Source organism: Pseudomonas sp. Irchel s3a12 (assembly GCF_900187485.1).
Taxonomy (GTDB): domain Bacteria; phylum Pseudomonadota; class Gammaproteobacteria; order Pseudomonadales; family Pseudomonadaceae; genus Aquipseudomonas; species Aquipseudomonas neuropathica.
This window is the reverse complement of sequence record NZ_FYDN01000005.1, coordinates 113,960-170,580: the sequence shown is the minus strand read 5'-3', so window position 1 is coordinate 170,580 and position 56,621 is coordinate 113,960. Positions and strand designations below refer to the sequence as shown.

General features: G+C 57.5%; 57 protein-coding genes and 1 tRNA gene (1 of these 58 cut by a window edge). 37 read left to right on the top strand and 21 right to left on the bottom strand.

Features of this window, described 5'->3' with window-relative positions; translation table 11 throughout:
- The 6 genes in view from sbnB to CKW14_RS10630 are tightly spaced (at most 29 nt apart) and all read left to right on the top strand, a layout consistent with a single transcriptional unit that may run on beyond the window.
- Positions 1-486, top strand: partial view of a 2,3-diaminopropionate biosynthesis protein SbnB gene (sbnB, locus tag CKW14_RS30410; protein WP_371857739.1) — the 3' end only. The gene continues 546 nt to the left of window position 1, outside the view; the window shows 486 of its 1,032 coding nt (coding positions 547-1,032); its start codon lies beyond the left edge, outside the window; the stop codon is at positions 484-486.
- A complete protein-coding gene (locus CKW14_RS10650) occupies positions 480-2,261 on the top strand; it encodes an FAD/NAD(P)-binding protein (RefSeq protein WP_095125297.1) in 1,782 nt (593 codons plus the stop codon). The genes sbnB and CKW14_RS10650 overlap by 7 nt, the downstream gene beginning before the upstream one ends.
- Positions 2,258-2,872 (top strand): glutathione S-transferase family protein, encoded by a 615-nt coding sequence (locus CKW14_RS10645; RefSeq protein WP_034153023.1) that lies wholly within the window; start codon positions 2,258-2,260, stop codon positions 2,870-2,872. The genes CKW14_RS10650 and CKW14_RS10645 overlap by 4 nt, the downstream gene beginning before the upstream one ends.
- Positions 2,873-2,889: 17 nt before the next feature.
- Positions 2,890-4,314 (top strand): L-lactate permease, encoded by a 1,425-nt coding sequence (locus CKW14_RS10640; protein WP_095125296.1) that lies wholly within the window; start codon positions 2,890-2,892, stop codon positions 4,312-4,314.
- A 27-nt stretch (positions 4,315-4,341) separates the two neighbouring features.
- Positions 4,342-5,820 carry a PLP-dependent aminotransferase family protein gene (locus tag CKW14_RS10635; protein ID WP_095125295.1) on the top strand — a complete coding sequence of 493 codons (1,479 nt, stop codon included), beginning with the start codon at positions 4,342-4,344 and terminating at the stop codon, positions 5,818-5,820.
- 29 nt (positions 5,821-5,849) lie between these two features.
- Positions 5,850-6,197: a hypothetical protein gene (locus CKW14_RS10630; protein WP_095047154.1), complete on the top strand. Its 348-nt coding sequence runs from the start codon at positions 5,850-5,852 to the stop codon at positions 6,195-6,197.
- 14 nt (positions 6,198-6,211) lie between these two features.
- Here the strand turns inward: CKW14_RS10630 and CKW14_RS10625 are convergent, their stop codons facing one another.
- Positions 6,212-6,502, bottom strand: a complete 291-nt coding sequence (locus tag CKW14_RS10625; RefSeq protein ID WP_176471275.1) for a YceK/YidQ family lipoprotein — start codon at positions 6,500-6,502, stop codon at positions 6,212-6,214.
- Between the two features lie 255 nt (positions 6,503-6,757).
- Here CKW14_RS10625 and CKW14_RS10620 point away from each other — a divergent pair, with 255 nt between their 5' ends.
- From CKW14_RS10620 to CKW14_RS10605, 4 genes are all read left to right on the top strand, one after another.
- Positions 6,758-7,816 (top strand): YhcG family protein, encoded by a 1,059-nt coding sequence (locus CKW14_RS10620; protein WP_095125294.1) that lies wholly within the window; start codon positions 6,758-6,760, stop codon positions 7,814-7,816.
- Between the two features lie 67 nt (positions 7,817-7,883).
- Positions 7,884-8,858, top strand: a complete 975-nt coding sequence (locus CKW14_RS10615; RefSeq protein WP_095125293.1) for an alpha/beta fold hydrolase — start codon at positions 7,884-7,886, stop codon at positions 8,856-8,858.
- Positions 8,859-8,887: 29 nt separating this feature from the next.
- Positions 8,888-9,301, top strand: a complete 414-nt coding sequence (locus CKW14_RS10610; RefSeq protein ID WP_016986326.1) for a hypothetical protein — start codon at positions 8,888-8,890, stop codon at positions 9,299-9,301.
- Positions 9,302-9,307: 6 nt separating this feature from the next.
- Positions 9,308-9,760 (top strand): hypothetical protein, encoded by a 453-nt coding sequence (locus CKW14_RS10605; protein ID WP_095125292.1) that lies wholly within the window; start codon positions 9,308-9,310, stop codon positions 9,758-9,760.
- Between the two features lie 312 nt (positions 9,761-10,072).
- Here CKW14_RS10605 and gabP read toward each other — a convergent pair whose 3' ends face one another.
- A complete protein-coding gene (gene gabP, locus CKW14_RS10600; RefSeq protein WP_007909168.1) occupies positions 10,073-11,464 on the bottom strand; it encodes a GABA permease in 1,392 nt (463 codons plus the stop codon).
- 554 nt (positions 11,465-12,018) lie between these two features.
- Between gabP and CKW14_RS10595 the strand changes: the two genes are divergently transcribed.
- The 15 genes from CKW14_RS10595 to CKW14_RS10525 all read left to right on the top strand — a co-directional run bounded on the left by CKW14_RS10595 (position 12,019) and on the right by CKW14_RS10525 (position 24,558).
- The gene (locus CKW14_RS10595; protein WP_007909167.1) at positions 12,019-12,792 is read left to right on the top strand and encodes an ABC transporter ATP-binding protein; all 774 of its coding nucleotides are present in this window, start codon (positions 12,019-12,021) and stop codon (positions 12,790-12,792) included.
- 13 nt (positions 12,793-12,805) lie between these two features.
- Complete coding sequence (locus CKW14_RS10590; protein WP_034153033.1) at positions 12,806-13,555, top strand: ABC transporter substrate-binding protein; 750 nt, start codon at positions 12,806-12,808, stop codon at positions 13,553-13,555.
- A gap of 78 nt (positions 13,556-13,633) precedes the next feature.
- On the top strand, positions 13,634-14,326 hold the full coding sequence (locus CKW14_RS10585; protein WP_007909165.1) for an ABC transporter permease: 693 nt from the start codon (positions 13,634-13,636) through the stop codon (positions 14,324-14,326).
- A complete protein-coding gene (locus tag CKW14_RS10580; RefSeq protein WP_007909164.1) occupies positions 14,326-15,015 on the top strand; it encodes an ABC transporter permease in 690 nt (229 codons plus the stop codon). Before CKW14_RS10585 ends, CKW14_RS10580 begins: the two co-directional genes overlap by 1 nt.
- The gene (locus CKW14_RS10575) at positions 14,996-16,231 is read left to right on the top strand and encodes a methyltransferase (RefSeq protein WP_095125291.1); all 1,236 of its coding nucleotides are present in this window, start codon (positions 14,996-14,998) and stop codon (positions 16,229-16,231) included. The genes CKW14_RS10580 and CKW14_RS10575 overlap by 20 nt, the downstream gene beginning before the upstream one ends.
- A gap of 430 nt (positions 16,232-16,661) precedes the next feature.
- Positions 16,662-16,737 (top strand) — tRNA-Thr (locus CKW14_RS10570).
- A gap of 231 nt (positions 16,738-16,968) precedes the next feature.
- A complete protein-coding gene (locus CKW14_RS10565; protein ID WP_095047146.1) occupies positions 16,969-18,126 on the top strand; it encodes an AAA family ATPase in 1,158 nt (385 codons plus the stop codon).
- An 821-nt stretch (positions 18,127-18,947) separates the two neighbouring features.
- Positions 18,948-19,928 carry an integrase domain-containing protein gene (locus tag CKW14_RS10555; protein WP_095047144.1) on the top strand — a complete coding sequence of 327 codons (981 nt, stop codon included), beginning with the start codon at positions 18,948-18,950 and terminating at the stop codon, positions 19,926-19,928.
- Positions 19,925-20,236, top strand: coding sequence for a hypothetical protein (locus CKW14_RS10550; RefSeq protein WP_095047143.1), 312 nt, complete (start codon positions 19,925-19,927; stop codon positions 20,234-20,236). Before CKW14_RS10555 ends, CKW14_RS10550 begins: the two co-directional genes overlap by 4 nt.
- Positions 20,237-20,357: 121 nt before the next feature.
- Positions 20,358-20,909: a hypothetical protein gene (locus CKW14_RS10545; RefSeq protein WP_095047142.1), complete on the top strand. Its 552-nt coding sequence runs from the start codon at positions 20,358-20,360 to the stop codon at positions 20,907-20,909.
- 304 nt (positions 20,910-21,213) lie between these two features.
- A complete protein-coding gene (gene yhhA / locus CKW14_RS30405; protein WP_371857738.1) occupies positions 21,214-21,399 on the top strand; it encodes a YhhA family cyclophane-containing RiPP in 186 nt (61 codons plus the stop codon).
- 16 nt (positions 21,400-21,415) lie between these two features.
- Positions 21,416-22,537, top strand: coding sequence for a cyclophane-forming radical SAM/SPASM peptide maturase YhhB (yhhB, locus tag CKW14_RS10540; protein ID WP_176471274.1), 1,122 nt, complete (start codon positions 21,416-21,418; stop codon positions 22,535-22,537).
- Positions 22,534-23,115, top strand: a complete 582-nt coding sequence (yhhC, locus tag CKW14_RS10535; protein WP_095047141.1) for a cyclophane-containing peptide 2OG-Fe(II) oxygenase YhhC — start codon at positions 22,534-22,536, stop codon at positions 23,113-23,115. The genes yhhB and yhhC overlap by 4 nt, the downstream gene beginning before the upstream one ends.
- Before the next feature lie 161 nt (positions 23,116-23,276).
- Positions 23,277-23,936, top strand: a complete 660-nt coding sequence (locus CKW14_RS10530; protein WP_176471273.1) for an HEXXH motif-containing putative peptide modification protein — start codon at positions 23,277-23,279, stop codon at positions 23,934-23,936.
- A 7-nt stretch (positions 23,937-23,943) separates the two neighbouring features.
- Positions 23,944-24,558, top strand: coding sequence for a hypothetical protein (locus tag CKW14_RS10525; protein ID WP_095047139.1), 615 nt, complete (start codon positions 23,944-23,946; stop codon positions 24,556-24,558).
- A gap of 660 nt (positions 24,559-25,218) precedes the next feature.
- On the opposite strand, the gene CKW14_RS10520 is transcribed toward CKW14_RS10525, so the two are convergent.
- Both CKW14_RS10520 and CKW14_RS10515 read right to left on the bottom strand, forming a co-directional pair.
- On the bottom strand, positions 25,219-25,503 hold the full coding sequence (locus CKW14_RS10520) for a DNA-binding transcriptional regulator (RefSeq protein WP_016986316.1): 285 nt from the start codon (positions 25,501-25,503) through the stop codon (positions 25,219-25,221).
- Entirely contained in the window at positions 25,493-25,810 is a 318-nt protein-coding gene (locus CKW14_RS10515; protein WP_026000690.1) for a hypothetical protein, read from the bottom strand. Before CKW14_RS10515 ends, CKW14_RS10520 begins: the two co-directional genes overlap by 11 nt.
- Positions 25,811-26,281: 471 nt before the next feature.
- Between CKW14_RS10515 and CKW14_RS10510 the strand changes: the two genes are divergently transcribed.
- Positions 26,282-26,563, top strand: coding sequence for a DUF3077 domain-containing protein (locus tag CKW14_RS10510; protein WP_095047138.1), 282 nt, complete (start codon positions 26,282-26,284; stop codon positions 26,561-26,563).
- A gap of 42 nt (positions 26,564-26,605) precedes the next feature.
- Here CKW14_RS10510 and CKW14_RS10505 read toward each other — a convergent pair whose 3' ends face one another.
- The gene (locus CKW14_RS10505) at positions 26,606-27,280 is read right to left on the bottom strand and encodes an RES family NAD+ phosphorylase (RefSeq protein ID WP_095047137.1); all 675 of its coding nucleotides are present in this window, start codon (positions 27,278-27,280) and stop codon (positions 26,606-26,608) included.
- A 2-nt stretch (positions 27,281-27,282) separates the two neighbouring features.
- Complete coding sequence (locus CKW14_RS10500) at positions 27,283-27,690, bottom strand: MbcA/ParS/Xre antitoxin family protein (RefSeq protein ID WP_095047136.1); 408 nt, start codon at positions 27,688-27,690, stop codon at positions 27,283-27,285.
- An 858-nt stretch (positions 27,691-28,548) separates the two neighbouring features.
- Between CKW14_RS10500 and CKW14_RS10490 the strand changes: the two genes are divergently transcribed.
- Positions 28,549-29,475, top strand: coding sequence for a LysR family transcriptional regulator (locus CKW14_RS10490; protein ID WP_008080520.1), 927 nt, complete (start codon positions 28,549-28,551; stop codon positions 29,473-29,475).
- On the opposite strand, the gene CKW14_RS10485 is transcribed toward CKW14_RS10490, so the two are convergent.
- The 6 genes from CKW14_RS10485 to CKW14_RS10460 all read right to left on the bottom strand — a co-directional run bounded on the left by CKW14_RS10485 (position 29,392) and on the right by CKW14_RS10460 (position 34,125).
- The gene (locus CKW14_RS10485) at positions 29,392-29,709 is read right to left on the bottom strand and encodes an AzlD domain-containing protein (RefSeq protein WP_007952614.1); all 318 of its coding nucleotides are present in this window, start codon (positions 29,707-29,709) and stop codon (positions 29,392-29,394) included. The two genes, CKW14_RS10490 and CKW14_RS10485, sit on opposite strands and share 84 nt — an antisense overlap.
- Positions 29,688-30,404, bottom strand: coding sequence for an AzlC family ABC transporter permease (locus CKW14_RS10480; RefSeq protein ID WP_007909125.1), 717 nt, complete (start codon positions 30,402-30,404; stop codon positions 29,688-29,690). Before CKW14_RS10480 ends, CKW14_RS10485 begins: the two co-directional genes overlap by 22 nt.
- Positions 30,401-30,778: a GNAT family N-acetyltransferase gene (locus CKW14_RS10475; RefSeq protein ID WP_008080517.1), complete on the bottom strand. Its 378-nt coding sequence runs from the start codon at positions 30,776-30,778 to the stop codon at positions 30,401-30,403. Before CKW14_RS10475 ends, CKW14_RS10480 begins: the two co-directional genes overlap by 4 nt.
- 79 nt (positions 30,779-30,857) lie before the next feature.
- Positions 30,858-31,604, bottom strand: a complete 747-nt coding sequence (locus CKW14_RS10470; protein ID WP_034151909.1) for a 2OG-Fe dioxygenase family protein — start codon at positions 31,602-31,604, stop codon at positions 30,858-30,860.
- Positions 31,605-31,836: 232 nt separating this feature from the next.
- Positions 31,837-33,159: an OprD family porin gene (locus CKW14_RS10465; RefSeq protein WP_095125290.1), complete on the bottom strand. Its 1,323-nt coding sequence runs from the start codon at positions 33,157-33,159 to the stop codon at positions 31,837-31,839.
- 297 nt (positions 33,160-33,456) lie between these two features.
- Positions 33,457-34,125 (bottom strand): DsbA family protein, encoded by a 669-nt coding sequence (locus CKW14_RS10460; RefSeq protein WP_095125289.1) that lies wholly within the window; start codon positions 34,123-34,125, stop codon positions 33,457-33,459.
- Between the two features lie 255 nt (positions 34,126-34,380).
- On the opposite strand from CKW14_RS10460, the gene CKW14_RS10455 reads away from it, so the two are divergent.
- A complete protein-coding gene (locus tag CKW14_RS10455; protein WP_095047132.1) occupies positions 34,381-36,474 on the top strand; it encodes a TonB-dependent siderophore receptor in 2,094 nt (697 codons plus the stop codon).
- Positions 36,475-36,598: 124 nt separating this feature from the next.
- On the opposite strand, the gene CKW14_RS10450 is transcribed toward CKW14_RS10455, so the two are convergent.
- The 4 genes from CKW14_RS10450 to CKW14_RS10435 all read right to left on the bottom strand — a co-directional run bounded on the left by CKW14_RS10450 (position 36,599) and on the right by CKW14_RS10435 (position 42,171).
- Complete coding sequence (locus CKW14_RS10450) at positions 36,599-36,811, bottom strand: hypothetical protein (protein WP_095047131.1); 213 nt, start codon at positions 36,809-36,811, stop codon at positions 36,599-36,601.
- 246 nt (positions 36,812-37,057) lie between these two features.
- The gene (aguA, locus tag CKW14_RS10445; RefSeq protein WP_095125288.1) at positions 37,058-38,164 is read right to left on the bottom strand and encodes an agmatine deiminase; all 1,107 of its coding nucleotides are present in this window, start codon (positions 38,162-38,164) and stop codon (positions 37,058-37,060) included.
- A 5-nt stretch (positions 38,165-38,169) separates the two neighbouring features.
- The gene (gene aguB / locus CKW14_RS10440; protein ID WP_095125287.1) at positions 38,170-39,048 is read right to left on the bottom strand and encodes an N-carbamoylputrescine amidase; all 879 of its coding nucleotides are present in this window, start codon (positions 39,046-39,048) and stop codon (positions 38,170-38,172) included.
- A gap of 210 nt (positions 39,049-39,258) precedes the next feature.
- Positions 39,259-42,171: an aminotransferase gene (locus tag CKW14_RS10435; RefSeq protein ID WP_095125286.1), complete on the bottom strand. Its 2,913-nt coding sequence runs from the start codon at positions 42,169-42,171 to the stop codon at positions 39,259-39,261.
- A 166-nt stretch (positions 42,172-42,337) separates the two neighbouring features.
- Between CKW14_RS10435 and rfbC the strand changes: the two genes are divergently transcribed.
- The 4 genes from rfbC to CKW14_RS10415 are packed head-to-tail and all read left to right on the top strand — an operon-like array spanning position 42,338 to position 46,568.
- On the top strand, positions 42,338-42,883 hold the full coding sequence (gene rfbC / locus CKW14_RS10430) for a dTDP-4-dehydrorhamnose 3,5-epimerase (protein ID WP_095047128.1): 546 nt from the start codon (positions 42,338-42,340) through the stop codon (positions 42,881-42,883).
- 42 nt (positions 42,884-42,925) lie between these two features.
- Positions 42,926-44,734, top strand: a complete 1,809-nt coding sequence (locus CKW14_RS10425) for an ATP-binding protein (RefSeq protein ID WP_095047127.1) — start codon at positions 42,926-42,928, stop codon at positions 44,732-44,734.
- Positions 44,731-46,116: a sigma-54 dependent transcriptional regulator gene (locus tag CKW14_RS10420; protein ID WP_095047126.1), complete on the top strand. Its 1,386-nt coding sequence runs from the start codon at positions 44,731-44,733 to the stop codon at positions 46,114-46,116. Before CKW14_RS10425 ends, CKW14_RS10420 begins: the two co-directional genes overlap by 4 nt.
- On the top strand, positions 46,113-46,568 hold the full coding sequence (locus tag CKW14_RS10415; RefSeq protein WP_095047125.1) for a YiiD C-terminal domain-containing protein: 456 nt from the start codon (positions 46,113-46,115) through the stop codon (positions 46,566-46,568). Before CKW14_RS10420 ends, CKW14_RS10415 begins: the two co-directional genes overlap by 4 nt.
- A 205-nt stretch (positions 46,569-46,773) precedes the next feature.
- Here the strand turns inward: CKW14_RS10415 and cysQ are convergent, their stop codons facing one another.
- Positions 46,774-47,601, bottom strand: a complete 828-nt coding sequence (gene cysQ / locus CKW14_RS10410; protein WP_095047124.1) for a 3'(2'),5'-bisphosphate nucleotidase CysQ — start codon at positions 47,599-47,601, stop codon at positions 46,774-46,776.
- An 11-nt stretch (positions 47,602-47,612) separates the two neighbouring features.
- A complete protein-coding gene (gene nudE, locus CKW14_RS10405; RefSeq protein WP_034151897.1) occupies positions 47,613-48,179 on the bottom strand; it encodes an ADP compounds hydrolase NudE in 567 nt (188 codons plus the stop codon).
- Between the two features lie 88 nt (positions 48,180-48,267).
- Here nudE and yrfG point away from each other — a divergent pair, with 88 nt between their 5' ends.
- Positions 48,268-48,930, top strand: coding sequence for a GMP/IMP nucleotidase (gene yrfG, locus CKW14_RS10400; protein ID WP_095125285.1), 663 nt, complete (start codon positions 48,268-48,270; stop codon positions 48,928-48,930).
- 100 nt (positions 48,931-49,030) lie between these two features.
- On the opposite strand, the gene lysM is transcribed toward yrfG, so the two are convergent.
- On the bottom strand, positions 49,031-49,471 hold the full coding sequence (lysM, locus tag CKW14_RS10395) for a peptidoglycan-binding protein LysM (protein ID WP_095125284.1): 441 nt from the start codon (positions 49,469-49,471) through the stop codon (positions 49,031-49,033).
- Between the two features lie 138 nt (positions 49,472-49,609).
- Between lysM and CKW14_RS10390 the strand changes: the two genes are divergently transcribed.
- The 4 genes from CKW14_RS10390 (at position 49,610) to CKW14_RS10375 (ending at position 54,547) form a co-directional block, all read left to right on the top strand.
- Positions 49,610-50,497, top strand: a complete 888-nt coding sequence (locus CKW14_RS10390; protein ID WP_095047121.1) for a LysR family transcriptional regulator — start codon at positions 49,610-49,612, stop codon at positions 50,495-50,497.
- Between the two features lie 92 nt (positions 50,498-50,589).
- Entirely contained in the window at positions 50,590-51,429 is an 840-nt protein-coding gene (fdhD, locus tag CKW14_RS10385) for a formate dehydrogenase accessory sulfurtransferase FdhD (protein WP_095047120.1), read from the top strand.
- Positions 51,426-53,774, top strand: coding sequence for an FdhF/YdeP family oxidoreductase (locus tag CKW14_RS10380; protein WP_095047119.1), 2,349 nt, complete (start codon positions 51,426-51,428; stop codon positions 53,772-53,774). Before fdhD ends, CKW14_RS10380 begins: the two co-directional genes overlap by 4 nt.
- 290 nt (positions 53,775-54,064) lie before the next feature.
- Positions 54,065-54,547, top strand: a complete 483-nt coding sequence (locus CKW14_RS10375; RefSeq protein WP_095047118.1) for a glycine zipper domain-containing protein — start codon at positions 54,065-54,067, stop codon at positions 54,545-54,547.
- A 67-nt stretch (positions 54,548-54,614) separates the two neighbouring features.
- Here CKW14_RS10375 and CKW14_RS10370 read toward each other — a convergent pair whose 3' ends face one another.
- Together CKW14_RS10370 and CKW14_RS10365 are read right to left on the bottom strand one after the other, a co-directional pair.
- Entirely contained in the window at positions 54,615-55,040 is a 426-nt protein-coding gene (locus CKW14_RS10370; protein WP_095047117.1) for a thioesterase family protein, read from the bottom strand.
- Between the two features lie 235 nt (positions 55,041-55,275).
- Positions 55,276-56,502, bottom strand: coding sequence for a 3-hydroxyacyl-CoA dehydrogenase (locus CKW14_RS10365; protein WP_095125283.1), 1,227 nt, complete (start codon positions 56,500-56,502; stop codon positions 55,276-55,278).
- Positions 56,503-56,621 lie beyond the last annotated feature (119 nt).

Sequence of the window (56,621 nt, the reverse complement as noted above, 5' to 3'; positions counted from 1 at the left end):
TCAGCGCAAGCGCTGTCGTCCTTCGGCAAACAGCTCGGGGTGCCGGATGTACAGCTGTTGTCGCTGGACGAGGCACTGAGCGCCGACATCGTGGTGTTCGCCACCAGTGCCGGCGAACCCTACGTCAACGGCAGCGGCACTTTCCGCCCGGGGCAGATCGTGCTGAACATCTCGCTACGGGATATCGGCGCAGAGATCATCGAAGAAAGTTACAACTACTTCGACGACGTGACCCATTGCTTGAAAGCCAATACCTCACCTCATCTGGCCGAGCAAAAGTACGGTCATCGTGATTTCGTTACCGGCACCGTCGGGCAATTGATTCGCGGTGACCTGCAGGTTGCCACGGACAAGCCGCTGATTTATTCGCCGTTCGGCATGGGCATCCTCGATCTGGCAATTGGCCGGATGATCCACGACATCGCGGTCAAGGACGGTTCGGCGGTCGCCATCCCCTCCTTCTTCGGGGAGGAGCGCAGATGGTGAAGGCGCCTCTGCACATCGGCCTGGTGGGCTGCGGCTCACGCGGGCTGTCGATTTTCGAACGCCTGCTGAGCCTTGCTGAAACGCGCCCAGAGCAGCCAGTCGTCATCGATATTTTCGATCCGAATGTGCTCGGAAGCGGCGCGCATTGGCCGGATCAACCGGACTATCTGCTGCTCAACACCGTTGCCGGTCAACTCGGGGTTTTCCCCGACGCAGCAGCCTTCGGAAACCTGGCGGATGCGCGGGAGCGGCCGGGCGCGGATTTCCTGACGTGGTGCCACGAGCAGCGCATCAAGGTCGACGCGGACAGCGGACTGCTCGCCGCCGACGGCCGTGACGTCGAGCCGCAGGACTTTCTGCCGCGCCATTTGCTCGGCGCCTATCTGGCGGACGCCTTCGCGCAAATCCTCGCGACGGCACCGCACTGGGTGAGCGTGAACCTGCATCAGCAGGCCGTCACCGCGGTCGAGCGCAACGCGGGTCAGCAATACCTGCTGCAGACCGCTTCGGGGGCTGCGGTCACCGTGGATCGGCTGATTCTGACGGTCGGCCATACCGGTCGCCTGCGCTCGGCGGATCGCAACCGCGTTGATGATGTCTATCCGCTGCCCGGCAGCCTCGCCACCATCGAGCCCGGCGAAACCGTGCTGGTCGAAGGGCTTGGGCTAGGTGCGATGGACACCCTGGCGGCGCTGACCTCCGGCAGGGGCGGTCGCTACAAGCGCATGGCCGACGGCAGTCACGCCTATCAGCCTTCGGGCCAGGAACCGGTGATCTTTATCCAGTCGCGGGACGGGTTGCCGTTTCGCACCCGACCTAACGGCCTGATTGAATGCCCGCGCCATCGCGCCGTACTGCTGACGAGTGCGCGCATCGAATCCCTGCGGGCAAGCAGCAATAACCGACAGTTGGACTTCGAACAGGACATCCTGCCGCTGATGCTGCTGGAGATGCGTGCGGCGGCCGTCGCCGTCGTGCACAGCCCATCAGCGCCAGAGCAGGTGCTGGAGCGACTCAGGGCCGTTAGCGTTGCTGGCGAACCCGGTGTTGTCGCCTGTGAAGCGTTACTACGCGATTACGAGGCGACTGGTGGTGCGATCGATCCGCAGGCGCTGATCTGGCATGCACTGCCCGACGACGTGCAGCCCTACAACTATCACGCCTGGATCTACGACACCCTCGAAGCCGATTTGCACGAGTCGCGCCTGGGGCGCGGAGGATCGGCGATCAAAGCCGCCATCGAAGTCTGGCGCGATCTGCGTGACCGCCTGCGTGAGGCCGTCGATTTCGACGGGCTGACCGACGCGTCGCATCGGCAGTTCTATGGCCGTTGGCACAAGGCAATCAACCGCCTCGTTGCGGGCCCGCAAAAAGAGCGCCACGCCGACCTGCTCGCCCTGTGTGACGCCGGCCTGCTGACATTCCTCAAGCCCGGCTCACGTCCTGCGATCAACGACTTCAAACGCGTCGCCGGTTATGTCCAGAGTAGCGGCGTGAGCAACAGCGACTGCGCGCCGGTGCGTGATCTGGCGCGACTGGGCCTGATCCGCCCGAGAACCGACGAACCGGGCATCGACGGCATCGATGTCGACGCCGCGTGCCACCCGAAATCGAGCGCTGGCGAACCGGTGCGCAACATTTGGGTACTCGGCCCGCTCGCCGAAGGTTCTTGCTACTACAACCACTACGTCACCTCGGCGGGCGCGCCTTCGCGTCTGTTCATGGACGCCCATCGAGCAGCCACTGCCATCCTTGAGACAGGGACTTCAGCATGAAGCTTTTCTATCAGACGCATTCACCCTACGCCCGCAAGGTGCTGGTGCTGGCTCACGAACTCGGCATCGCGTCGAGCCTGGAAGTGATCCACCACGAGACCAGCCCGACGTCGCCAAACGAGACCATCTACAAGGCCAATCCGTTGGGCAAAGTGCCGGTGCTGATCCTGCCTGACGACACGGCGCTGTTCGATTCCATCGTGATCTGTGAATACCTCGACGACCTGAGCGACGGGCCGAAACTCATCCCGGCAAACGGCCCTGAGCGCTACAAGGCGCTGCGCCTGCAAGCATTGGCGCAGGGCATGTGCGATGTCGGCATCAAGCTGCGCTGGGAAGTCGAGCGCCGCCCCGAGGCCTTGCGCTATCCGGCCTATGCCGACGGTCAGGCGTTCAAACTCAAGGAGGCTTACCGCTTCATCGAGGAACACGTCGACCTCAATGGCCCGATCACCCTCGGCCATATCGCCCTGGCGACCGCGCTCGACTGGATCGCCTTTCGCCAACTCTCGGACTTTTCCGCTCAAGCACGCCTGACCGAGTGGTATCAGACTTTTTGTGAGCGGGCGTCCATGCGGGCGACCGAGTACAGCGGGCAGACTCACGATTAAGTTAAGGAAAACCGGGTATGAGTTCTCTCTTGTTGCAAATGTCACCGATCGCGCTGGTGATCGCGTTGATCCTTATCGTCCGCCGACCGCCAGTGCAAGCGGCACTGGCCGGCGTAGTGCTGGTGCTCGTGCTGTGGGCCTTGGGCGCAGCCGGGCCTGTGTCGGCGGCAATCAGCACGGCCATCTTTCAGGACACCACCATCCTGTTTCTCAGCACGGCGTGCGTGATCATCCCGGGGCTGGCCTTCGTCATCCTGGTCGAGCGCGGTGGTGCGCCGCAGGCCATCGGCGCCTGGGTCAAGGAACTCGGCTGGACGCCGCCGGCGCAAGTCATCTTCATCGTGCTGGGCCTCGCACCGCTGCTTGAAGCGATGACCGGTTTCGGCGTTTCGCTGATCGCAACCGTGCCATTGCTGATGGGGCTATTCGCCCGCCAGTCGGGGATGAAAATCGCCCTCGCCGGGATGGTCATCATGCCGTGGGGCACACTGGGTCTGGCCACCGTGATCGGCGCGCTATTGGCGCACTTGCCGGCGCAAACCCTTGGTAGTCATTCGGCGCTGATCAGTGCGCCAGTGTTCCTCTGCCTGGCGGCGATTGCTCTGTGGCAGGGTGGCGTCCGTAAGGTTTCGCCGTGGCTTGGACTGATCGTGGTGACGGCGCTGTTCGTCGCGGTGCTGTTTTCCATCAACCTGTGGATCGGCCCGGAAGTCTCCGGTGTGCTGGCCGGTCTGGCAGTGGCTTGCGTCGGCCTGGGGATCTCTTATGCACAACGGAAGAAACTGGTGCGCTGGCCGAACGCAGCCTGGCCCTATCTGGCCTTGCTGGGGGTAATCGTTGCGTCGCGCGGGTTGTTCGTCCTGTCGGGCTGGGATGCGCTGTGGATCATCAAAGGCGAGCATGTTTCGTGGAAGCCATTGGCCTCCCCGGGGCTGGCGTTGCTGATCGTCACGCTGTTGATGGCAATCAAGCAAAGCGCCGCCGCAGGCTTCCCGTGGCGAGCGCTGTTCAACCGGGCGAAGTTTCCGGTCACGACAATTTTCCTGTTCCTGCTGCTTTCGCAGGTGATGGTCAACGCCGGTTTCCTGGTCGAAGCACAGCGCACACTGCAATCGTTGTCGGGGATTTCCCTGGCGCCAACCATCGCAGTGCTGGCGGGGCTTGCCGGTTACGTCACCGGTTCCAACGTCGGCGGCAACACCCTCGTCATGCCGTCCATCGCCGCGCTGAGCAGCGAACACGGTGCATGGCTGGCCGCGATGGTCAACAGTGCCGCCGGGCATGGCGCACTGGGGTCGCTGTCGATCCTGTCGCTGATCACCGGGCTGGCGGGCGCCAATCGGCATGAAGAAAACAACCTGATCCGATTCGCCTTCGGCCTGGTTGCGCTCAACATCGTCATAGTTGCTGCAACGGGAGTCGTTTTGCTCTACTTTCTCTGAATTGTTTCGAGACATCACAGAGAACTTATGGACAGGTTTGATCTACCGGACAAGCGCTGGCGGATAGTCAAGGACTGGATTATTCGTCAGATCGACAGCGGTGAGTGGGCAGCCGAAGCGAAACTGCCCTCGATCCGTACGCTGGCGCGAATGTTTGAAACCAGCATCACCACCGTTCAACGCGCGTTGGCGGATCTGGAAGCCGATGCTTACGTTTCGACCAAACCGCGCATCGGCTACTTCGTCTCAGCCTCCGGACAAGCAAAACCCGCCAGGGGCTTTGACTTCTCCAGTGTCACCGTCAACGTCAATCATGCGGTGGTCGCGATGCTCTCCCAAGCGGCCTCGCGCACCACCGCGTCGTTGAATTCAGCGGTGTTGCACAGCGACCTCACACCCAACGTGCTGCTCAACAAGTGCCTGTCGGTATTGGCTGGCAAAGCTGACAACTCGCTCACCGGACTGGTCGCACCGCCCGGTCTGCCGGCACTGCGACGACGCATCGCCGGGCTGATGCTGACCCGTGGCGTGGTCTGCGGGCCGGACGATATTCTGGTGACGTCGGGCGACACCATTGCCTTGGAACTGGCCCTCGAAGCCGTCGCCTCGAAAGGCGCTACGGTCGCGATCGAAACGCCGACTTATTACGGCATCCTGCAGACCATCGAACGCCTGGGCATGCGTGCCTTGCCCATCCGCACGCACGGTAAACTCGGTCTCGATGTCGATCACCTCGAAGAAGCGTTGAAGCTGAAAAAGGTCGCGGTGATCTTTCTCAACCCAACCCTGCAGAACCCGCGAGGTTTCATCATGCCCGACGAGACTCGCGCACGGCTGTCACAGATCGCACGCGAAGCGGACGTGCCGATTATCGAGGACGACATCTTCTTCGACCTGGTGCCGGAAGGCGATCGCCCCCGCGCCATCAAGAGCTACGACACCAGCGGGCAGACGATTTACTGCTCGTCGTTCTCCAAGACCATCGCGCCGGGTTATCGCGTCGGCTGGTGTCTGGCTGGCAAGTACCGCAATGCCATTCTGGCGCAGATGTTTTCGCGCAATCTGGCGGTTTCCAGCCTTGCGCAAAATGTCCTCAACGAATTTATCGGGCGCGGCTACATGGAAGAGCACTGCGCCAGACTCCGCTCGCAACTGTCGTCGCTGGCCAGTTTTGTCGAAGCGCTGGTGCGCACGGATTTCCCTGCGGGCACCGTGTACGTGCCGCCACGTGGAGGGTTCATCCATTGGATTGAACTGCCGCTACACACCGACATGTCGGCATTGCAGGATTTAGCCAGCGAACGCGGCTGCCACGTGGCCGGCAACGGCATCTTCTTCGCCGACGGGCATGCAACCACGGGTGTGCGCATTTGCCTTGGCACTGCGCTGACTCCGGGAGTGATCGAGATCCTCAAGGTGATTGCCGAAAGCGCACACCTCGCCGGGCGACCCTCTGACGGACGGAAAAACCTGACTGAGCAACATCAAGAACCAGCCGTTTCCTGAGCGCAAAAGGACGTTTGCAGTAACACTTCATGAATCAGAAAAGAACCCGCATTCCCCTGCCCCATCCGCCGCCGTATCGCCAGAGCCGGACAACCTTCTGGCTGACCGTGCTCGTCGGCGTACTGATTGCCTTCGCCCTCTGTGCATCGATCTACATACTGATCGACAGCTGGATCAGCGGCGCCATCACCACCACCAACCGTGGCCCCAAGCACACCTATTACCTAGCTGTGCAACCACGACGGTTCTGGATCGAGTTTGTCTCGCAAAGCCTAGGAACCGTGTTTCTGCTGGCTGCCGGGGTGTTCGGCCTATGGATTTATCGCAAAGTGCAGGAGCCGGCGGAGAAGCCCAAAGGCAAGCGCATACGACGATAATCAGGTGAGCGGTTTCAGAGCGTATTGACGTAGTCGATGGGCAACAGAACGGTATCCACGGCGGCATCTACCGGTAGCGATACGACAGTAATCAAAGGGCAAACGATCGTGACATAACAGATCACCGCTGTTGGCTTGCCGTCGTCATCCCTCACGCCGAGCAGGCGTAAATTACCGTCGACACCCTTGTAGTAAGGCTCTGGCGAGGCGCCACTCAAGCGCCCCGTCATCGTTCCACAACCGGCCAACAGCGCAACAAGGCTCGCCACGGAGCCAAAACGCAAAATCCCTTTCAATTCCAACATCCTTCTGACCATAAAGCGTGAGGGCCGCGATTGTACGCACAATCAAACGCGACCTCCGCGCCTGGCACCCGTGATTAATCGCTCGGGGCCCGTGCGAAATGGACTACAGACCGAAACCACCAAAAGCGCTCTTCGCCAGCAACTTCCTGCAACACCCATCCCGTCTTCCTGCTCGCTTCCAAGGCTCGGCCGACATCCTTCGCAAGCGGTTCTCGGCATGCTGACGCTTCTGTTTTCAATGATGCGGAAAATTCGATGAGCCAGCTGAAACCTGCTGACCTGCAAGACCCGAAAATCGATTCATTGCTGGGCGATCTTGGCGAACTGATCCGTCAGGCACGGCAAAAAGTGCTGCGTGTGGTCGATACGATTCAGGTTCAGACCTGTTGGCAGATTGGCCGGCATATTGTTGAGTTTGAACAGGAAGGCGCCCGGCGGGCCGGGTATGGCCAACGATTACTGGCGACACTGGCGAAAGAGTTGACGGCGCAGTTTGGAAAAGGCTTTGACGCCTCGAACCTTCGTTACATGCGTCTGTTCTATCAAGCATTTCCAATTCGTGACGCACTGCGTCACGAATTGAGCTGGACGCACTATCGCCGGCTACTCAGGGTCGACAGTGAAAAGGCCCGCCAGTGGTATATGGACGAATGCGCCACCCTCAACTGGTCAAGCCGCGCTCTGGATCGCCAGATCAATACGCTCTACTACGAACGCCTGCTGATGAGCCGGGACAAGGCCGGTGTGATCGAGGAAGCCACAACCAACATTGCCGCCCTGAACTGCAATCCACGCGAGTTCATTCGCGACCCCGTCATTCTCGAGTTTCTCGGCCTGCCATCGCCGGGCAAGGTTAACGAAACGGGGCTTGAACAAGCGCTCATTGATCACCTGCAGAGCTTCCTGCTTGAACTGGGCAAAGGGTTTTCCTTTGTCGCTCGACAACAACGCATCAGCGCCGGTGGCTCGGATCTGTACATCGATCTGGTGTTTTACAACTACTTGCTCAAATGCTTCGTGATCATTGATCTCAAACGCGGCCAGCTCAGTGCGCGTGATGTCGGACAGATGGACATGTACGTGCGCATGTACGACGAACTCAAGCGCAGTGAAGGCGACAAACCCACTGTCGGGATCATTCTGTGTTCACAGGACAACGAGGCCGTCGCGCGCTACTCAATACTCAAAGGCAGTGAGCAACTGTTTGCCAGCAGCTATAAAACGGTGCTGCCAAGTGTGGAAGAACTGCGAGCGGAGCTGCAAAGAGAGCAAGCATTGATCGAGGAACGCTTGCTCACCGAGTCCACTGAATAAGCGCTGCGGATTGTCCGCTGGATGCACTGAGACTATTGTTGCCAGCTACCCGCGAAGGTCGAGCGCCATGAGTTTTCAGGACACGCCTCCATTGCCAGCTCTGCAGCGCAAGCCGCTATTGGCCGCCGAGCTGCAAAATGAAGCCTTCAAGGAAACAGCCGCCGACGGTTTTGTCCTTGGCGGTTTCACCTGGCGCCATGCCCTGCCCGACCTTCAGCGCCCGGTGGTGATCATCAACGCCGCCACGTCCGTGCACTGTCGCCATTACTCGCGTTTCGCGGCCTATCTGTTCGCCAATGGTTTCGACGTGATCATCTTCGACTACCGTGGCATCGGCGAATCTCGACCCGACTCAATGAAAGGTCTTGAGGCCTCGTGGACAGACTGGGGCGCGCTGGATTTCGAGGCGATGCTAAAACGCGCACAACGGCAATTTCCCGGCCAGCCGATCGATGTGGTCGGCCACAGTTTTGGTGGCTGCGCCGCTGGCCTCGGTGAGTCGGGAAAGTTTATCCGACGGTTGGTCACCGTCGGTGCGCAGTTCGCCTACTGGCGCGATTACGCCCCCGAACAGCGCTGGCGCATGTTCGGCAAATGGCATGTGTTGATGCCACTGCTGACGCTGGTCTGCGGTTACTTCCCGGGCAAACGTCTTGGCTGGCTGGAGGATACGCCGGCCGGTGTAGTGCGCGACTGGAGCACGCCTGCAGCGCGTTACGAACAGCGCCCCAGTGGTCGCGCGTTGATGAAAAAGAGCGGCGCCCTGCCCTTCGCCAACGTCCGCGCACAGACACTGGCGATCAGCATCAGCGACGATCCCTACGGCAACCTTCCCGCCATCGAACGCCTGCTCGACTACTTCAGTAACGCTGCAAAAACCCACTTGCGCATCGAACCGCAGGACATCAACGAACAACAAGTCGGACATTTCGCCTTTTTTCGCAGCGCATACCAAGCCACACTATGGCCCATCGCTCTGACCTGGCTGCAAACCGGAGAACTGGCCCCCGATACTCCCGGGCGGCAAGTGCCGCGCAGCTGAGCCCCTCTCAACGCACGACGGAACACATCATGGCCTCCGCCAACAAGCAGCAAAAACGCGCCACCCGGGCCAAAGCCAAGGCCAAACAGAACCGCACCAAACGCGCCGAAGCGCCGGTCGAGCTGGACCCGAACGATGATCGTATCGACTTCGAATCGGTGGACCTGACCGAGCTGTTCAAGAAAATGATCGACGCCGAGAAGATCAGCCAGCAAGCGCTGTGCAGCGCGTTCCTCGAAGACCCGCTGCTGGAGCTGGTCTACGAACAGGAAGGCGAAGAAGGCGCGATGGATTTCATCCTCGCCGCACTGATCGAGTACCGCCAGTGGTCGCAGGAAACCGACGAGGCCGGCGCGCTGGCATGGATCGAATCCCCGGCCTTCCAGGCCGACTATGTGGCGGCGTCCGACGCGATCGCCGCGCAAACCCAACAGAAGAACTGAGTTCCCATGGCATCCCTGAACAAGCAACAGAAACGCGCCAAACGCGCCAAGGCCAAAGCCAAACAAATCCGTATGGTCGGCCGCAAGCCGCTGGACCAGGACGAAGACCTCGACCACCTCGCCGAACCGATCCCGGAATACACCCTGGCGATGTTCAGCAAAATGCGCGACGCCGAAGCCGTCAGCCGCAACGAGATGCTGCTGACCCTGCTGCGCGAACTGGCGTTCGTCATCGTTGATCATCCAGAACTGCTCGACATGGAAAACGCCGACAACGAAGGCATGGCCGCCACCCACCTGGCCGCCGACATGCTGATCGACTACCGCATGTGGGCTGAAGGCGTAACGATCGAAGAGGCCCAAGCCTGGCTGAGCGAACCGCAGTTCATCACCGATTTCGGGGTTGCGCTGGATGCTTATGGCAAGTCGGTTGAAGACACCGAACCCAAGTCCGAGTAATTTTTTCCGCTTCACGTCCACGCACGATCAGGAAAAGGAAGTCAGATGAAGACAGCAGACTCACGCGAGGACGGGCAAATCCCGAAAGCAGAAGACTCAGCAGCGAACCTCGAGAGCGACCCTGTTAAATCTCTCAAACAACCAACTTGGGATGAATGGTTCGACGGAGAGAAATGCAGCTCAGACTTCATGCTCTCGCGAGAGCAAAGCTGATTCGGATCTGAAGCGCAGAATATTTCGAAACCGTTAGCAGAAACAAAAACGGCCGCTAGTCATCACTGACAGCGGCCGTTTTGCGTTACGCGTAACGGATCAGTTCAACACCACCGCACCACGTTTTTCCAGTTTGCGACGGCGTGCCACCAGCAAACCGGCAGCCACCACCATCAGGCTCAGCAGACCAGTCGCGAGGATCTCCACGCGGTGCGCTTCCTGGAACAACATGATGGTCAGGGCCGCGACGATGAAGATGATCACCGCGTAGGTCAGGCCCGGGAACAGCCACATGCTGAAGACGATTTTCTCGCCGCGCGCCATGCGTTGTTTACGCATACGCAGTTGCGAGAAAGCGATCACCAGGTACACCAGCAGTGCGATCGCGCCGGAGCTGGCCAGCAGGAATTCGAACACCGCCGCCGGGGCCACGTAGTTGGCGAAGGTGCACAGGAACGCAGCGCCGGTGGACAGCATGACCGCCCAGTAAGGTGTGCCGCTTTTGTTCACCCGAGTCGCCATGGCCGGTGCATCGCCACGCTTGCCGAGGGAGAAGAGCATGCGCGACGAGGTATACAGCGCCGAGTTCAGGCAACTGGTCACCGCGACCAGTACCACGATGTCGACGATCATTTTCGCGTTCGGGATGCCCATGCGCTCAAGCACGGTCTGGTAGGAACCGAGGTTGGCCAGCGTAGGATCGTTCCATGGCACCAGAGCCACAACGATGAAGATCGACACGAGGTAGAACAGGCCGATCCGCCAGATCACCGAGTTGGTGGCCTTGGAGATTTGCTTGCCCGGGTTCTTCGATTCCGCGGCCGCGATGGTCACGATCTCGGTACCCATGAAGGAGAACATGGTGGTCAGGATCGCACCGAGTACCGCGCCCATGCCGTTGGGCAGGAAGCCGCCGCTGTCGAACAGATGCGAAACGCCGCTGACCTGGCTGTTCGGCAGAAAGCCGAAGATCGCCGCAAGGCCGAGGATGATGAAGCCGATGATTGCCAGCACTTTGATCAGTGCGAACCAGAATTCGAACTCGCCGTAATTCTTTACGCTGAACAGGTTGGTGACGGTCAACAACAAGGTGATGACCAGCGCGAACGCCCAGATGCCGACATCAGGGAACCATGCATGGAGAATGGTTGCGGCGGCGTTGGCTTCCAGTGGAATCACCAAGACCCAGAACCACCAGTACAGCCAGCCGATGGTGAAACCGGCCCAGTGCCCGATGGCACGGTCGGCGTATGTCGAGAAGGAGCCAGTGTCCGGCGAGGCAACGGCCATTTCGCCGAGCATGCGCATCACTAAAACCACCAGGGTACCGGCGGCGGCGTAGGCCAGCAGCACGGCAGGGCCGGCGGCAGCGATGGCGTGGCCGGAGCCAACGAACAGACCGGCGCCGATTACACCGGCGATCGACAACATGGTCACATGACGCGGTTTGAGCCCCTGTTCGAGGCCATTGGAGCTTGGGGTACTGCTCATCGAAACTACCTTTGCAAGGAAAGCGATTGCGTCCGGCCCGTCTGGCATTTTCTTTCTCGTAAAAAGAAACCAACGGGGCGTTCCTTATTCTGCACGCAAGTTTTGCGCCAAAATGTTTCAAACTCTTCTCTGCCGCGGCTTTGCGCGCGACCGGACAGTCATCGCAAGTCCTTGGATTTAATGGCAATCCGCCAGAGCGTTACCCTGCGACTCACTTTTCAAACGAAACAGCGCACCAGAAACACACTGAAAAAGTGTGGGATGCACAATAAAAGGGCGATTCAGGAACGTTCGGCCGGATAGCGCTTCCAACACCCCGCCAAAGCTGGCAACATCGCGCCTTTTTTTACGCGACACCCACGGGTTTGCACGATCAAACACCCGTTCGGTTGTTGATGGGGCGACAGTCTGCTGCGCCGATGCGACAACCTGCCACATGCCACCCGTTAACCGCTCGTAGCGCTGTTGGCTGCCATTGAAACGCTATGCTAGCTTGGCCGCCTCGCCAGGAAGGCCATCCAACAGCAGGAGCGCAACATATATGAGGAACGCACATGGCTGAGGCCACGCCCGCGCTTGAAATCCGCAACCTGCATAAACGCTACGGACAGCTTGAGGTGCTTAAAGGTATCTCGCTGACCGCCCGCGACGGCGATGTGATCTCGATCCTCGGTTCCTCCGGTTCCGGCAAGTCCACGTTCCTGCGTTGCATCAATCTTCTTGAAAACCCGCACCAGGGCCAGATTCTGGTAGCCGGTGAAGAACTCAAGCTCAAGGCCGCCAAAAATGGCGAACTGGTTGCCGCCGATGGCAAACAGATCAACCGCCTGCGCTCCGAGATTGGTTTTGTGTTTCAAAACTTTAATCTGTGGCCGCACATGAGCATCCTCGACAACATCATCGAGGCGCCGCGTCGCGTGCTCGGCCAGAGCAAGGCCGAGGCGATCGAAGTCGCCGAAGCGCTGCTGGCCAAGGTCGGCATCGCCGACAAGCGCCACGCCTACCCGGCGCAATTATCCGGTGGCCAGCAACAACGCGCGGCGATTGCCCGCACGCTGGCGATGCAGCCGAAGGTGATCCTGTTCGACGAACCCACCTCGGCGCTTGACCCGGAAATGGTTCAGGAAGTACTTAGTGTCATCCGCGCACTGGCCGAAGAAGGCCGTACCATGCTGCTCGTGACCCACGAAATGGGTTTCGCCCGTCAGGTCTCCAGCGAAGTGGTGTTCCTTCATCAGGGCCTTATAGAAGAGCAAGGATCGCCTCAGCAGGTGTTCGAAAACCCGCTTTCGGCGCGCTGCAAACAATTCATGTCCAGCAACCGCTAACGGAGCAACATGCATGCAGAATTTCAAGAAGGTCTTCCTGGCCGCCGCCGTCACCCTAGCGTTCAGCGCCGGGGCCATGGCTGAAACCCTGAAGATGGGCATCGAAGCGGCCTACCCGCCGTTCAACAACAAAGATGCCAGCGGCAACGTGGTCGGCTTCGACAAAGACATCGGTGACGCCCTCTGCGCGAAGATGAAAGTCGAGTGCACCGTAGTCACTTCCGACTGGGACGGCATCATTCCGGCCCTGAACGCGAAGAAGTTCGACTTCCTGATCTCCTCGCTGTCGATCACCGAAGAGCGTAAAGGCGCGGTCGATTTCACCGACCCGTACTACTCGAACAAGCTGCAGTTCATCGCCCCGAAAAACGTCGACTTCAAAACCGACAAGGACTCGCTGAAAGGCAAGACCATCGGTACTCAGCGCGCCACTCTGGCCGGTACCTGGCTGGAAGACACCTACGCCGATGACATCAAAGTCAGCCTCTACGACACCCAGGAAAACGCCTACCTCGATCTGACTTCCGGTCGTGTCGACGCGATCCTCGCCGACAAGTACGCCAACTATGACTGGCTGAAAAGCGACGCGGGCAAGAACTACGAGTTCAAGGGCGACCCGGTTGTAGAAAGCGACAAGATCGGCATCGCTGTGCGCAAAGGCGACCCGCTGCGCGAGAAGCTGAATGCCGCCCTTAAGGAAATCGTCGCCGACGGTACCTACAAGAAGATCAACGACAAGTACTTCCCGTTCAGCATCTACTGATCCTGACCTGTGGGACTGGCGCCGTGATGCAACGGCGCCGGCTCCCGACTTTGCCTGCCGCAATTTGAACAGAACTCCATGATTATCGACCTCTACGGATTCGGCCCGGCCCTCGCTGCCGGCGCGCTGATGACCGTCCAACTGGCCCTTACGGCCCTGTGCCTGGGACTGGTGCTCGGTCTGCTCGGCGCCTTGGCCAAGACTTCCCCGTACAAGCCGCTGCAATGGCTTGGCGGCACCTATTCGACCCTTGTGCGCGGCGTCCCGGAATTGCTCTGGGTGCTGTTGATCTACTTCGGAACGGTCAACCTGATGCGCGCCCTCGGTGAGTTCTTCGGCAACCCCGACCTGCAACTCAACGCCTTCGCCGCCGGTGTGATCGCCCTCGGCCTGTGCTTCGGCGCCTACGCCACGGAAGTGTTTCGCGGCGCGATCCTCGCCATTCCCAAAGGCCACCGTGAGGCCGGCCAGGCCCTGGGCCTGTCGAAATGGCGGATATTCACCCGGCTGATCATGCCGCAGATGTGGCGCATCGCCCTGCCCGGCCTGGGCAATCTGTTCATGATCCTGATGAAAGACACCGCGCTGGTCTCGGTGATCGGTCTGGAAGAAATCATGCGTCACGCGCAAATCGGCGTGACCGTGTCAAAACAACCGTTCACCTTCTATATGGTCGCCGCGATCATGTACCTGGGCCTGACCGTGCTGGCGATGACCGGCATGCACTTCCTGGAAAAACGCGCCGCTCGCGGCTTTGCGAGGAGCGCTTAATGAACTGGGAAGTCATCATCAAATGGCTGCCGAAACTGGCACAGGGCGCGACCCTGACCCTGGAACTGGTCGCCATCGCCGTGATTGCCGGTCTGTTGCTGGCAATTCCACTGGGCATCGCCCGCTCTTCGAAGCTGTGGTACGTACGCTCTCTGCCTTACGCCTACATCTTCTTTTTCCGTGGCACGCCGTTGCTGGTTCAACTGTTCCTGGTTTATTACGGACTGGCGCAGTTCGATGCGGTGCGCGAAAGCGCCTTGTGGCCGTACCTGCGCGATCCGTTCTGGTGTGCGACCGTGACCATGACCCTGCACACGGCGGCGTACATCGCCGAGATCCTGCGCGGGGCGATTCAGGCGATTCCGCCGGGCGAAATCGAAGCGGCACGAGCCTTGGGCATGTCCAAGCCGAAAGCGATGTTCTACATCATCCTCCCGCGTGCCGCGCGCATCGGCCTTCCGGCCTACAGCAACGAAGTGATCCTGATGCTCAAGGCCAGTGCGCTGGCCAGCACCGTGACTCTGCTGGAACTGACCGGCATGGCCCGCACGATCATTGCTCGCACCTATCTGCCGGTGGAAATCTTCTTCGCGGCGGGCGTGTTCTATCTGCTGATGGCTTACGTGCTGGTACGCGGCTTCAAGCTGCTGGAGCGCTGGCTACGCGTCGATGCCTGCCAAGGGCGCTGACATTTCCCACGTGCTGACGGGCGAGGACTTACTCGCCCGCTTCACAGCACTGGATGCTTTTTTGATTGAACATCAGGCGCTGTGGAAACCTCGGCCGTTCACACATCTTTCTCTTGATTGGGAAGCGTCCTACCCGGAACTGGCCTTATGGCTACGTGGGCGGTCGCTGGAAGAGGCGGAAAACGCTCATAACCAACCTGCTGATCTTGCTGATGCGCCGGAGCCGTTCGCTTCATTGGCGGCGTTATCGGCTGAGCTGAGCGCTGTTGGTGAGTTGCCGGGGCATCCATTGGAAGCTGCGGGCCATCGACTGAATGTCGATGTGCCGGGACGCAAGTGGCAGCAGATTGAAGCGTTCGCCAGTCGCTTGTCCTTTGCCTCGCAGCCGACGCATTGGCTGGATTGGTGCTCAGGCAAGGGACACTTGGGGCGGCGCTTGCTGGGGTCGGGACAGCAACTGACTTGCGTTGAATACGACCCTCTGTTGGTCGCCAGCGGTCAGGCCTTGAGTCAACGTCATCACTTACATGCACTGCATGTCGAACAGGATGTGCTTGCGGCGGACGCCCCAGCCGTATTGAGCGCCCCCCATACACCCGTCGCTCTCCACGCCTGCGGGGATCTGCATGTACGTTTGATGCAGCTGGCCAGCGCTGCAGGTTGCCAGCAAATGGCGATCGCGCCCTGCTGCTACAACCGCATCGAACGCAGCGAATATCAGGCATTGTCCCGCGCCGGATCGCGATCGCTCCTACAACTCTCGTTGGAGGATCTGGCGCTGCCGATGAGCGAAACCGTCACCGCCGGTGCACGAGTCCGACGCCAGCGTGACACCTCGATGGCCCGTCGTTTGGCATTCGATCTGCTGCAACGCCAAGTGCGCGGCGTCGACGAATACCTGCCGACGCCCTCGCTGCCCAGTGCCTGGCTGGATAAATCGTTCGCCGATTACTGTCGCGATCTGGCCGCGCTCAAAGAGTTATCCACAATCGGCTCGCCAGATTGGTCAGCCTTGGAAGCGGCCGGTTGGCAGCGGTTGGCCGAAGTTCGCAATCTGGAATTGCTTCGCGGATTGTTCCGACGGCCGCTGGAGCTTTGGCTGAATCTGGATCGAGCGCTTTTCCTTGAAGAACAGGGCTACACCGTCCGCCTAGGCACCTTCTGCGACACCCCGCTGACTCCGCGTAATTTGCTGCTACTGGCCGAACGCGTTTAAAACATCACAGCCTGTGGATAACTCTGTTGATGGTTTTCCCATGGATCCAATATCTGCGCCTGTTTCGCTGCATTAACAGCACTGGTCATTTTTTGTTCATATGAATAAAAAACCTGTAAAACAGGTATTTGCGAACAAAATGAGAATGGATTCACAAAACCCCGCCTGAGTCCGATTTCGTGGCTCTCAGTTGTGCATAAGCTGCCAATCAAAACGACATAACCGCCGAATAATGGGCTTACCGAGCGAATAATTGCGGCGCTCAAGAAAGCCGAAATTCAACTGTGCACCCTGTCAAACAGCCCTATGGTACGTAAGGCGCAAATCCTACGTTGCGCATTGCGCAGGGCTTAATTTGCTGCGATGCAAAAATAGTCTGAATTCAGGGGTTTACAGGATCTTCCCAATCGCTATAATCGTCGCCCACAACGCCGGTATAGCTCAGTTGGTAGAGCAACTGACTTGTAATCAGTAGGTCCCGGGTTCGACTCCTGGTGCCGGCACCATACAAAACAAAGCCCCTGCAGAAATGCAGGGGCTTTGTTGTTTCTGGGGTGGTCATATTTTTGGCAGTGTTTCTGCTTCAGTAGAAATTGCTCCCTTCTTCCCCGTACTCGCCACACTTCCGCTTACAAACCCCGAAAGCATCGCGTTGCCTCATAGGTTCACACTTCAGTCTTTATGCCAAATTATGAGTTGGCGATAATTATTGTGTGGGCATAAAGAGGTGTAATCGTATGAGCCGCATTTTTCAGCGCCCTGTATTGGCTGAATCAATGGCACGCCGGCTTCTCAATCCAGATGTACTCGATGAAAGTCTGCGCTCAGGGCTCTTTCTGTTTGGCCTGCGCCGTACAGGCAAAACGACGTTTCTGAGGAATGATCTCATCCCGGCCCTGGAAGAAGCAGGTGCTTTGGTCATCTACGTCGACTTATGGAGCGACACTCTGGCTAACCCGGCAACGCTCGTGCACAACGTCATCCGGGAAACCCTGAAAGATCTGCAAACACCTGGCTCCTCTGCCTTGGAAACATTCAAGCGAGTCAGCAATGTTGAAATCGGCGCCGCTGGGTTCAAGTTCGGCTTCAAACTCGACAGCATTGGCAACGTCGACAGCCCAACACTGGCGCAAGCACTCACCGAAGTCATAGATCAAGCTAGGACTGATCTGGTGTTGATCATTGACGAGGTGCAGCACGCCATTTCCTCAGACGACGGCAATCAGCTGCTCCTGGCACTCAAAGCCGCTCGCGATGCAATCAACCCTCGTCCGAAAACGCCGGGATACTTTCTATTTATCGGAACAGGTTCGCACAGAGCGCAAGTCAGCGAACTGACCGCCAAACGCAACCACGCCTTTTCCGGAGCCACGTCAGCAGCCTATCCATTGCTGAAAGGCGATTACGTTGAATTCCTGCTCAACCGACTCGCAATGACCGTGAAGCAGGACAAATTACCGTCCCTCGAAGCTGCAATCGAAGCGTTCGACACTTTGGGCAATCGACCTGAAGAAATGCTGAAGGCCCTACGCCAACTCTTACAGCAAGAGGGCGAGCCCGATGTGTTCCTACCGGTAATCGCCAGCACATTGCGCTCGGCAACGGCGAGCATCGAGCTGGAAAAAGTCGAGCAACTGGGTAGCCTCGCTCAAGCCGTTTTCAACAAGATCGCCTCTACAGCAGGCGATGCTCGCGGAATTTTCTCCACTGACGCAGCGGCTGAGTATTCAAAGTCAGTCGGGCGAGAGGTACGGATCGAAGAGATTCAACCGGTGGTGATTGCGCTGGTTGCCGAGAACATCATCATGCGACGCGGCCATGGGATTTATGCGATTACAGATCAGTTTGTTCAAGAGATCTGGCTGGAAGAGCGGGCTTTGATAGAGGGGAGTTAGGCTGCGGGCTGATTTTTTTCAGTGACGGCATTTCTGCCGTGCAGTTAACGCAATCATCTCAGTGAGCCAGTTCGGGGCGAACGTCACTCCTCCAAGATAAAGATGACGAACTATCCACAGACGTAGAAAAGATCGGGCAAAACGCTGTCTTTGACAGCAACCCAGGTAACCAGAACCTTTAAGGCTACACCACACCGTGGTGGTTCTCCCAAAGTGCGATTAGCGTCCGGCGGCTCGCACGGTCACAGCGATGTGATGGATGCCTACTTTTACCAGCGTGCCCACTGCGGCAACTCATTCCCTTTCCTAGCTGCCCTGCAGCAACCTATCCGCTTGGCCATTTCATTGCGCCAACCTGCGCCCGTCTCTTTCTCCCGGAAAGAGACGGGCGCTCCTACCGCTGCTGCAGCCCAAATCGTACAAGGCTTTGCGGCATTCCCCCTCGTGACAATCGGCGTGACAAACACCGAAGTCACCAGCAACAGCGATGCAGATGATGGTGCCGCAGCCCACGGAGTGGACTGCACCTGACTGACAGTCAGGCATGCCCCTGTCATCGCATCACAGCCTTCACCCGACTCAGGATCTCGCGGCATCGGTCTCGTCACCCAGTGCAGCCTCCACCCGCCCACTTCTTCAGAGGTGTTCAGGAGGCCAGATCATGAGATGCCCAAGATCCCGGTCGTGGAGAGCCGCCAGTCCCGCGTTTGTGGACAACCCTCACAGGTCGCAGGGGCCTTGATCCCTGATAACACTCAACATTCTTGGCGGGATGACGTGGGGAAGGTTTTAAAAGTTTTGGCTTCGAGAGGAGTTCGAAAATGGCACTGGTAGGTAAACGTGACGGGCGCAATTTTGGCTATGGCCGGCAACTGAGTTATGCCGGGCCGCAAGCGCTGAAAGATCTATTTGGCTGCGGACATTACGGCACGGTCAAGGCGCACAGTGATCGCTGGCAGGCGTTCGTGCGCTGGTGTCGGTCGGAGGATGGGCCGGGGTTTAACGATGCACGAAAAGTTGATCGGCAGACCTTGCTGGACTACGTCGAACATCTGCAGCAGCAAGTTGAACATGGGGCTATCTGCATCGCCACCGCGCAGAACCGGTTATCCAGCGTGAACCGAACGATGGCGGCGCTTCGCGGTGATCAGTATGTGAAAGTACCGAGTCCGAGTAAGGCGCTAGGCATGCGGCGCACCAGTGTTCGTCGTTCAGTGCCGCAAGGCCAAGACCGCGAACAGGTGAAGCGGATCGCCGAGGTGCTTTGCGAGCACCGGCAGCTGCGCCCCGCGGCCATTGCGCAGTTGGCGCGAGCTACCGGCATGCGCATATGCGAGACCATTTTGGCCGACCTTCCGCGTCTAAAGCGTGAAGCCGAGCACTACGGCAAGATCAATATCCAGGACGGAACCAAAGGTGGCCGCTCCGGCGCGTCGGCACCCCGCTGGATTACTGTAGATGATCATATTCGTGACGCGCTCAGTTTTGCCGAACAGGTCTCGCCTGACGGTAGTCACAACTTGCTTGCGCCGAACGAAAGCTACCTCGATTTTCAACGGCAGATCGTCCGCCCTGCAAGGGACATCCTCCATACCCACAACCTCAAGGGCTTTCATGAACTACGGGCGGTTTATGCGTGCGAACGCTATGAGCAGATTACCCAGCATCCCGCACCCATCAATGGTGGCCGTTGCTACCAGATCGACCGGCACCTAGATCAGGAGGCCCAAGACCCAATCAGCTATGAACTCGGGCACGGCCGTATCCACGTGGTATCGGCTTACATTGGCGGTCGAGCATGAGCAAGCCATTCGATATGGAGCTTTTCCTGGCCGGCATCCTGACCGGAGCACATGACACACGCCAGTGTCACCTACGCCAGGCAAAGGCCATTCAAGTGGCGATTGCTAATCGCTGGCAACGAGATAACCCATGGACCTGGAAGCAAAAACATCTCTACTGGTTTCTAAATCAGCACTTGGACCAGTACGCAGAATCGACCCGCTATTACTATTTGCTGACCGTGTACTTGCTCACTTACCGCTTAGGTAAACCCTGGCAGTTCAAAGTACTAGGCGAATGTCATGGAGCGGCCAGAAGAGCGCGATAGAAAAGCGAAATCTAAAACGTCCAGCAGTCGATGCCGGGGTACATCACTAGTAGTGACCAGCGGCAATGGCGAGAGCCATCAGATCAAACCTGGACAGGTTACAAAAGCTTAGCGTCTAAAAATGGACCACCCGGAACTGGCCATTGCCGATTTGGTACACATCACCCGCCCCCCCTCACTCGACCTGACCAACGGCGACCGGATGCGATTGGTCAGCACAGCCAACGCTGTGATCGAGCTGGTTTCGACCAAAGAGCGGGACGGAAAGCCGGAGTGCGTGGTGAAGTTGCCAGAGAGAAAACCGTTGCAACTAGAACACGCTTACTCCGCGATTTTTTGCAGTGAACAGGGTCTGACCAATGATCTGGTGATGATCTTCGCCACCACCAAGAGCCGTACCACTTCGCTCAATATCTTCTACATGTCCATCAGTCGGGGGCGATTAGAGGCGAGGATCTACACCGACGCTATCGCCGGTTTGCCAAGGGCCATTGCCAAGCGCAACGAAAAAACCATAGCTCTGGCCCTGCAAAAGGAGTGTGGCGTCCAGCGTCTGCAGAAAGCACATGCTCCAAAAACGGTGGTGGATGGGCCGAAAACCGAGCGTACCCTGGAACGCGAAAAACGTATGCGGTCCAACAGCTCAAATGGCGGCATGGAACACACTAAATAGGGGAAAAGAGAGAACACGGAAAAATAGCTGTTAGACCAAGGCGCAGCCTTCTAGGCCCACTACCACGAAGGGTTCTGGCGCTGTAAACCGCAATCATCGGGATTTTGCTGAAGCCTGGTATCTATTTTTATTTTGAAAAACATATCTATTTGTTTTTTATAGTTTTTTTTACTTTATCGCGTTATTAAATTCACATAAATAATAACTAAGATGTTGATCTTTAACGATTTTTTTAGATATTGCACATGTTCTATGTTTTGGCTATCGTAGTGCCATCACCCACACAGATAATAGGATATTGGCAATGTCACATACCCAAAACCAAAGTGCTACCACCTCAAACCAAGCCAGTGCGTTTGGTTCGAAGGTGGAAATTGATCCAACGAGTCTTTCGAGCATCACACTCGCTCGCTTGGCGGAAGAAGTTAAAAATCACGGTCCTATGGTATACGGATCGTTCGATCGCGTTCATAACCGTCATAATCGTTAAGTAGAAGGTGCAGTACGTGCAAATTGATACGGTTCTGGTGAAAGTCGCGAGCAGATGTAATATTAATTGCACGTACTGCTATATTTATAATATGGGAGATGAAGGTTGGCGTGACATGCCAAATTTGATATCCAAAGCCACAATAAAGGATTTGGCCCGCTCCCTTGCTCAGCTAATCAAAGACCAAGTTAGTCAATTTGCCACCGTGCTTCATGGAGGGGAGCCTTTAATGCTGGGAGCGCGGCGCCTCCAGTATTTGCTAACGGAGCTTAGAAGCGTTTTGCCACTTGAGTATCCGATAAGTCTACAAACAAATGGCATTTTGATCACAGACGAAATTTTAGATTTATGCGCGCTGTATCGAGTTAGCGTATCGGTCAGCATTGATGGCCCTCAAGCCATTAATGACAAATTTAGAGTAGACAAACAAGGACGAGGAACTTATCAGAAAGTTGTTGACGGGATCACCCTCCTTAAAAACCATTCTGATTCCGAATTCCTCTATGCAGGGTTATTGTCTGTTATCGATCCTAGCTCAGACCCTGAAGCAGTTTATAACTGTCTAAAGAGACTTGGAACAAAATCTATAGACTTCCTATATCGAGATGGCAATCACACTAGCCTCCCCTATGGTAAAGATAGTTCAATCTCGACCGAATATGGAGAGTGGCTCGCTAAGCTGCTGGATATCTACATTGCTGACAGAGAGCCTGTTAAAATTAGATTTCTTGATGATATTTTGCGTATCGCGTTAGGTGGTTTTGGTGTTAAAGAGGGGCTTGGCGATAATTTTTATGGCATCGCCATTATTGAGACTGATGGAAGTCTTTCCAAAAACGATACATTAAAAAGCAATTTTGACGGCGCAGATAAGTTTGATGAAAAATGGATGATAACAACAGATCGATTATCAGAAGCATTTAACACATCAAGCTTCGAAGAGTACTATAAGCTTCAGCGCCCGACGTCAAGTGAATGTAACTCTTGCAAATACCTGACCATATGTGGCGGTGGAATGCCACTTCATCGCTGGAGTAGGGAAAACGCATATGACAATCCATCAGTCTACTGCAGTGATCAAAAACTATTGATAAGTAAAGCTATTACTATTCTTAACAACGAAGGAATGCTCCGTTGACGCTTCCTAATTTTCTAAATATTCCAAGAATAGCCCCTTACCCACACGCACTACAAGAAGGCGCGCTTTCAGACGCAGACAGTGAAGTGCTTCTTACTTGGCTTGAAAGTGATGCACCCTGGAAGTTAAAAATTGCTGAATTCTACCAACAGTATGAATTCAGTTTTCATGGACTACAACTACCAGATCACATTAACAGAATTTTTTCAAAAGACGCTATAAGCAAGCTTCGTGAAAATATCGAACAGTTATTTAGAGTTGATTTATCTGACAGAATTGACATAACAGCGCACAAACTAATAGGTAGTCAAGTAATTAAAATACATAACGACTTTATCCCGAAGCAAGAAACTCATAGGGTTTTAATCCAGCTCAATAGGGGTTGGACAGAAGCGAACGGGGGTATTTTAATGATTTTTTCTGACAAAACACCTGAAAGTTTATCGAGTGCGTTTCTGCCGCTGCACAATACTGCCTTTGCATTTGAAATATCACCTAGGTCGTTCCACGCTGTATCTGCTATAAATTCTGGAAAAAGATTTACTATTGTTTTTTCGTTCTTTAGGGCTGAGAAATGATTTCTTTACAAACCCATATTCAGAAGTATCTGAATAATTCTCGATCTGATATATGGTGGCCAAATCTCGCGTCATTTATTATTTTTCACTCGGGCCGCTACAGTTACCATTTGGAAAATTATAGTACAGCTTCAATAATTAGCAGTAAAGAAGCTGAGCCAGTGAAGATTCTTCCTATCTCCGCCCTTCCAGCTGCAAAATTAGAGTTCTTATGTGACGCACATGCTAAGTTTTTCGCTAAACAAAAAGTAAGACAAGTAAGCCTTGAGCGGTTTTGCGCTCCTGAAACAATAGAAAAAATAGACTCTGCCATCGACCTAATTAGAGTATCACCGACACTACTGGACGTTATCTCAAACCTGGTAAAGTCAGTCCATATAATCCATGCAGATCCTGGCTTTGACATCAGCTTTACAGACCCTGAACTACCGTTTAGTATTTTTATTTCCATTGCAACAGATAATAAACACCCTAAATTAAGGCTAGCAGAATCCATCATTCATGAGGCTATGCACCTGCAGCTTTCGATTATAGAGAAAGAAATCAGCCTAGTTCATGATGACAAATCAAAATTTTATTCTCCATGGAAAAAAATGTTACGCCCAACATCGGGAATTATGCATGCACTGTACGTATTTACTGCAATCAAGCAATGGCTTGAGTTGATAAAAAATACGCCAGAAGGGTACGACTATGCATGCTATCGACTAAGGGAAATTCAAGAAGAGTTTGCCTTGTTAAACTACGACGCTTGTTACGACTCTCTTACTGATAGCGGAAAAACTTTATTCGATACTATGACCTGTTCCCTAGAAGGATAAGTACTTCATGTCGAATCAGAAGGTGCGCACACTTGAGTTGAAGTTTGACGTCAAAGACAAAGATCATCTTATTTGGAATGATCAAGTGGTGATGTCCAGTAGTGAAACTGATTACTTTGAGAAGCTTTTCAGCAAGCTCAAAGAAACCAATATTTTATCGAGAAATACTTTAGAGATCGGTTTTGGGTTAGGAATTTCTGCAAAACTAATTCAGAAAGAACTTTCACCCAATAGACATGACATCATAGAAATAGATAAAGGAATATATAGCGATCTACTAGTATTCTCTAATCAGCACCCATCAGTAAAGCCTATCTTAGGTGATTGGAGATCCTTAGAGTTAAGCAAAAAAGAATATGACTTTATTTTTCATGACTCTTACGATTACAGCGGCGCCGAAGGCTGGGAGTTTGATAGCTCAAGAGATGACTATGAGACGTTTAAAAGTATCTTAAAGCCTGGCGGGCATGTGTGTCACCCACATTTCGGAGATGGGCCGGTCAGGGACGTTAATGGTTTTGAGACAATTATTCTAGAACGCTTAGTAGTAGCTCCAATTTTGATGTGGGACAAAACCATATGTCATGATGTCGCTATAATTTTACGAAAACCTATCAGATAATTTTCAGTAAAAGCGAGTTGATTTTCTTTACAAATTCCTTGGACAAACGCTTTCTTTAGTCATACGCGCCAGGACGTTTTTATTACTCAGATTTAATCTACCTTCCACAGCACACAGACAACAAGTCCAAGCTGCTCGCACTCTTTTCTAACCCCTCTAACTTTCCCAGTCCACGCCATTTAGTAGGCCCTATGCTCTCATTACCGCGTTGCTGAAAATTGACCCGGCAGTTGGGGCAATCGTGAAGCCAAGCACTCGGATCTGCGGCATCTTACTTTCGAGCTCTAAAGTTCACCCGTGAAGTTGACCGCCAGAGGGAATGTAGTTCCAGAACAGAATTTTTAAATACACCATGGCATCCCTTTGCGATATCAATTTTACTTATCCGAGTATTAATGAATCAGTCAAAAACTCTGTAACTACCAGCATCAGCCCAGCCGCCCATATGCGCGACAAGTAGATTGCATAGTATTAAAGCTAGGGATAAGGATACTCCATGAGGTAGCGCATAATACTATAGGATAAAATAATGATATAAATCATTAGCTTATGTAGCAATTCGATTCTTGGTGCCGCACCATACAAAACAAAGCCCCTGCAGAAATGCAGGGGCTTCGTTGTTTTCTGTAGCAGAAGTCTGCCCAAAGGTTTTAAGTGGTATCAAGCAGGATGCAGATCCCGCAAAGCTTCCGGATGCTGGCTGGCGACCCTAAGGAGAGTTTGAGCCGCACCCGTCGGCTGCCTGCGCCCCTGCTCCCAATCCTGCAAAGTCCGCAGACTCACACCGATCAGTTTGGCGAACGCACTTTGAGAAACGCCCACTTTGGCACGCGCTTCTGCTGCCGCAGAGAGCGGCACTTGAGTCACGCGTGCAGCCTTTCCAGCCTTCATCTGACGTACAGATTCCAGCAAGTCCTGCTGGAATTGCTCCAGTTCATCGACCATCGCTGATTTCCTCCTTCAGTTGCTTAAGGAAGGCTAAGGGCAAATCGTCAAACTTTGCCTTGGTGTAGGCAATGAGTAACCAGATCGAGCCTTCAGAAAGCGTGTTGTAATAAATGACACGTGTACCGCCTCGCTTACCCATGCCGTTGCGAGTCCACCGCACCTTGCGCAAACCTCCACTGCCAGGCACGACATCACCAGCCAGAGGATTTGCAGCAAGCCAATTTATGAATTCATGGCGCTCACCATCGACCCATATGGCGTCTGCATAGCGCTTGAACATTTCCGTTTCGATGATTGTATACATGAACCTGACTATACGGCTACGCCGTACAAACAAACCATAAACGTTTATAGGGACAGATCGACGAAATGCATGGCGCGAAGCCTTGTGAAATCTGTTGTAACGACAAGCCACTACTAGCCACCGTTGCTCATTCGCCCCTCGCAAAGCTACCGTTCAGTTCGTCGCTGCCAATTCAGCGACCGGGCCTGATAACCCGCGTAAGATACAGGCGCACCAGCGCCCCAACTCACATTTGCCGGCGCATTTTTTGTGTCTGCATAACCGTGCAATGGCGGCTGTGCGTGGGAGACCTTCGGGTCTGCCGGGTTCCTGTATCTCCGGTTTATCAGCCCGCGCATAGCTGCCACCCATTCGTCTGATAACGAATTGGCAGCTCTCATTTGATACAGGGAGTTAACAAATGAAAGCCATTGATCCGTCAGCAACACCGGTCAATTTACACCGTCCATCTCGAACGGCAGGTGAACCGAAATGACCCATTCTCAAGATCTGAAAACCCTGGGCCTCACCCACTTTTCCTTCCACTCCAATCAAGCGATGTTCCGCACCAATCGTGGTGTTCCCGTAATCGCCGCCCTTTCCCACGCCTCTCACTTGCTTCACATTTCACGACTGCTCACTGCGGACACTTCAGTCGCGCGCGATCCTGACCTTCACGCTTATGCCTCGCAGTATTTGCAGGAATTGAGCAAAGCGCTGATCGATGATGTCGTGAAAGTATTGGATGCGCCGCCGGACAAGCCGTTGATGTGAACGCCGGTGTCAGGCCCTCGCCGATACGAGGGCTTTTGCGTTTCAGACCTGACTGATCTCAAGCACAAACGAAATCTTCTGCTGACTTGCACTCCACACATACCGCAAATGCTTGCCCTGCTTCGGAACCGATACCGCTGGAGGTCGAAACGCGGCGACACACTCATGGCCCGGCAAACGAACGCTGTTGTAGAGCAGTCCCCACGACTCGGTTTCGCGCAGTTGACGGGCGAATAGCTGAGACGGCCCGTAAACCTCAGGATCCGGATTGTGCAGCTCGGGGTGATCGTGGCGGATATCGTGCAGCGGTTTAACCACCCGATTGACGTAAGTCCGCATGGTCAACTCAAGATCCGCTTCTTGGGTTGCCGCAAGAAATCGCTCCTGGTGATAACAGGTTTCGGAGATGGCCGCGGCTTGGCTGCTCGCAGCGTAGTAAACGCCGAAGCTGCCGTCGCAGAAACGACTGCGTTTGCCGATGTGGGTAAACGCAGCCATCACCGGAGTCGAGCCGGGGCCGGAGAGTCGATCTTCGGGACGCACTCGGGCGAGAACCCCGGCCTGTTCGATCAGGCGATCGTTGGTCAGCGCTTCTAGCGCGTAGGCAACTTCCAGGTCTTCGGGATCGAGCACGTCTTCGAACAACGCGATCGGCGGGAAGCTGCTGTTGACGATCCGGTAGGCTCTCGGCCATTGCACATCCACCAAATCGGGCATTTTCAACCGCGCACCCCGTCGAGGTAGCGGCGAACGTCGGCGATATCGATCACGCGCCCAGCCAGCATGTATTCCAGCGCCGTTTGGCCATTGAATGGCGCTGCCGTGTTCGGACTACTGACCCACGTGTAGGCACGCTCACGGCTGTTGCTGAAGATGATGCTCAACGCCTTATGAATGCCCATCAGGTAGGAGATGCGCTCAAGGGTGTCGTTAGGCAGACGTATGTTCGGCAGGTGTTTGTATTTGTAGAACGTGGTGTTACCAACGCCGCCGAGTAATGTGCGTTGCTGCTCGGCGCTACAGCCCCAGCGCTCCATAAGGTTGAAGAAGAACTTCAGCGCGACGCGGCCCGCTTCGGGGGCATCAAGTTGTTCACGTGGGATGAGGGCTGGGGATGAGGTAGTCATTGCGCCTCTCCTGATTTGATTTGCTTTCATACTAGTACAGATATGAACCAATTTATAAATCTGATTCGCAAGCGTAGAGACAATAATCCAAACCCAGATTGACAGCTTTACTCGCGATGCCGAGAATCGGCCCAAGAGCGCGAAACCGACTGCTATCAGGTGGCGATAGTCGGCGTTAGGAACCCCATTGATGACCTGAGGATCAGTGTCCGGGTGAGACCTCTCTCCCTATTTGGGGAGTAAAAAAAGACCGACAGCGATGTCGGTTTTTTATTGCCTCAATTATTTGAGCATTCCGTCGACCGACTCAAACCGCTGCAGAATATTCAGTGCTTCCAACATCGTTTGAGCTGTCTTATCCGTAGGGATTCGTGCAACGGAAGGCCGCTCTCGAGTCTCAATAACCTGGTGCTGCCGGGTGCCATTTGGGCAGTCCAGATCAACCGCTTCTTGTGATGCACTCAATTCGCCCACCTCATTCGGATCCGCAGCCATATAGGCTTGATGCCTTCCCACTGCTACTTCATCTGCTTTGACGAGTCGCCGCTATCAGCTCGGTCGCAAGTTAGCCTAAGACGCATCCACGTATTTCGCAGGCCAAAACCACTAACGTTGTCAGCCTTTTCCCCGTGAAAAATCGCCCCCTCGCACCAAAACCACGCACTTTTTTTGACCCCCATCACCCCCACGTCACCAAAAACCCCGATCCTGTGTCAGCCTCCAGCCATCGGCGAGGACATCGATTCGCTACTAAACCCGCGACAACTATGCTCAGGTACAGGAATATAGCCAGCATATGGCGCCTGACCGGCAGTCTCGTAAACAACAATACCCAGCCCACTTCAGAGGGCATTACCCATGGATAGCAGAACCTTACGCAACCTCATGCGCATCGTGCAGACCGGCTCGTTGTCGGCCGCAGCCGAGCATTCGTGCCTGACTGTGCAGGCGTTGGCCGCGCAGTTGAACAAGGTCGAAGAGCAGTTCGGTTTCCGCTTGTTTCGACGTTCCAACAAAGGGCTGACGCTGACGCCGCAAGGCACTGAGCTGACGCCTTATATGGACAAAGTGCTGATTGCCACGCGACAGATGGAAGAGAAAGTCGAGGCACTGAAAGTGCCGGGCCAGCGCACGTTGAAGGTTGCGTTGAACAACACCTTGTCGCCTGATTTCAACCGGCGAATGATCGGACGCCTGATCGAGGTGTTTCCCGATTATCAGATGGAATTCAGCTACGCCGAGTCGATGGAAAACCTCAGCAAGCTGAAAAATGAGGACTTTGACCTTGCGGTGCTGATCGGTCCGCAGCGGCCGGGTTTGCCGAGCATTGTCTTGCCGGATGTGCAGGTACAAGTGGTCGGCGCGCATTGCGGGCAGGAAAACGATCCGCTGACATTACTGGGCAACAAGTTTCAGGTGCGTCCTGCGGAAGATTGTCCGTATTCCCACAGCTTTTTGCGTTTTCTCGACGCCGGGCTGGGCAATCACGAGAACGGCCAGCGCATGGTCTATTCGTGCAGTGAAACGTTGACGCTGTCGTTGATTACGCAGATGGATGCGGTCGGCATGGTTTCGCGTGAGGCCGCGCAGAAGAACGGCCTGACGATTTTCCCCGGTTTCGAGGATTTCCTCGAGGTGCGCCTGGCGGTGAACAATCCGGAGTTGTCGAGCCAGGCGCTCAGCGACGTTGTCGATTTGCCGTTACATGAACGAGCCGAGCGCAATGTACGCAGCCGTCCCAACCGCCACACTGAGAAAGAGGTTTTTGCTGAAATACGCACATAACAACGTCGGAATCGCGGCATAGAATTCCGGGCGATCGAGCTGTATGTGCTGATCCTTGATCAACAAGGGTGTCAGGCTGATCGCAGCGACGATCGCCACCGGCAAGTATTCCAGCGCCCGCGCAACGAACGGCGGCCAGTGCTCGGTGTTGACTTGCAGTGGCAGCGCGCGTGGCAGGAAAGTCACGGCCATCATCAGCGCAACCACCAGAATCAGGAACGTTTGGTCAGGCATACACCCACTCCGCAGCCCACAAACGTGGCGATAAACACATTGAACGGCGAACTGCCGACCAGACTCAACGCGCCCATGCACAGCACAGCGGCCGCAGCGGCAATGAGTTTGTTGCGCGTGTTGCACAGCGACACCAGCACGTAGAGCATCATCGCCGTCAGGGCGTAGTCGAGCTGATATTTGATCAGGTGCGCCGCGTACTGTGCGCAGACCGCGCCAAGCAAACCACCGAGCACCCACGAGGTGTGGCAGAACAGGTTGAAGCCGATCAGATAACGCACGTTGACCGGTGCGCCAGTGCCAAGTTTGACGCTGTGGAACGCGAAGGATTCATCGGTCAGGCCACCGGCATAAGCCCAGCGTTCCATGCGGCTGAGCCCCAGCGCCCGCAGGGCCTTGGCCATGTACACCGACATCAGCATGTGCCGCGCATTGATCAGGAACGTAGTCAGCACGATGGTGGTCAGCGAGGCGCCGCTAGAGATCAGCGCCAGCGCGGCGAATTGCGAAGCGCCGGCATATACGAACAAACACATCGCCACTGGCAGCCACATCGGCAACCCGGCGTTGACGGCCATCAGCCCGAACACGAATGACACCGTGAAGTAGCCAGCGACGACCGGGCTGGCTTCGGCAAACGTGCGCGACGGCTGATGGGCAGCCATCAGCGGCGCACTGCCGGACGTTTCATTCATAGATCCCTCTCAAATGTCCGCTCGCCGTGGGGCTCGCAAAAACCCTGGGCAGTCCAGAATCGCTTGCCCGCGAGGTTAGCATCGTCGACGAACAGAAACATCCGTAACACGCCGACCCGTTTCATATCGGACGACGCCGCTTCAACCAGTCGTTGACCCACGCCCTGGCTGCGATAGCGCGGGCTGACCGCCAGATGATTGATGGTGCCGCGACTGCCGAGCATGCCACCGAGTACCGCGCCGACGATCTCGCCCGCCACGTCAAAGGCGAGATAGGCCGTGGTGGTTTTCTGGATCAGCACGCCACGCAGGCACTTGGCGTCCTGCCACTCGCAGAAGGACACTTCGTCGAACTGGCGGAAAAAGCGCTCCATGCGCTGCGCATCCTTGGCCGTGGCGCGTCGCAGCACCACCGGCGTCGAGCACTCGACGCCGTCGATTGGGGTGATCTGATTAGCGAACAATGTCGAAAGCGGTCCCGGGCCGCGAGAAGGAGATCGCCAGAATCTGCCGGTACGCCATCGCATGGGTGTGCGTGTTGCGGGCCGGGGTCACGTAGTGGCGCATGTCGCGATCGAGGAAGTAGGTGGTGTCGAGAATTTCCTGGTAAGTGGTCGACGCCAGTTGATGCTCGTGGATGTCGTACAAACGACTCTCCGCGCCCTCGACATTATTGCGGCCCCAGAAGTGCACACCGCTGAACGGATAGCCGTCGCAGTGAATGCCTTCGGGGGTGATTTCCAGTTGCTTGCCGGGTTTGATTTCGATGCGGATCTGATGGATCTGGCACTGCCAGATTTCATCGTGCAGCTCTTCCGGCAGTACGCTTTTGTACACTTCGAAATCGGTGTCGATCAGGCTGCGCATCACCGGTGAAGTAATTACTTCATCGGAGAAGTCCTGAAAGTGTCGTACCAGGCCGCCAACATAGGCGTTGTTCTCTTTCGACTGCACGTAGGCGCGATGCTCGAGTTGCTTGAGCTCGCGGGTTTTCGGGTTGTACTCAAAGTCGCTATAACGACGGTAACGCATGCCGGCTTCGGCCTGACCGTAGTAGCTGTCAGGCTCCATGTTTTCCCAACTTTTGGTCAGTCTGACGAAGTCGGCAAAATGACCGTAGAGATTGAAGTCACCACCCTGGACGTTGACATATTTGTCGCGCCGTAGCGATTCGCCCACTTCTCTGTTCAAAACGATCATTACCAAATTCTCCGCTGCGTTGAGCGGCCTAATCTATTAGGTGGAGAATTTGCGTCCATGAGAAAGAATTTCAGGCATTTAAAGTCCTGTTTGAAGCGGCGCTTGAAGCGACCTGAAAACAACTTTTACATGACAAAAACACCGGTTTATTCCGGTTTCCATCGAAAAACCGTCGAAAAAAAACCCCGAACCAGTCGGGGTTTTTCTTACGTTTCTTACACTGGATCAGGCATTAGAAAATGTTGATCGGGTAATCCACGAAAACGCGCAGTTCGTTACCGCTGACGTTGTACTCGCTGGATTTCTGCGAAACACGCAGGATCGAGCTGCGCAGTTTCACGCTCAGGTCTTTGGCCGGGCCACTTTGCACGACGTACTTGAACTGGTTGAAGATTTCGCGCTCGGTGCCGCCTTCGCTGGTGGACGTGGTGATGTTGTCGCCACGCACATAAGCGAAGTTGTAGCTCAGGCCCGGTACGCCGAATGCGCCGAAGTCGAGGCCGTAGCCCAACTGCCAGCTGCGCTCGTCTTCAGCGTTGAAGTCCGACCAGTAGGAGTTGGCCAGGTAGATGGTGTTGCCGCCATCGCCGACACGCTGCTGATCTTTCTGGTAGCCGCCGTAGGCGTAGCCCAGGTTGCTGTCGCCAGTGGAGCGCTGGTGCGCCACGGTGAACGAGTGCGGGCCGGTGGCGAAGGTGGCTGCCAGGCTCCAGATCTTGTTGTCCTGACCGGTGACGATGCTTTTGCCAGGCACGGTGTTTTCGCGCACGTAGGAGCTGTCCAGCTTGGTGCGATAGCCGTTGAAGTCCAGGGTCAGCGACTGATCCTTGTTGAACGGCAACACGTAGTTGGCGTTCACGTATTGTTTCTTCAATACGTCTTCGACGTCGGAAGCGTAGAGCGCGCCTTTGAAGTTTTCAGTGAACTGGTAGCTACCGCCCAATACGTTGATCGACTTCAGACCACCGCTGTCACGGCCTTCATCGCTTTTGCGCGATTCAGCGGTGAAACGACCGGCGTTCAGTTCCAGGCCTTTGATCTCTTTGGAAGTGATCAGGGTACCGGTGTAACTTTCCGGCAGCAGGCGCGAGTTGTCGTAGTTCAGCACCGGCAGGGCCGGCATCTGGTCGCCGTAGGTCAGCACGGTGTTGGAGAAGCGAAACTTCACCGCCGCGCCGGCCTTGGCCAGGTCGTTGGCCGCACTGCCGTAGTGGCCTTCCTGATAGCTGTTTTCTTGCTTGAAGAAGTCGATACCACCGGCGCCGCTACGGCCCTTGCCGCCGTCCAGACGCAGGGCGTACAGACCGAAAGCGTCGACGCCGACACCGATGGTGCCTTGAGTGAAACCGGACGAGAACGTACCGATGGCCGCTTGGCCCCATTCGGCCTTGTCGTCGTTACCGTTTTTGTAATCACGATTGATGTAGGCATTGCGCAGCAGCACTTTGAGGCTGCTGTCTTCAACAAACCCCTTGGACTCGGCCTGGTCGTTAGCCATGGCCTGAGTGGCACTCAACATCCCCAGTGCGATCAGACTGATTCGCTTGTTCAACATTTTGTTTTCCTTATTACGGGTTGAAACGCGCTGTGTCGAACGGCGGAAACGGCGCTTTTGCACTCTTTTATTCACCCCGAAACAAAAAGGCCCGCCCACGATAATGTGATGGCGGGCCTGCTCCTTATTTTGAGTCATGGCGGTTGGCCACAGGCGTTGGGCCGAATCGTAGCCGTGCCCTGAACAATGTGTCAATTTCAAGAATCGTCTTTAAATAGGCGAAAAACGTCTAAGAAACGTAAATTTTGCGCTGAGTCCTTGCTGGGAAATGCACGCAACCAGTGAATCCCGTGCGTATCACGCACAGCCGTCGATAGAACAAAACGCAGAGGCTTTACCTGGCTCATCGAGCACGATGGCTTGTCTCAACCAATCGGCAAAAGCCTGCGGCTTGCCCAGCCAGGGACTGATGTCGACCAACTGGAATGTGCCGTCCTGCTCCAGAGCCATGGTCGGAAAACCCTGACCGCCCAATTGCGCCAGAAACCGGCGACTGGCTTTTATATGGCTCTCGCTGTCAACGGACTCCAGCGCAACGTGGAAATCTGCCTGTGCATAGCCCATCTGCATCGCCAATTCCAACAGCACGGCTGAATCGGCAATGCGTCGCCCTTCCACATAGTGCGCCGTCTGTAACCGCCCCAGCAGGCGCAAACCGCCGCCGTCGATGGCTTCAGCCGCCATGACCGCAGCAATCGCTGGCGTCGAATCGAACACCGCTGAGTGATCACGCAGCAAACCTTCGAAATAGGCCTCACCAAAAGGCTGGCCGGTGTACTCGGCAATGCGTCGGTCATGGGGCATGACGTAATTGCGCAATTGCGGGGAAACACGCTGGCGATTGGCACCACTCATCATTCCGCCGGCATGGGCATTCACCGGCAACACTGACTGTGCCGCTTCCGCCAGCGGCTTGGCGCCGTAACACCAGCCACACAGCGGATCGTAGATGTAGTGAAGAATCATGGAAAAACTCCGGGAGAAAGTCAGGAAAATCGATGGCGGCAGATTAGTCCTCGCACTCTTGCGGAAAAACGCCGGAATGGCTTTCAGTCTGTTTCATGAATCGGTCGAATGATTCGTTCAGCCAGATTGTGTCGATCAGGACACAAATTGAAACAATCAGCCAAGGGAACTTATAAGGAATAATTAACGGAAGTAAATGCAAAGCATTACCATTCGCGCGATCGAATTCTTCCACCCTTTCGGATGCGCTGTTCAATGCCTGCCCCGTTCCGTCTTACGCCCGCCACCCTTGGGCTTTCTGCTTTTCTGTCCAGCGGTTTTGCCTACTCCGCGACCGAGTTACCCGCCACCGCAATCAGCGCCGAAGCGCAAGCCGATGACCCTCGGGTGAAGCTCAGCAGCACCGCGACTCGGACCTCGACGCCCGTACGTTATGTGCCGCAGGCGATCGATTCGATCAAGACCTCGAACGTCGCCAGCTACGGCACCAATGACATCGGCGACGCGTTGAGCGGCATGCCTAACGTCAGCAGCAGCGCCGACACCCGTTTCGACAGCCTGCGCATCCGCGGCTTCGACGCGAGCAACGATTTCTATCTGGATGGCATCCGCGACGACAGCCAATACAAGCGCGACTTGCACAATATTGAACGCGTCGAAGTGCTCAAAGGCCCGGCCGCCGTACTGTATGGCCGTGGCAGTCAGGGCGGGATCGTCAACCGCGTGAGCAAAATGCCCGAGTTCGGCCGGCGCTCGACTATCGAAGCCCAGGTTGGCAGCGAAGATTTGCGCAGTCTTTACGCCGACCTCAGCAGCGACCCGAGCGAAAACATTAGCCTGCGCCTGAACATGGGCAACATGGATGAAAACAGCTTCCGCGACGGTGTCAGTGGCAATCGCCAGTTGTTCGCGCCGTCGATGAGCTGGCAACTGACGCCGGACCTGAACTGGCTGGTGCAGTACGAATACAGCCGCTACAACCGCACCCCGGATCGCGGCATCCCCGGCATCAACGGGCGCCCGGCCGATGTCGGGCGCGATACGACCTACGGCAACGATCACGATTTCATCGACGACAAGTCGCAATCGCTGCGCTCGAAACTCACTTATGAAATCAATGACAACTGGCAACTGCGCCAGACCCTCGGCGTGTTCAAGCTCGACAGTGATTTCGACAACACCTACCTCACCGGTTACACGCCGGCGACCAACAAGGTCACGCGCCAGCACTGGCAGCAGGATCTGACCACTCGCAACGTCTATAACAACGTTGAACTTGAGGGCGGATTCGATACCTTGGGCCTTGAGCATCGCCTGCTCACTGGCATCGAGATCGGCAGCCAGCGCCGCGACCCGACGCTGTACAACGCGGCCTCTGGCAGAACCCCGGGCGCGCAGCCCGTACCGTCGCTCGACCTGTACAACCCGAACCGTGATCTGCGCCATACCGGCAGCATGCAGGTCTCCAGCAGCAGCCACACCGAAGTCGAAAGCCGTGCGGTATATGTGCAAGATCAACTGCGCTTGAACGATCAATGGCAAGTGCTCGCCGGTCTTCGTTACGACACTTTCGATATCGAGTCGACCAACAAACTGCGCAACATCTCCGAAGACCGCGACAGCCACAGCACCAGCCCGCGCGTCGGCCTGGTCTGGACGCCGCTACAAAACCATTCGTTCTACGCCTCGTGGTCGAAGACGTTTTCGCCGGTGGGCGGTGGCTTGATCGGCATCACTCCGGGTGCGGCCGGCAACACCAACGACCTCAGTCCCGAGCTGACCAAGCAGAAAGAAATCGGCGTGAAAAGCGACTGGTTCGATGACCGCTTGAGCACCACGCTGGCGATCTACGATCTGGAACTCTACAACCGCCGCACCACTGATCCAAACGATCCGACCCTGACGGTGATGTCCGGTCTGCAGCGCTCGCGCGGGATCGAATTGACGGCCACCGGCAATCTCGTCGGCAATTGGTACATGCGCGGTGGCGTCGGTCTGCAGGATGCGAAGATCGAGAAGGACAACAACGGCCTGGAAGGCAAACGCATCAACAACGTTGCCAAGCATAACGGCAGCCTGTTCCTGACCTGGAAACCGGAAATGGGCTGGTACGGCGAAACCGGCCTGACCCTGGTTGGCCAACGCTATGCCGATAACGCCAACACCACCGTGTTGCCGGGTTACGGCCGCTGGGATGCCCTGGTCGGTTACCGCTTCAAGGATTGGGATTTACGCGCGGCGCTGAACAACATCACCGATCGTGAGTACTACGCGTCGGCGACCAGCCAGTATCAGATTCAACCGGGTGCGCCACGTAGCGTCGTAATGACCGGCACCTACAGCTTCTGATTTCACACCAATCCTGTGGAAGCGAGCCTGCTCGCTCCCACATTGATTGGGTGTGTACAAAATAGCCGTGCATAAAAAAGCGCCGCCATCCCGGCAGCGCTTTTACCAATCCCTGTTGTGCTTCTTATCCTTCCATCACAGCCCACAATGCTTCCAGTTCGGCCTCGCTGAACAGGCCAGCGGGGTAACGCTCGATCATCATCCGGCGCGGATCAGGTTCCCTGATCTGACGCGTTCCATTGGACTTCAACCAGTGCGCGACAATCTGGAGCGATTCGCCGTTAACGGCCACGGGATGCAACGTCCGCTCGCTGACTACGTTCACTTCGGCGTTCATTTCAGCGCTCTCTCCCCGTTCGTGAGCGGCTACGTTATCCAAGGTTTATGACAGAACTGTTGAAGTTCTCCCCCCTCCCTAGTGCACGGGTGATGAATACAAGAGCTATGCCAATGTTTCTTAGTTGTCGACAAGCGGATACAAAGAAGCCCGCGGTCCTGTCGGGCTGCGGGCCTCAGTTGATGCATAGCGAGCTAATCATTACCCGGCTGATTTGTTAATCAACTCAAGGTGTTACGACTCAACTCACTCTTTGTGCGGCGCGGGTTGCTGTTGGGTAAGGCAATGGATATTGCCGCCACCCAGTAACAGTTCGCGACCCGGCACCATCACCACTTCGTGCTGCGGGAACAGCTTCTGCAGGATTTCCTTGGCCGGCGCGTCCATTGGATCGTCGAAGCTCGGCGCGATGATGCCGCCGTTGACGATCAGGAAGTTCACGTAGGAACCAGCCAGGCGCACAGACGGATTGCGTTCCTGCGTGCCGTCCACCGGGTCGACACCGGCGCACTCTTCTTCAGTCGCGTAAAGCGGCCCCGGAATCGGCATTTTGTGCACCGTGAACGGGCGACCCTTGGCGTCAGTGCTGCTTTGCAGAACTTTCAACGCAGCCTGGCAGCGCGGGTAGTTCGGATCCTGCGGATCGTCGGTCCACGCCAGCAGCACTTCGCCCGGACGCACGTAGCAGCAGAAGTTATCCACATGGCCGTCGGTTTCGTCGTTGAACAGACCGTCCGGCAGCCAGATGATTTTATCCACAGCCAGATTGGCGCTCAGTACCGCTTCAATCTCTTCGCGGCCCAGGTGCGGGTTGCGATTGCGGTTGAGCAGGCACTCTTCGGTGGTGATCAGCGTGCCTTCGCCGTCGACGTGAATCGAGCCGCCTTCAAGCACGAAACCTTCAGTGCGGTAACGCGGGCTGCGCTCGATCTCGAGGATCTTGCCGCCGACCTGCGAATCGCGATTCCACGGCGAGTACAGGCCGCCGTCGAAGCCGCCCCAAGCGTTGAAGTCCCAGTTCACACCGCGCACTTCGCCGCTATTGTTGATGACGAAAGTCGGGCCGCTGTCGCGTACCCAAGCGTCATCGCTGGACATCTCGACCACGCGGATATTCGGTACGTCGAGGCGCGCGCGGGCGTTTTCATACTGGCCGGCGGACACGGCCACGGTGACCGGTTCAAAACGCGCGATAGCCTTGGCCACCGCAGCATGTGCAGCTTGCGCCGGTTTGCCGCCCAGACGCCAGTTGTCCGGGCGCTCGGGCCAGATCATCCAGGTCTGCGTTTGCGGCGCCCACTCGGCCGGCATGTGAAAGCCGTCGGCGCGCGGGGTACTTTTCAAAGTTGTCATCGGGATCAGGACTCCAGGGAACCGTCGAGGGTTTTCAACGCGCCGTACAGGTTCGGACGGCGGTCACGGAATGAACCCCACGCGCTGCGAATGTGTTCGAGCTCGTCGAGGTTGAAAGTGTGCACAAGAATACCTTCTTCGGTTTTATTCAGCTCCTGCACTTTTTCGCCGAACTGGTTGGCGATGAACGAAGAGCCGTAGAACGTGATGTCGTAGCCGTCCTGTTCTTCGTTGCCGATGCGATTGCTGGCGATCAGCGGCATCAGGTTGGCGCCGGCATGACCCTGTTGCACGCGCTGCCAGTGATCGCGCGACGAAATGGTCTTGTCGTGCGGCTCACTGCCGATCGCGGTTGGGTAAAACAGAATCTCCGCGCCTTGCAACGCCATGCTGCGTGCGGCTTCCGGGAACCACTGATCCCAGCAAATGCCCACGCCGATTTTTGCGTAGCGGGTGTTCCACACTTTGAAACCGGTGTCGCCGGGGTTGAAGTAATACTTCTCGTGGTAGCCCGGGCCGTCAGGAATATGGCTTTTACGATAAATCCCGAGGTTGCTGCCGTCGGCGTCGATGATCGCGATGCTGTTGAAACGCGCGCGGCCGGCCAGCTCATAGAAGCTGATCGGCAGCACCACTTGCAGCTCTTTGGCGACTTTCTGGAAATGTTTGATCGCGACGTTTTCTTCCACCGTCGTCGCCAGTTGCAGATAGTCCGGGTTCGGCTTCTGGCAGAAGTACGGCGCCTCGAACAGCTCCTGAATCAGGATGATCTGCGCGCCTTTAGCGGCGGCTTCACGCACCAGCCTTTCAGCGATTTCGAGGTTGGCTTCCAGATCCCAGGAACAGGCCATCTGAGTGGCGGCAACGGTAACGATACGGCTCATGAATCATCTCCGGGCAAGTGCTTTGACGGTCGACAATTCGACCGAAAAGAAAACGCGCGCACCGGACATGAGATCACCAAGCCGGAGCAATGGCGACTTTATATCCGATAAATATCGGCTTTAGAAGCTTGCCAAATGCCTTTCGCCTAAATAATTCCGATAAAAGCCGATACAAATCGAACTATTGTCGCACTTCCTGTAGGAGCTGCGTTATAGGCCCTCGGTGAGGACTCGGTCGAGCATGTCGACAAAGAAATCCACACTCTGGCGCGACGTCACCATCGGCGGTTTGATCTTGAGAATGTTCAGATCATCCCCGGTCGGCTGCATGAAAATCCCCAACTCACGCAAGCGATCACACAGCAACACCGTCTCCTCGGTCGCCGGCTCCAGCGTCTCGCGATTGCGGATCAGCTCAAGTCCCAGATAGAACCCGGAACCGTGCACCGCGCCCACCAATGGATGTTTATCGATCAACGCTTCCAGACGCGCCTTGAAGTGGCCACCGACCACCTGCGCGTTCTCCCAGAGCTTTTCTTCTGCCATGACATCGAGCACCGCCATGCCGATCTGGCAACTGACCGGACTGCCGCCCGCCGACGAGAAGAAATAGCCCTCGGCCTCCAGCGCCTCGGCAATTTCCCGTCGCGTGATCACCGCGCCCAGCGGCTGACCGTTGCCCATGCCCTTGGCCATGCAGATGATGTCCGGCACCACACCCTGCTCTTCAAAGCCCCAGAAGAAGTGGCCCATGCGCCCGTAACCGACCTGCACTTCGTCGGCGATGCACACGCCGCCCTGCGCGCGCACCAGCGCGTATACCTGCTGGAGATATCCCGGCGGCAGCGAGATACCGCCGGCATTGCCATACACCGGCTCGCAGATAAACCCGGCCAATTGGCGCTTCTGCTCGGCGAGTTTTTTCAGGTGATGCTCAACGCTGCGCACGTAATCCGGCGCCGAGTCGAGACCGCGGAACTCCCCGCGATAAGTGTTTGGCGCAGGCACCGGATGCACCCAGTCCGGGCGGCTTTCCAGGGCTTTCGGGTTGTCGGCGATTGACGTCGATACCGCATCGGCGCCGACCGTCCAGCCGTGATAGGCCTCAAGCACGCTGATCATGTCGCGCCCGCCGCTGTAGGCCCAGGCCAGACGAATCGCCAGGTCATTGGCCTCGCTGCCGCTGTTGACCAGAAACACTCGATCCATGCCTTCCGGCGCCAATTTCAGCAAGCGTTCGGAAAACTCGGCGACCGCCGCATAGTTGAAGCGCGAATTGGTGTTGAGCAGCGACCACTGCCGTGCAGCGACAGCGGCCATGCGCGGGTGACCGTGACCGAGCACTGCAACGTTGTTGAGCATGTCCAGATAGGAGCGGCCCTGCATGTCGATCAGGTGGTTTCGCCAGCCGCGTTCAATGCGCGGCGGATCGACGTAATAGTGTTTTTGCGTGCGGGCGAAACTGGCATCGCGGCGTTCGAGCAGGGTTTTCGCGTCCAGCTCCGGCTCGGCATCGCAGGCCAGTCCTAACAACGCCGCTGGCGATGGGCACAGTGCCTGCCACGCCGATGCCTGCGCCGGAGTGCAAAACAACGGCGCATCAAGCTGCGCGCCCCGACACAACTGCACCCGCAACGAGCCGCTGACCGCGCCCAGCACCTGACCTTTGACCAGCGCCGCGCCGTTGTGCAGCGACGGTGTCACGCCCCACAGCCGCACGCTGAGTTGCGGGCCATCCAGTTGCAGCACACCGTCTGCGGCCTGATGCACGACGCCAGCGAACGGCGCCTCCACGGTGGTGCCCTCGGGCACGCGCAATTCCACGTGCAGCGGGAAGGTGTCCTGTTCAACGGCACTGTCGGGACGAGTGCGCGACAAACGGTACTGACCATAACGGCTCGCCGCCAAACCATGGGCCGCCGCCGCTTCGTTCAACAGGTGCTGATCGATGTCTGCCTGTTCCCAGTTGCCGGCCTCGAAATGCGGACTCAGGACACCGAGATCGATCAGGGCAAATTCACGCCCGACCAGACCGGGCAGCAAGGGCGCAAAACCTGCGCTGTCGAACGCCGGCAATGCGTGACCGACGGCCGTGAGGATTGCCGCTTCCATCAGCGCCTGTGGCACCGATGTGGCCACGCGGAAGATTTCCCACTCATGGCTGAGGTTGTCACGGCTGTAAGTATTCGCAGGATCGATGCTGACCTGTTGTTCGCCACTGAGCACCAGCACCGCCGCACGCGCGACAATCAATGGCCACAGCGCTTGCAGCTCTTCGTGTTGCAGCGGGTTGACCGCGTGGTAAGCCTGCACTGCCGGCAGAATGACAAACGGATCACCACCGGCGTGATGCAACAATGCCGCACAAGTCACCGACAGATCAGTGATGCGCCAGGTGCGCACCAGATCGCCAAAGTCGATCACCCCCTGCAACTGCCAGTGCCGCTGGGCATCGCGCGCCCAGACGGCGTTGTCATCGGTGATGTCCATGTGAATCGCCTGCACCGGCAGCTTGCCCTGCAACGGCTGCAAACGGTGCTCGGCCTGTTCGGCCGCATCGGCAATCACTGCGCGTTGCTGCTCATCCTTGATCACTGGCAGCAGATGGCTGATCAGTGCACTGGCGTGGCGGGCATCCCACTGCAACGTGCGCTCAAGGCCCGGATGGTCGAACCCGGCCAGCGCCAGATCCATCTCGCCGCAGAGCCGGCCAAACCCCGCCACCACGTCGCGCCCCAAGTGATCGAGATGCGTAAGCGGCTGACCCTCGATGTAATCCAGCAGCCGCACATGGACGGCTTCGCTGCCGACCGCCAGTGACAACAGATCTTCGCCGTTATTGGCCGCGATCACCCGCGGCACCGTCACCGCCGAGTGCTCGGCCAGATACTTGAGGCCCGCATGCTGGGCTTGCAGCTCCACCAGGGCGTAATCGCCTCGACAGATTTTCAGCACGAACCGCCCGCGTGGGCTGTCGACGCGAAAATTCAGATCCTGCTGGCTGCCAAGGGGCTGCAACGTGCCGCTGAGTCCGTAGTGTTCCGCCAGCCATTGCCGGGCCTGCTCGGCAGAAACCTGCGGGCTGGGCAAACTGGCGCGATGAATCAACGTGGCGAGCGGCATGAAACGACCCCTTAAATGTTATTAGGCGCCTATATCGCCATTGCTGGACGGGATCCGCAACCCCCAACCGCGCAAAGGTATACGGGCTATTTGTCTTGCAGCACTCGCACCCTCCGGCACTTCGCGCAAGAATGTTCGCCATTCACACCTGCCTATGGAACTCCCCATGAATGTAATCACCACCGACCTGCCCGGTGTCCTGATCATCGAACCGAAGGTGTTCGGTGACGAGCGCGGCTTTTTCTACGAGAGTTTCAATGCCAAGGCGTTCCAGGACGCTACCGGTCTGGACACGCAATTCGTTCAGGACAACCACTCGCGCTCGCAAAAAGGCGTACTGCGTGGCCTGCATTACCAGCTGCAAAACACTCAGGGCAAACTGGTCCGGGTAACTGTCGGTGAAGTACTGGATGTCGCCGTGGACATTCGCCGCAGCTCGCCGCACTTCGGAAAATCGGTGGCTGTGCGCTTGTCGGCCGAAAACCATCGTCAACTGTGGGTGCCGGAAGGTTTCGCCCATGGTTTCGTGGTACTGAGCGAGTTCGCTGAATTCCTCTACAAGACCACTGACTACTACGACCCAGCGTCCGAGCGCAGCATTCGCTGGGATGACCCCGCGCTGGGCATCGACTGGCAGCTGGACGAAGCGCCGAAGCTGTCCGCCAAGGATCAAGCCGCAGTGCTGCTCAAGGACGCTGACGTCTTCGCCTGAGCCTAGGCATAATGCGCCTGACATCTCAGGCGCATCCGGCTCATGAAACCAACCCTCCCCCGCAGACCCCGCTGGCGCAGCCTCGCGCTGCTGGCCCTGTGTCTGGCGCCGCTGCTGTGGCCGCTGGAACATCTCGCCGAGCGCTATTACCGCAGCGAACTGGCCGGACAGAACCGCCAGACCCTCGATCTGTACGTCGCCAACCTGCTGGGCACCCTGCACCGCTATGAAGTGTTGCCGCAAATTCTCGGCGACCTGCCGGCCTTGCGCGCGGTACTCGGCGCGCCAGACGACGGCGTCAGCCAAGGCAATGCCAATCGCCTGCTGAAGAACATCGCCGCGCAGACCGGCGCCGAAGTCATGTACCTGATGGACACCAGCGGGCAGACGCTGGCGGCGTCGAACTGGGACAAACACGATAGTTTCGTCGGCCGCAATTTCTCGTTCCGTCCGTACTTCAGTGAAGCCATGGCCGGGCGCCTCGGACGCTTTTTCGGTCTCGGCACGACCTCGGCCAAACGCGGCTACTTCTTCGCTGCCGCCGTGCGCAACGGCGAAAAAATCATCGGCGTGCTGGTGATCAAGGTCGACCTCGACCACACCGAAAGCCTGTGGGGCAAAACTCCGGAACAACTGCTGGTGACCGACCATAACGGCGTGGTCATCCTCACCTCGCGCCCGGAATGGCGCTTCCGTTCGACCCGTAACTTGAGCGACAGCGAACGCTCGGCGATCACCGCCATCCAGCCTTACCCGACCCGCGAGCCGCGCCCCCTGAACCTCAGCCCGACTGCGTGGCTGATCCAGACCCACGACATCGCCGAAACCGGCTGGAGCGTCAGCATCCTCGCCCCGCGCACGCTGATCGACCGTCCAGTGCGCACCGTGGTTGCCATCGGCGGCGCCACGCTCCTGGTGCTGATGCTGTTGCTCGGTCTGATGATGCAGCGCCGTCGGCATTATCTGGAACGCATCGCGTTCGAGGCCAAGGCACGCCGTGAACTGGAAGGCCGCGTGGCGGAACGTACCAGCGACCTCGAAGGCCTCAACCGGCGTTTGAAGGAGGAAGTGCTGGAGCGTGAACAAGCCCAACAGGAACTGGTGCGTGCCCAGGATGACCTGGTCCAGGCCGGCAAGCTGTCGGCGCTGGGGACGATGTCAGCGAGCATCAGCCACGAACTCAATCAGCCGTTGGCAGCGATCCGCAGCTACGCGGAAAACGCCGAAGTGCTGCTCGATCATCAGCGCACCGACGATGCGCGCGGCAACCTCAAACTGATCAGCGAACTGACCGGGCGCATGGCTTCGATCATCGCCCACCTGCGCGCGTTTGCCCGCCGCGATCGCCACGCGCCGGAAAGCGTTGCCCTGCAACCGGCACTCGACGATGCCTTGGCGCTGCTGGCCAAACGGCGTCGCAGCATGGAAGTCGAACTGATTCGCGATCTGCCAGCCGCGACTCTGTGGGTCGAGGCCGGGGAAACGCGCCTGCGTCAGGTGCTTGGCAACCTGCTGGCCAACGCCCTCGACGCTCTCACCGAGAAAGGTCCGCCGCGCAAACTCTGGCTGAGTGCCGAATCCACCGCCGAAGGCGTCAATCTGTACATTCGCGACAACGGCCCGGGCTTTTGCATGGAAGCCCTCGGCCGCGCCAGCGAGCCCTTTTACACCACCAAGACCCGCACTCAAGGCCTTGGCCTGGGGCTGGCCATTTGTGAAACGCTGATGCGCGCCTTCGGCGGTGAACTGTCGTTCGCCAACCACAAGCAAGGTGGCGCCTTGATTACCCTGCGGCTGCGCGCCGGTGCGCCCGGGGTCAGCCTGCAACCGTCCGAGGATCGAAGTGCATGACCATCGACAATCGCATTCAGGTGGTGTTGATCGACGACGATCCGCACCTGCGTCAGGCCCTCGGCCAGACCCTGGACCTGGCCGGCCTGAAAATTCTGCCGCTGTCCGAAGCCAAAGGCCTGGCCGCACAGCTTGAGCGTGACTGGCCGGGTGTGGTGGTCAGCGATATCCGCATGCCGGGCATGGACGGTCTCGAATTGCTCAGCGAACTGCACGCGCAGGATCCCGAACTACCGGTGTTGCTGATCACCGGCCACGGCGATGTGCCGCTGGCAGTGCAGGCTATGCGTGCCGGCGCTTATGACTTTCTTGAAAAACCTTTCGCCAGCGATGCGCTGCTCGACAGCGTGCGCCGCGCCCTGGCCTTGCGCCGACTGGTGCTGGACAACCGTAGCCTGCGCTTGGCCCTCAGCGATCGCAATGAACTGAGCGCGCGGCTGGTCGGCCATTCGACGCCCATGCTGCGCCTGCGCGAGCAGATCGGCGCGCTGGCCGCGACCAAGGCTGACGTGCTGATCCTCGGCGAAACCGGCGCCGGTAAAGAAGTGGTCGCCCGCGCCTTGCACGATTTATCCAGCCGCCGAAACGGCCCGTTCGTCGCGATCAACGCCGGCGCCCTTGCCGAGTCGGTGGTGGAAAGTGAACTGTTCGGTCACGAACCCGGCGCGTTTACCGGCGCGCAAAAACGGCGGATCGGCAAATTCGAATTCGCCAATGGCGGCACATTGTTTCTCGATGAAATCGAGAGCATGAGCATGGATGTGCAGGTGAAGTTGCTGCGCATGCTGCAAGAGCGCGTGGTCGAGCGTCTGGGTGGCAATCAACTGATCCCGCTGGACATCCGCGTCATCGCCGCGACCAAGGAAGACCTGCGTCAGGCCGCTGACCAGGGCCGTTTCCGCGCCGACTTGTATTACCGCCTCAACGTCGCGCCACTGCGCATTCCGCCACTGCGTGAGCGCGGTGAAGATGCGCTGGTGCTGTTCCAGCATTACGCCGATGAAGCCAGCGCCCGCCACGGTTTGCCGCCCCATGAACTGCAACCGGCGCAACGCGCCTTGCTGCTGCGCCACACCTGGCCGGGCAACGTACGCGAACTGCAGAATGCCGCCGAACGTTTCGCCCTCGGCCTGGAACTGGCGCTGGATAACGCTGACGTCGAGGGCGGTGGCAGCACCACGGTCGAAGTCATCAATGGGGGGCTCAGCGAGCAGGTGGAAAATTTCGAGAAATCGCTGATCGCTGCTGAACTGGCGCGCTCCCACAGTTCGGTGCGCAGCCTCGCCGAAGCCTTGGGCATTCCGCGCAAGACCCTGCATGACAAATTGCGCAAGCATGGCCTCAACTTTGGCGATAGCAGCCATGGGGACGAGAACGAATGAGTACAGACAGTCGCTATCTGGAATCGGTCCTGCATCACGATATCCCGCTGACCCGAGACATGGGCCTTAAGGTGCTCGACTGGCATGAACAGCAACTGAGCCTGCATCTGCCACTCGACCCGAACGTCAACCACAAGAGCACGATGTTCGGCGGCAGTCTTTACTGCGGCGCGGTGCTGGCCGGTTGGGGCTGGTTGCATTTGCGTCTGAAAGAGGAAGGAATCACCGACGGGCACATTGTGATTCAGGAAGGGCAGATCAGTTATCCGCTTCCGGTCACCGGGGACGCTACGGCGATTTGCCCGGCGCCTGATGCGAAGGAGTGGAAGAGGTTTCTGGCGATGTATCGGCGTTATGGGCGGGCGCGGTTGACGTTGAACACGCGGATCGTCAATGCGGGTAGCGATGAGGATGCCGTGAGATTTACCGGGCAGTACGTTTTGCACCGGTAAAGATCAAGAGCCCCTCACCCTAACCCTCTCCCCGAGGGAGAGGGAACTGACCGAGGTGTCTTGCGTTATACATCGACCTGAAAGACCGCAGCGATTGTGGATTCAGCAAAGCTCGACCAGGTCGGCGCTACTCTCAAATATCCCGCGATCAGCTCCCTCTCCTGGGGGAGAGGGCTGGGGTGAGGGAGATTTCGGATCAGCCCACTTAACCGCGAGCCAACTCCAACAATCTGGAACGCCAGGCCGCCTTGGCCGGCAATGCCAAAAAGAACTCATTGAGTAGCGATTCCCGCGCCGGGTAACAGAACGCCTCCCCGCGCAGATCCAACACCTCACCGCCTGCACCTTCCAGCACACCTTGAGCCGCCGCCGTGTCCCACTGCGAAGTCGGCGCCAGTCGCGGATAGCAATCCGCCGCGCCTTCAGCCAGCAGGCAGAATTTCAGCGAGCTGCCAATATTGGCCAATTGCAACTCGCCCAGACTCGCACTCAACCCGGCGAGCAAACGTTCTTGCTCGGGACTCGAATGGCGACGGCTGGCGACCACGGTGAACGCCTCGCCCGGCCCTGGCACATCGCGCACCTGAATCGCAACCGGCGTGCCGCCCTTGTCGCAACGCCAGGCACCGAGGCCTGCGCCGCCAACGTAGAAACGACCATTGGTCGGCATCGACACCACGCCGAACACCACGCGGCCGTTTTCGATCAGCGCAATGTTGACGGTGAACTCTTCGCTGCCGCTGATAAATTCCTTGGTGCCGTCCAACGGGTCGACCAACCACCAGCGCTGCCAGCCGGCGCGCACGCTCTGAGGGATGTTGGCGTCTTCTTCCGACAACACTGGAATGCTCGGGTCCAGCGCCGTCAGCCCGGCGAGGATCAGGTGATGCGCGGCCAGATCCGCCGCAGTCACGGGCGAGTCATCGGACTTGGCCGTGACTTCAACGCCGGCGCGCCAGAATGGCAAAATCGCCTCGCCGGCCTGCAATGCCAGCTCAACGACCGGCGCCATCAACGGGTGGGGAAACGTCATCGATATCTCACTCATGCTGGAAAGAACCCGCGCTCGGTCAGCAGATCGCGGGTCAGATACAGTGCAGCCAATGCACGGCCTTCGGAAAACTGAGGATTGAGCGCCAGCGACGACAGTTCGCGCAGGTTCACTTTGTCGACACGCATCGGCTCAGGCTCGTCGCCTTCCAGACGTTCCTCGTACAAATCAGTCGCCAGGACCACCTGAATCTTCTGGCTCATGTAACCGGGCGACAGCGACAGCTCGGTCAGATGTTCCAGTTGTCGCGCGCCAAAACCGGCCTCTTCCTTGAGCTCACGCTCGGCTGCGGCCAACACATCCTCGCCCGGTTCGATCAGACCTTTGGGCAAGGACAATTCGTATTCGTCGGTGCCGCCACAATACTCTTCAACCAACACCGCGTGTTCGGCATCCAGCATCGCCACGATCATCACCGCGCCGTAGCCCGCACCTTTGCCGACCAGACGCTCGTAAGTGCGTTCCACGCCGTTGGAAAAGCGCAGCTTGAGTTCTTCGACGCAAAACAGACGGCTGGTGGCGACGATCTCGCGGGCAAGTACGGTGGGTTTCTGGCGCATGCAAAGCTCCTTGGCGTGAACGCGCTACTATAACGCGGCTTTCCCGATTGTTTATGTCGGATATCTTTCTACCGTTCGAGACGTTGCCATGCCTTCATTACCGTGGTCCGACATCGATACCGTTCTGCTGGACATGGACGGCACGCTGCTGGATCTGCACTTCGACAATCACTTCTGGCTGGAACACCTGCCCCAGCGTTACGCCGAACTGCACGGGGTCAGCCGGGCCATGGCCGAAATGGAATTGCAGCCGTTGTTCGAACGCCATGCCGGCCAGTTGCAGTGGTATTGCCTGGATTTCTGGAGTACCGAACTGAAGTTATCGGTGCGTGAACTGAAGCTGGAAACTGCGCACCTGATTGCCTTGCGGCCAGATGCCGATACCTTTCTGGAAGCGATCAAACGCGCCGGTAAGCGGGTGATCATGATCACCAACGCGCACCGCGATTCGTTGTCGCTGAAGCTGGAGCGAATCGAACTGGCGCCATATTTCGAGCGGTTGATCAGCTCCCACGATTACGGTTTCCCCAAGGAGAATCTGCAGTTCTGGGATGCCTTGCAGGCGGACATCGGCTTTGATCCGGCACGCAGTCTGTTTATCGACGACACCTTGCCGATTCTGCGCAGTGCGCGGGATTTTGGTGTGGCGCATTTGTTGGCGGTGAAGGAGCCGGACAGTCGCAAGGGGCCGAAGGACACGGCTGAGTTTGCGGCGGTTGAGGATTATCGGAATCTGATCGCTGGCCTTTGATCTTTGTAGGAGCTGCCGAAGGCTGCGATCTTTTGATCTTGTTTGGAAAAATCAAAATCAAAAGATCGCAGCCTGCGGCAGCTCCTACAGGAGTGTTGTGTTACTCAGGAATACGCAGTGTCTGCCCCGGATAGATTTTGTTCTCATCCTTGAGCATCGGTTTGTTGGCCTCGAAAATTTTCTTATATTTGTTGGCATCCCCGTACACACGCAGAGAAATCGCGCTGAGGGTGTCACCCGACTTGACCACGACAAATTGTGCAGCAGTGACAACTGGGCCAGTCACGGTGATCTGATCATCAACACTGCCAACCCCGGCAATGTTACCCACCGCCAACAGAATCTTCTCTTTCTCTTCCTGACTCGCGACTTCACCGGTGACGGTCACTTTGTCGCCGTCCACCGTCGCCTGCACATTCGGATTGCCCAGGCCGACCTTGCTGATGTGTTCCTTCAACTGTTCACTGGCATTGGCGTTGCCCGGGGTCAGCAGATCGATCAACTTCTCACCGGCTTCTTTAACAAAACTAAAAAGGCTCATCGTGGTTCTCTCCATGGAATAAAGGTTCAGTCGTCCAAGCCTAGACCACCGCAGACAAACCCGGTTCCAAGCCGACCAATGACCCTGCCACCGCGCAAGCGGTAGAATCTGCCAACCCTGCCAGCGCCTGGAGCGAAGATGGACATCAAGCAGCTGAAATTCCTCATCGCCCTCGACGAAACCCGCCATTTCGGCCAGGCCGCCGCGCGTTGCCATATCACCCAGCCAACGCTGTCGATGCGCCTGCGCAGTCTTGAAGAAGAACTCGACCTGCCACTGGTCAACCGTGGCCAGCGTTTCGAAGGTTTCACCGCGCCGGGCGAGCGCGTGCTGGCGTGGGCACGTTCGGTGATGGCGGCGTATGACGGTTTGCACGCGGAAGCGGCGGCGTGTCGCGGCAATCTGATCGGCACGCTGAGGCTGGGCGTGGTGCCGCTGTCGAGTTTTGATCCGCTGCCGTTGATGCAACGCCTGCACAGCGCCCACCCGAATCTGCGCTTTGAAATGTCGGCACTGAGTTCTGAGCAGATCCTCGAGCATCTGGCGAACAACCGAATCGACATCGGTGTTTCTTATCTCGACCGCCTGGATCACGAACGTTTCGAATCACTGGCATTCGACGAAACCCGCATGGGCCTGCTGTACGACCAGCGCACTTTTACCTTCGGTGAAGCTCCGCTGAGCTGGGAATCACTGATCGAACTGCCGCTAGGCATGCTCACCAGCGGCATGCATTTCCGTCAATCCATCGACCACAACTTCCACAGCCGTGGCCTGACTCCGCAACCGTTGCTGCAAACCGACGCCGTGCATCAATTGTTACAAGCAGTACACGGCGGCTTTTGCTGCGCGATCATGCCGCTCGACGGCGGCCTGGAAAAACTCACCGACCACCTGCGCCTGCAACCCATCGAAAACGCTCAAACCCTCGCCCCGCTGGGCCTGATCATGCGCCGTGGCGCCCCGCGTTCAGCGTTAGCCGAGGCCTGTTTCGCGCTGTATCAGAAATCGCCAACGGTGCCTTGATCGACGGCCTCTATCGATAGATCGACACTAGCGATTAGACGCGACAACTTGCCGCGCCTAGTCTTAACGTTGATCAAACCGTCGGTGATGCCATGAACGCCAAGCGCCCTGCCTGCGCGGCGCCTGCACTTGAAACGCCCGCGCCTGCCGCCAGCCAGACCTACAGTTACAGCGATTTACCCCGTGAGGAATCGGCCAGCACTGCGCTGGCTGAGGAAGTCGCGTTGGCGATCGCCTACAACGGCATCAGTCAGGCGGTGATGCTGGTGACACCGACCGACCTGGAAGACTTCATCGTCGGCTTTAGCCTCGGCAGCGGCATCATCGAGGACGCCACCGACATCTATGACCTGCAACTGACCGGCGCCGGGTCTGCGCAATACGCGCAAGTGACCATCGCCAACCGTGCGTTCTGGAATCTCAAGCAACAGCGCCGGCAAATGGCGGGCACCAGCGGTTGCGGGTTGTGCGGTGTTGAAGCGGTGGAGCAGGCATTGCCCGACCTCAAGGTGTTGTCCGGCGCGCCGCTGCCACCGAGCGAATGGCTCGACGGTCTGCGTCAGCGCATCGGCGCGTTTCAACCGCTCGGTCAGCACTGCGGCGCGGTGCATGCGGCGGTGTTCATGAACGCCAGCGGCGAATTGTTGCTCGGGCGCGAAGACATCGGCCGGCACAACGCCCTCGACAAGCTGATCGGCGGACTGATCCGCCAGAAGATATCCACAGATGGCGGACTGGCGATTGTTACCAGCCGTTGCAGTCTCGAATTGATCCAGAAAGTTTTGCGCGCCGGCATCCAGACCCTGGTCAGCCTTTCCGCACCCACCGGCCTTGCCGTGCAATGGGCCCGTCGACACAACCTCAATCTCATCCACCTGCCGCAGAAAAGTGCGCCGCGGGTGTACAGCCCCGCGATGGAGAATCAAGCGTGAGCCAACATCATCAAGCCGACCAGAAACCTGTCCCGCGCTACAAGCCTTACAAAGGTGCCGCCGGTGGCTGGGGTGCCCTGATCAGTGTGGCTCAGGCCTGGTTGACCAGCGACAACGCCCTGAAAAACCTGCGCATGATGCTCAAGACCAACCAGAACGGCGGCTTCGACTGCCCGGGTTGCGCGTGGGGCGATTCGCCGGAAAGCGGCATGGTCAAGTTTTGCGAGAACGGCGCGAAAGCGGTGAACTGGGAAGCGACCAAGCGTCGTGTAGACGCCAAGTTTTTCGCCAAGCACAGCGTTACTTCGCTGCTGGAGCAGAGCGACTACTGGCTTGAGTATCAGGGCCGTCTGACCGAGCCGATGGTTTATGACGCCGAAACCGATCGCTACAAGCCGATCAGTTGGGACGACGCCTACACGCTGATCGCCAAGCACCTGCAAAGTCTGCCGAGCCCCGATCTGGCCGAGTTTTACACCTCGGGTCGCGCCAGCAACGAAGCGGCGTACCTGTATCAACTGTTTGTGCGCGCCTACGGTACCAACAACTTCCCGGACTGCTCGAACATGTGCCACGAGGCCAGCGGTGTTGCCCTGGCGCAGAGCGTCGGCGTCGGCAAAGGCACCGTGACCTTCGATGACTTCGAACACGCCGATGCGATTTTCGTTTGGGGCCAGAACCCGGGCACCAACCACCCGCGCATGCTCGAACCCTTGCGTGAGGCAGTGAAACGCGGCGCGCAAGTGGTGTGCATCAACCCGTTGAAAGAGCGTGGCCTGGAGCGCTTCCAGCACCCGCAACACCCGATCGAAATGCTCACCAACGGCGACAAGCCAACCAACACCGCGTATTTCCGTCCGGCCCTCGGTGGCGACATGGCGCTGCTGCGCGGCATGGCCAAGTTCCTTCTGCAGTGGGAGCGCGATGCGCAGAAGGCTGGCGAGCCTGCTGTGTTCGATCACGACTTCCTCAACGCCCACAGCGCCAATGTGCTGGAGTACCTCGGTGTCGTTGACGATACGCCGTGGGAACAGATCGTCGAGCAATCCGGCCTGACCCTCGTCGAAATCGAGCAAGCCGCGCGTATGTACGCCAAGGGCAAGAACGTAATCATGTGCTGGGCGATGGGCATCACTCAGCATCGCCACTCGGTGCCGACGATTCAGGAAATCGCCAACCTGATGCTGCTGCGCGGCAACATCGGCAAACCGGGCGCCGGCCTGTGCCCGGTGCGCGGCCACAGTAACGTGCAAGGCGACCGCACAATGGGCATCAACGAGCGTCCGCCGGTGGCGTTCCTCGATTCGCTGGAGCGACGCTTCCAGTTCAAGGTGCCGCGCCACAACGGCCACAACGTGGTTGAAGCGATCCACGCAATGGCTGAGGGTCGCGCGAAGGTCTTCATCGGTCTGGGCGGCAACTTCGCCCAAGCCACGCCGGATAGCCCGCGTACCTTCGCCGCACTGAGCAATTGCGACCTGACCGTGCAGATCAGCACCAAGCTCAACCGCAGCCACCTGGCTCACGGTAAAGACGCGCTGATCCTGCCGTGCCTCGGTCGTACCGACATCGATATCCAGACCGAAGGCCCGCAAGCGGTCACCGTGGAAGACTCGTTCAGCATGGTTCACGCCTCCAACGGTCAGTTGCAGCCGCTGTCGAACCAGATGCGTTCCGAGCCGTCGATCATTGCCGGGATCGCTGCCGCCACATTGGGCAGTAAACCGGTGGACTGGAACTGGCTGGTGGCTGATTACGGGCGCATCCGCGAACTGATCGCCGACACCATTCCCAACTTCAAAGCGTTCAACGAGAAGATCAAGAACCCGGGCGGTTTCTACCTCGGCAACAGCGCCGGCGCACGCAAGTGGAACACGCCGTCGGGCCGGGCCAACTTCCGCGCGAACATGCTGCCGAAAGATCTCGTGCACGAACGCACCCGCGCCACCGGACAACTGCCGGATCTGATACTGCAATCGATGCGCTCCCACGATCAGTACAACACGACGATTTATGGCCTCGACGACCGTTATCGCGGGGTCAAGGGCCAGCGTGATGTGCTGTTCGCCAACGAGGCGGACATCATTCGTCTGGGCTTCCGGCCGGGGCAGAAGGCCGACATCGTTTCGCTGTGGGACGATGGTCGCGAGCGTCGGGTGAAGGGCTTCACCTTGCTGGCGTTTGATATTCCGGCCGGGCAAGCGGCGGCGTATTACCCGGAAGTGAATCCGCTGGTGCCGCTGGAGAGCACTGGGGATGGCAGCCATACCCCGACGTCGAAGTTCATTGCGATTCGGTTGGAAGCGGCGAGTGAGACTGGGTTGATCATGGCCAAGTCGGCTTAATCCAAAATCAAAAGATCGCAGCCTTCGGCAGTTCCTACGCCGATTCCTGTAGGAGCTGCCGAAGGCTGCGATCTTTTCGCTTCTGCTTTTCAAACGCCCACAAAAAAGGCCGCTTTTTCACAAAAGCGGCCTGTCCGAAGTAGCTAAAGACCGGCGAAAATCGGTTAAGTTCCGCTGAAAAAACAGCAACTTGCAAAATTGTATACAGGTCGTGTTATTCGTCGGATTTCGATTGTCACGCTTGTCACACAGCCTCAGGATCGGCGCCGTCATCCCTTTGAGGCTCATCTATGAAGTTCTCCTCGATTCTCTTGTTGTCCCTTGGCCTGGTCAGTGGTTTTGCTTCCGCAGGCGGCACCACCGAAGCAGGTGTGGGCGGCGCATTGGGCGGGGTTCTTGGCTCGGTCGTCGGTCAGTCCTTAGGCGGCAATACAGGTTCCACCATCGGCGCAGCCCTCGGCGGCGCGGGTGGCAGTGCGGTCGGCGCCGACAAACGCAGCCGTGGCGAAGCCGCCATCGGTGGTGCGTTGGGCGCAGCCGGCGGTAACGTGGTCGGCCGCAGCATGGGCGGCACCACCGGCAGCCTGATCGGCTCCGCAGCAGGTGGCGGTGCCGGTGGCGCGCTGGGTAACTACATGGGTAACAAGAGTGATGACGATGATCGTCATTATGATCGCCGTCGTGACCGTGACCGTGGTTATTACCGCGACCGTCACCCGGGCCGCGGCCACGCTTACGGCCACCGCAAACATCACAAGTATTATCGCGACTGAGGCCTCAAACACCTTGCTGGCCGGTAAAGCAAAATCGCAGCCCAAGGGCTGCGATTTTTTTTGCCGTTTACACCACCAGGTATTCCAGTGCCTGCCGCAGTTCGGCAGGAATCGGCACCGGCTGATTAGTCGCCCGATCGACGAATACGTGAACGAAGCGCCCGGCCGCACACGCCTCGCTTTCGCCGACCTTGAACACTGCCAATTCGTACTGCACTGAACTGTTGCCCAGCTTGCCGACCCGCAAACCGATCTCGATCAGATCCGGGAAAGCGATCGAGGCGAAGTAATCACACGCCGAACTGACGACAAACCCCACTATCTCGCCGTCATGGATATCCAGACCACCGACTTGAATCAGGTAGGTGTTCACGGCCGTGTCGAAGAAGCTGTAGTAGGTGACATTGTTGACGTGACCGTAGGCGTCGTTGTCGTGCCAGCGCGTGGTGATGGGCTGGAAGTGAGGGTAGTCGGTGCGCTGAGGGGTGGACATGGTTGTGCTGGTTCTCTTGTTTTTTCAGTGAGGCTGCTTGCCCTCACCCTAGCCCTCTCCCAGAGGTAGAGGGGACTGACCGAGGTGTTCTCTCGAAATACACCGACCTGAACTGTCGAGTCGAACTCAAGTTTTGAAACCCACGCAGATCGGCTCCCTTTCCCCTCGCCCCCTTTGGGGGCGGTCCGACGTTTCGGGAGGGCTGGGGTGAGGGGGATCGATTCTGGCGGCGACATCACATTTGAGCAAACCCCTTCCCTTCTGCCGCCAACTCACCAATCAACCGCGCCGGCTTCCACTGATCACCCTGCCGCGTCTCCAGCGCCAACAGCCGCGAATGAATATCCGCCAGCCCTTGTTGATCCGCCCAGGCCATCGGCCCGCCCTTGTCCGCCGGGAAGCCGTAGCCATTCAGGTACACCAGATCGATGTCGTGTGCAGACTCGGCAATGCCCTCCTGCAAAATCTTCGCACCCTCGTTGACCAATGCCAGAAGACTGCGCTCCAGGATCTCCTCAGGACCGATCTCGCGGCGCTGGAAGCCCAGCCCTTCGCTGACCTGCAATACCAGCGCATCGACCTCAGGATCGTGCTCAGCCTGACGACTGCCCGGCTCGTAATGGTAATAACCATTGCCGGACTTCTGCCCGAACCGTCCCATCTCGCACAAACGGTTATCCACCTGAACCTCTGGCGCATCCTGGCCCTTTCCGGCCAACTCGCGTGCACGCCATTCCAGATCGATGCCGACCACGTCGTACATGCGGAACGGCCCCATGGCAAAACCGAAACCTTGCAAGGCTGCGTCGACCTGCTGTGGATAAGCGCCCTCAAGCAACATTTTGCGCGCCTCCAGGACATACGGATGCAACATGCGATTGCCGATAAAACCGTGGCAGTTGCCCGACACCACACTGACCTTGCCCATGCGTTTGCCCAGTGCCAGTGCCGCCTCCAGCACCGCCGCAGAGGTCTGTGCGCCGCGAACGATTTCCAGCAGTTTCATGATGTGCGCCGGACTGAAGAAATGCAGGCCCAACACCTGATTCGGACGCTTTGTCGCTGCGGCTATCGCATCGATATCCAGTGCCGACGTATTGCTTGCCAACAGTGCCTCAGGCTTGAGCAAACCATCCAGCTCACGAAAGATCTTCTGCTTCAGCTCAAGATTTTCGTACACCGCCTCGATCACCAGATCGACATTGCGAATCGCCGCATAATCCGCCGCCGCACTGACCCGCGCCAGACGCGCATCCGCCTCGGCCTGATCAATCCGTCCCTGGCGCACGTTGTGTGCATAAGTCTCGGCCACAGTGGCGAGTGCCTGCTCAAGCATCTGTGGATTGTTATCCACCCATTGTACCGTCACGCCGGCATTGGCCAGGCACATGACAATGCCCCGGCCCATGGTGCCCGCGCCGATCACCGCGGCTTGCTGAATATCGAAGGTTGTCTGGCTCATGTTGTTCTCTTGTTGGCGATCCAAAGACTGGTCTCACCTTAGTCAGCCATCGACGTTTTTTGAAGTTTATTACCGTGATGATCGACATTCAGCGGATGGATAGAGCCCCTTCCCTGATG

Coding starts and splice junctions, on each gene's coding strand:
- CKW14_RS10650 (WP_095125297.1), top strand. CDS start 480: ATGGTGAAGGCGCCTCTGCACATCGGCCTGGTGGGCTGCGGCTCACGC.
- CKW14_RS10645 (WP_034153023.1), top strand. CDS start 2,258: ATGAAGCTTTTCTATCAGACGCATTCACCCTACGCCCGCAAGGTGCTG.
- CKW14_RS10640 (WP_095125296.1), top strand. CDS start 2,890: ATGAGTTCTCTCTTGTTGCAAATGTCACCGATCGCGCTGGTGATCGCG.
- CKW14_RS10635 (WP_095125295.1), top strand. CDS start 4,342: ATGGACAGGTTTGATCTACCGGACAAGCGCTGGCGGATAGTCAAGGAC.
- CKW14_RS10630 (WP_095047154.1), top strand. CDS start 5,850: ATGAATCAGAAAAGAACCCGCATTCCCCTGCCCCATCCGCCGCCGTAT.
- CKW14_RS10625 (WP_176471275.1), bottom strand. CDS start 6,502: ATGTTGGAATTGAAAGGGATTTTGCGTTTTGGCTCCGTGGCGAGCCTT.
- CKW14_RS10620 (WP_095125294.1), top strand. CDS start 6,758: ATGAGCCAGCTGAAACCTGCTGACCTGCAAGACCCGAAAATCGATTCA.
- CKW14_RS10615 (WP_095125293.1), top strand. CDS start 7,884: ATGAGTTTTCAGGACACGCCTCCATTGCCAGCTCTGCAGCGCAAGCCG.
- CKW14_RS10610 (WP_016986326.1), top strand. CDS start 8,888: ATGGCCTCCGCCAACAAGCAGCAAAAACGCGCCACCCGGGCCAAAGCC.
- CKW14_RS10605 (WP_095125292.1), top strand. CDS start 9,308: ATGGCATCCCTGAACAAGCAACAGAAACGCGCCAAACGCGCCAAGGCC.
- gabP (WP_007909168.1), bottom strand. CDS start 11,464: ATGAGCAGTACCCCAAGCTCCAATGGCCTCGAACAGGGGCTCAAACCG.
- CKW14_RS10595 (WP_007909167.1), top strand. CDS start 12,019: ATGGCTGAGGCCACGCCCGCGCTTGAAATCCGCAACCTGCATAAACGC.
- CKW14_RS10590 (WP_034153033.1), top strand. CDS start 12,806: ATGCAGAATTTCAAGAAGGTCTTCCTGGCCGCCGCCGTCACCCTAGCG.
- CKW14_RS10585 (WP_007909165.1), top strand. CDS start 13,634: ATGATTATCGACCTCTACGGATTCGGCCCGGCCCTCGCTGCCGGCGCG.
- CKW14_RS10580 (WP_007909164.1), top strand. CDS start 14,326: ATGAACTGGGAAGTCATCATCAAATGGCTGCCGAAACTGGCACAGGGC.
- CKW14_RS10575 (WP_095125291.1), top strand. CDS start 14,996: ATGCCTGCCAAGGGCGCTGACATTTCCCACGTGCTGACGGGCGAGGAC.
- CKW14_RS10565 (WP_095047146.1), top strand. CDS start 16,969: ATGAGCCGCATTTTTCAGCGCCCTGTATTGGCTGAATCAATGGCACGC.
- CKW14_RS10555 (WP_095047144.1), top strand. CDS start 18,948: ATGGCACTGGTAGGTAAACGTGACGGGCGCAATTTTGGCTATGGCCGG.
- CKW14_RS10550 (WP_095047143.1), top strand. CDS start 19,925: ATGAGCAAGCCATTCGATATGGAGCTTTTCCTGGCCGGCATCCTGACC.
- CKW14_RS10545 (WP_095047142.1), top strand. CDS start 20,358: ATGGACCACCCGGAACTGGCCATTGCCGATTTGGTACACATCACCCGC.
- yhhA (WP_371857738.1), top strand. CDS start 21,214: ATGTCACATACCCAAAACCAAAGTGCTACCACCTCAAACCAAGCCAGT.
- CKW14_RS10525 (WP_095047139.1), top strand. CDS start 23,944: ATGTCGAATCAGAAGGTGCGCACACTTGAGTTGAAGTTTGACGTCAAA.
- CKW14_RS10520 (WP_016986316.1), bottom strand. CDS start 25,503: ATGGTCGATGAACTGGAGCAATTCCAGCAGGACTTGCTGGAATCTGTA.
- CKW14_RS10515 (WP_026000690.1), bottom strand. CDS start 25,810: ATGTATACAATCATCGAAACGGAAATGTTCAAGCGCTATGCAGACGCC.
- CKW14_RS10510 (WP_095047138.1), top strand. CDS start 26,282: ATGACCCATTCTCAAGATCTGAAAACCCTGGGCCTCACCCACTTTTCC.
- CKW14_RS10505 (WP_095047137.1), bottom strand. CDS start 27,280: ATGCCCGATTTGGTGGATGTGCAATGGCCGAGAGCCTACCGGATCGTC.
- CKW14_RS10500 (WP_095047136.1), bottom strand. CDS start 27,690: ATGACTACCTCATCCCCAGCCCTCATCCCACGTGAACAACTTGATGCC.
- CKW14_RS10490 (WP_008080520.1), top strand. CDS start 28,549: ATGGATAGCAGAACCTTACGCAACCTCATGCGCATCGTGCAGACCGGC.
- CKW14_RS10485 (WP_007952614.1), bottom strand. CDS start 29,709: ATGCCTGACCAAACGTTCCTGATTCTGGTGGTTGCGCTGATGATGGCC.
- CKW14_RS10480 (WP_007909125.1), bottom strand. CDS start 30,404: ATGAATGAAACGTCCGGCAGTGCGCCGCTGATGGCTGCCCATCAGCCG.
- CKW14_RS10475 (WP_008080517.1), bottom strand. CDS start 30,778: ATGGAGCGCTTTTTCCGCCAGTTCGACGAAGTGTCCTTCTGCGAGTGG.
- CKW14_RS10470 (WP_034151909.1), bottom strand. CDS start 31,604: ATGATCGTTTTGAACAGAGAAGTGGGCGAATCGCTACGGCGCGACAAA.
- CKW14_RS10465 (WP_095125290.1), bottom strand. CDS start 33,159: ATGTTGAACAAGCGAATCAGTCTGATCGCACTGGGGATGTTGAGTGCC.
- CKW14_RS10460 (WP_095125289.1), bottom strand. CDS start 34,125: ATGATTCTTCACTACATCTACGATCCGCTGTGTGGCTGGTGTTACGGC.
- CKW14_RS10455 (WP_095047132.1), top strand. CDS start 34,381: ATGCCTGCCCCGTTCCGTCTTACGCCCGCCACCCTTGGGCTTTCTGCT.
- CKW14_RS10450 (WP_095047131.1), bottom strand. CDS start 36,811: ATGAACGCCGAAGTGAACGTAGTCAGCGAGCGGACGTTGCATCCCGTG.
- aguA (WP_095125288.1), bottom strand. CDS start 38,164: ATGACAACTTTGAAAAGTACCCCGCGCGCCGACGGCTTTCACATGCCG.
- aguB (WP_095125287.1), bottom strand. CDS start 39,048: ATGAGCCGTATCGTTACCGTTGCCGCCACTCAGATGGCCTGTTCCTGG.
- CKW14_RS10435 (WP_095125286.1), bottom strand. CDS start 42,171: ATGCCGCTCGCCACGTTGATTCATCGCGCCAGTTTGCCCAGCCCGCAG.
- rfbC (WP_095047128.1), top strand. CDS start 42,338: ATGAATGTAATCACCACCGACCTGCCCGGTGTCCTGATCATCGAACCG.
- CKW14_RS10425 (WP_095047127.1), top strand. CDS start 42,926: ATGAAACCAACCCTCCCCCGCAGACCCCGCTGGCGCAGCCTCGCGCTG.
- CKW14_RS10420 (WP_095047126.1), top strand. CDS start 44,731: ATGACCATCGACAATCGCATTCAGGTGGTGTTGATCGACGACGATCCG.
- CKW14_RS10415 (WP_095047125.1), top strand. CDS start 46,113: ATGAGTACAGACAGTCGCTATCTGGAATCGGTCCTGCATCACGATATC.
- cysQ (WP_095047124.1), bottom strand. CDS start 47,601: ATGACGTTTCCCCACCCGTTGATGGCGCCGGTCGTTGAGCTGGCATTG.
- nudE (WP_034151897.1), bottom strand. CDS start 48,179: ATGCGCCAGAAACCCACCGTACTTGCCCGCGAGATCGTCGCCACCAGC.
- yrfG (WP_095125285.1), top strand. CDS start 48,268: ATGCCTTCATTACCGTGGTCCGACATCGATACCGTTCTGCTGGACATG.
- lysM (WP_095125284.1), bottom strand. CDS start 49,471: ATGAGCCTTTTTAGTTTTGTTAAAGAAGCCGGTGAGAAGTTGATCGAT.
- CKW14_RS10390 (WP_095047121.1), top strand. CDS start 49,610: ATGGACATCAAGCAGCTGAAATTCCTCATCGCCCTCGACGAAACCCGC.
- fdhD (WP_095047120.1), top strand. CDS start 50,590: ATGAACGCCAAGCGCCCTGCCTGCGCGGCGCCTGCACTTGAAACGCCC.
- CKW14_RS10375 (WP_095047118.1), top strand. CDS start 54,065: ATGAAGTTCTCCTCGATTCTCTTGTTGTCCCTTGGCCTGGTCAGTGGT.
- CKW14_RS10370 (WP_095047117.1), bottom strand. CDS start 55,040: ATGTCCACCCCTCAGCGCACCGACTACCCTCACTTCCAGCCCATCACC.
- CKW14_RS10365 (WP_095125283.1), bottom strand. CDS start 56,502: ATGAGCCAGACAACCTTCGATATTCAGCAAGCCGCGGTGATCGGCGCG.